Here is a 57,671-nt window from a genome sequence, read left to right as displayed (position 1 = left end):
GGTGGGCCGCCGCGAGGCCCGCGATTCCGCCGCCGATGACCACGACATGGCCGGTGCGCCCCGCCCCCGGGGTGTTCGCCGCTCTCATGCCCCCACTCTCTCACCCGCCCCCAGGGCGTGCTGCGCCGAGGCCGTGGCCAGGTCGGCCTCGATACGGGCCGCGGTGGCGCGCAGCGCCGGGAGGAGCTCGCCGCGGGCGCTCTCGGCGGTGCCGCGACCGGCGTGGGTGGCCACATTGAGCGCGGCCACCACGCGTCCGCGCGCGTCCCTTACGGGCACGGCGATCGACCGCAGCCCCTCCTCCAGCTCCTGGTCGACCAGGGCGTGCCCCTCCGCCGCCGCGCGCTCCACGACGCGCGCCAGCTCCGCCACGTCGGTCACGGTGTGCCGGGTCAGCGGCTCCGGCCGCACCCCGGCGAGATGGGCGGCGCGGGCGTCGGCGTCCAGGCCGGCGAGCAGCACCCGGCCCATGGAGGTCGCGTAGGCGGGGAAGCGGGTGCCGATGGTGATGTTGACGCTCATGATGCGGACGGTGGGGACGCGCGCGATGTAGCGGATGTCGCCGCCGTCGAGGACGGCCAGGGACGCCGACTCATGGACGGTGCGGACCAGTTCGCGCATGTGCGGCTGGGCGATGTCGGTGAAGCCGAGCTCCGCCAGGGGGGCGTAGCCGAGCTCCAGCACCCGCGGCAGCGGCCGGAAGGCCCGGCCGTCGGCCTCCGCGTATCCCAGCTCGACCAGGGTGAGCAGCGAGCGTCTGGCGGTGGCCCGCGCCAGCCCGGTGGCCTCCGCGACGGCGCTGAGCGTCATCCCCCCACCCCGGCCGCCGCCCGGCCCCGCGCCGACGAGGCCGTACGTCATGCCCCCGGTGGCGCCGGACGCGCCGCGCGCCGCGTCCTCCACCGCGCGGGCCTCACCCTGGCCCACGCCCTGCGCCCCACCAAGGGCCGCCCCGCCCAGGGCCCGCAGCACGGCCAGTCCGCGCGCGAGGGACTGCAGATAGCCCGCTCCCAGCTCCCGCTTGGCCATCCGCGCCGGATCCTCGCCCACGGCCGTGCCGGAGCCCCCCGTACCCGAAGCGACCGAAGCAACAGAAAGAGCGGAACCAGCCGAACCGACGGAGGCAGCCGGCCTGGGCCGACGAGCCGTCACAGCCGCCTCCATCTCCGGGAGTTCCGCACCCAGCGGCCCCAGCACCGCCGCCCGCAGCGAGTCCACGTCATGGCGGCTGGTGTGGCTGACCACGTTGACCGCGCAGACGATGCGGCCCGAGGCGTCCCGCACCGGAACGGACACCGCCACCAGGCCCGGTTCGATCAGCTGGTCGTCAATGGCCCAGCCGTCCCGGGCGGCCTCCTTGACCCGGGCCTCGAAGTCCTCGCCGGAGGCGGGCCGGTGGCGGGGCGGGACGGCCGGGAACGCGGTGTCCAGGGGGTCCTCGGCGCGGCGGGCGCGCCAGGCGGCCCAGTCGGCCCCGGACCACTCGGCGGCGAAGAGCGCGCCGGGCGAGCAGCGCTCGGCGGGGAGCAGATCGCCGATCCGGAAGGCGAGGGACATGGTGCGGCGGCGGGTGACCTGGACGACGAAGCGCACCCCGCCGCCGTCGGGGACGGCGGCCGAGACCGACTCGTCGAGCCCGTCCGCGAGCCGCTCGGCGAACGGGCCGAGGGCGGCGGGCAGTCCGCTCGCGGCCAGATAGGCGTTGCCGAGCTCCATCAGCCGGACCGCCGGGCCGATGTCGCGGCCGTCGAGCGTGACGTAACCGAGCTGTTCGAGCGTGCCCACGACGCGGTCGACCACGGACCGGGCGAGCCCCGTGCCGCGCACGAGATCGCCGGGCCGGACGGTGGTCCGTCCCTCGTGTGCGGCCAGCCGGGTCAGCTCGCGCAGCACGGCGAGACCGCGCTCGAGAGGCCCGACGGGGCCATTGACAGGTGGTGGCACCGGGCTGAAACTCATCACCAGCCGATTATGAACGAAGTTTCACTCAGCGAACAAGTGGCGAAGGCGAAGCGGGCCGCATGGATCACCACAGCGACATGGACCACCACAGCAAGGGGACGATGTGATGCGCACGACCGTCGGCATCATCGGCGGCGGACCCGCCGGGCTGCTGCTCGCCCGGCTGCTGCACCGCGCCGGGATCGACTGCGTGGTGCTGGAGAGCCGGGACCGGGCGTATGTCGAGCGGCGGCAGCGGGCCGGGATCCTGGAGCAGGGCACCGTGGATGTGCTGCGGGAGTGCGGCGCCGGTGGGCGGCTGGACCGCGAGGGGCTGCCCCACCAGGGCATCGAGCTGCGCTTCGAGGGCCGCGGCCACCGCGTGGACTTCCCCTCCGCCACCGGCGGCAAGTCGGTGATGGTCTACGCCCAGACCGAGATCGTCAAGGATCTGATCGCGCTCCAGCTGGAGGAGCCGGGCGGTCCCCCGCTGCTGTTCGGGGCCGAGGCGCTGGCCATCGAGAAGCCGGACTCCGCCGCGCCCGTCATCCGCTTCCGCCACGAGGGCCGCGAACAGACCCTGAGCTGCGACTATGTGGCGGGCTGCGACGGCTTCCACGGCATCGCCCGGAGCACGATCCCCGCCGACCGGGTGCGCGCGTTCGAGCACGCCTACCCCTACTCCTGGCTCGGTGTGCTGGCCGATGTGGCGCCGTCCTGCGAGGAGCTGATCTACGCCCGCCACCGGCGCGGCTTCGCCCTGCACAGCATGCGCTCCCCCCAGGTCTCCCGGCTCTACCTCCAGGTGCCCAACGGCACCGACCCCGACGACTGGTCCCATGAGCGGATCTGGGACGAACTGTCGGCCCGCTTCGCGCTCGACGGGGACCGGACGCTGGAGCGCGGCCCGATCACCGCCACCTCGGTCACCCCGATGCGCAGCTTCGTGCAGGAGCCGATGCGCCACGGCCGGCTCTTCCTGGCGGGCGACGCGGCGCACATCGTGCCGCCGACCGGCGCCAAGGGGCTCAATCTGGCCGTCACCGATGTGATCACGCTGGGCCGGGCGCTGATCCAGCACCAGGAGAACGGCTCGTCCGAGCTGCTGGACGGCTACTCGCGGACCTGTCTGCGCCGGGTGTGGCAGGCCGAGCGGTTCTCGTACTTCATGACGGACACGCTCCACCGGCGCCCGGACGAGAGCCCGTTCGAGGACCGGGAGCGGATCGCGCGGCTGGAGCGGATCGCCTCCTCCCCCACCGCCTCCGCCGAGCTCGCCGAGAACTACGTCGGCCTCCCGCTGTCATGACCGCCTCCGGCCCCCTCACCCCCATCAGCCCACCGGGCACCCGCGCCACCGGCGGCCGGGACGGCGGCCGCTCGGTCGCGGGCCGGATGCTGGCGGTCCTCGACGCCTTCGACGCCTCGCACCGCTCGCTGTCCCTCACCGCCCTCGCCCGGCGCGCCGGGCTGCCGCTGGCCACCGCGCACCGGCTGGTCGCCGCGCTCACCCGCTGGGGCGCCCTGGAGCGCGACGCCACCGGCGCGTACCACATCGGGCTGCGGCTGTGGGAGGTGGCGACGCTCTCGCCGCGCGGGGTCGGGGTGCGCGAGGCGGCCCTGCCGTTCATGGAGGACCTGTACGAGGCCACCCACGAGAACGTCCAGCTCGCCGTGCGGGACGGCCTGGAGGTGGTCTACGTCGAGCTGATCTCCGGACACTCGGCGGTCCAGGTGCGCACCCGGGTCGGCAGCCGCTGGCCACTGCACGCGACCGGCGTCGGTCTCGTGCTGCTCGCGTACGGGCCGCCACGGCTGTACGAGCGGGTGTGCGCCCGCCCGCTGCGCCGCTACACCGAGCTGACGATCCAGGACCCGCACCGGCTGCGGACCGCCCTGGCCGAGGTGCGGCGCACCGGGATCGCGGTCAGCGACCGGCAGATCACCATGGACGGTCTTTCCATCGCCGCCCCGGTGCGCGGACCGGGCGGGGAGGTGGTGGCCTCGCTGTCGGTGGTGGTGCCGGCCGCGGAGGGGCGGGTCCCGGGGCTGGTCCCGGCCGTACGGGTGGCCGCGCACGGCATCTCCCGTACCCTCGCCGCCGCCCTGGGGCAAGCCCCCGTCGCGGAGGCTTCCGGTCGGTGAAAGACCCGCGAACGCGCCTTGCCGCGCCCGAAGTCCGGCCACATTCTGTGTGGCACCAACCGAGCCGCCGAGCCTGAATGCCCAGGCCCGAGACCTGAACGCGCAGGCCCGAGAGGGGACATGGAGACATGCCCGAAGTGACCGCAGAGCCCACCGCGCAGGGCCGGGAGGCGCCCCGCGGCGGCTGGCAGCCGTATCACACCCTGTGGGCCATGCTGATGGGCGGCTGGCTCTTCTCGTACGCCGACCGCACCATCACCGGCCCGGTCGTCACGTGGCTGATCGAACACGACCACGGCATGCTGGGCTCCGCCAGCCATCCGCACGCGCTCGGCGGTCTGATCGGCAGCCTCTTCTTCGCGGGCTACATGCTCACCCAGTTCCCCGGCGGCTATCTCGGCGACCGCTTCGGGCACCGCACCATGCTCGCGGTCTCGCTGCTGTGGGCGGGGGTCGCCACGCTGGCCAGCGGCCTGATGAGCGGGCTGATCGCCTTCGTGGTGCTGCGCGTGCTGACCGGGCTCGGCGAGGGCGTCTTCTACTCCAACGACCGCTCGCTGATCGCCCAGCGCACCCCGCCCGCCAAGGCCGGTCTGGGCATGGGCGTGGCCATCACGGGGCTGTCCATCGGGCTGACGATCGCGACCATCAGCGCGCCGTATCTGATCGACTGGGGCGGGGAGGTGTTCGGCGAGGAGGACGCCTGGCGGATGCCGTTCCTGGTGCTGGGCGCCGCGACGCTCGCGTTCGGCTGGGCCACGGCGGTCTATATGCGCCGCATCGGCGGCCCGCTCAAGGCCACCGGCTCCACACTGCGGCTGCTGGGCATCTCGGCGGTGCTGTGCGCCGCGGTCATGGCGGTCTATCTGATCGCCGACGGGGCGGGGATGCCGAGCTGGGGCGTGGCCATCCTCGAGTGCGTGCTGGCGTTCGTGCTCATCGGGGCGATCTTCGCCCGGCGCAGCGGCCGGCTGGGCGCGGTATCGCGGAACCGCAATGTGCTGCTGCTCAGCTTCGCCTTCATCGCGGTCATGTGGAATCTGTGGTTCTTCAGCTTCTGGTCGGTGTCGATCGTCGCGGACGCCGCCCACAGCTCGTTCCAGAACGCCGCGCTGGTGGCGACCTTCAACGCGGGCGCGGGCATCCTCGGCTTCCCGGCCGGGGGCATGCTCTCGGACCGGGCGAAGGCCCGGGGGTGGGGGCGGCGGCCGCTGCTGATCGCGTTCACCGTGGTCCAGGGGGTGCTGGTGCTGGTGTTCGCCGCGTATCTGCAGACCCATGAGAAGCCCTCCCTCTGGGTGATGTCCGTCCTGCTCTTCGTCTCCAGCCTGTTCTTCAACGCGCTCCAGCCGATGGCGCACGCGCTGCTGAACGATGTGGTGGACGCGGCCGAACGCGGCGCGGCCTTCGGGCTGTTCAACCTGGTCGGGGAGATCGGCGCGGTGATCAGCCCGGCGCTCAGCGGCACCCTCTTCGACCACTACGGCAGCTGGACGAACGCGGTCTACATCGACGGCGCGCTGATGCTCGTCAGCGCGGTGCTCTACATGCTGATCCGGGAGCAGACCTCGCGCGCTTAACGTGATGCCCTATAGCCGGACATCCAGTGGCGGAGGGGCATACATGACGGCGGCACGGCGCATGGTGGTCATCGGAGGCGACGCGGCGGGCATGTCCGCCGCGTCGCGGGCGCGCAGACTCAAGAGCCGGGGCGAGCTGGAGATCCTCGCCTTCGAACGCGGCCAGTTCACCTCGTACTCGGCCTGCGGCATCCCGTACTGGGTCGGCGGCCTGGTGAACGGCCCGGACGAGCTGGTCGCCCGGACGCCCGAGACCCACCGGGGCCGCGGGATCGACGTACGGACCCACACCGAGGTCGTCGAGATCGACCTCGCCGGGCAGCGGGTCCTGGCGCGGGACCTCGATCCGCGCGGTACGGGCGAGCAGTGGCACGGCTTCGACGACCTGGTCATCGCGACCGGCGCCCGGCCGCGCCGCCCCGCGATGCCCGGGATCGACGCCCCCGGCGTGCACGGGGTGCAGACCCTGGACGACGGGCGGGCGCTGCTGGAGTCCCTGGAGGCCGCCCCGGTCGAGCGGGCGGTGGTGATCGGCGCCGGGTACATCGGGGTGGAGATGGCCGAGGCGCTCATCCAGCGCGGCTCCCAGGTGACCGTCCTGGTCCGCGGTGAGCAGCCGATGTCCACGCTCGACCCCGACATGGGGCGGCTGGTCCGTGACGCGATGTCGGGGCTCGGGATCGACACCGTGACCGGCGCGGAGGTCGCCGAGGTGGTCACGGGCGAGGACGGCCGGGTGCGGGCGGTGGCCACCAAGATGAGCGAATACCCCGCCGATCTGGTGGTCCTGGGCCTGGGGGTGGTCCCGGAGACCGCGCTCGCCCAGGAGGCGGGGCTTCCGGTGGGCGAGTACGGCGGGCTGCTGACCGATCAGGCCATGCGGGTGCGCGGTTATGACAACATCTGGGCGGGCGGTGACTGTGTCGAGGTCCTCGACCTGGTGTCCGGCCGCACCCGGCACATTCCGCTGGGCACCCATGCCAACAAGCACGGGCAGGTCATCGGCTCCAATGTGGGCGGCGACTACGCGACCTTCCCCGGTGTCGTCGGCACGGCGGTCAGCAAGGTCTGCGATCTGGAGATCGCCCGCACCGGACTGCTGGAGGCCGAAGCGGCCGCCGTGGGGCTGCAGTTCGAGACGGTCACGATCGAGGCGACCAGCCGCGCCGGGTACTACCCGGAGACCCGGCCGATGACGGTGAAGATGCTCGCCGAGCGGCGCACGGGACGGCTGCTCGGCACGCAGATCGTCGGCCGCGAGGGCGCGGGCAAGCGGGTCGACGTCGCGGCGGTCGCGCTGACCGCCGGGATGACGGTGGAGCGGATGACGGCGCTGGACCTGGGCTACGCCCCGCCGTTCTCACCGGTGTGGGACCCGGTACTGGTGGCGGCGCGCAAGGCGGCGGCGACCGTGAGGTCGGCGGAGCGTCGCTGAGTGTCCGGCGGATGGTGACGCGTGCGGCGGGCTGTCCCCTACCCGCCCCTTCCCGAACCATGGGGCTCCGCCCCCTGGACCCCGGACGCCCTTCGGGCGTGTCCTCAAGCGCCGGACGGGCTGATTTTCAGCCCCTCCGGCGATTGAGGAGCGGGGGCTGGGGCGGAGCCCCAGTTTCGGGAAGGGGCGGGTAGGGGACAGCCCGCCGCAGGCGGCAAGCCGCGGAACCGATCAGCGCGCGCCGTCGATGATCCGCAGCGCCTGCCCGACCCGCTCGGCCACATGACAGGGGCAGCTCCACGCCTCAAGGCCGAAGGGCGGCTCGGGCGTGTCGTACTCCCCCGGCGCGTACAGATGGTTGAGATGGGCGCCGTAAGGGTCCTCGTGGAAGCCGAAGTGACGGCGGCCCGCCAGCTCGGCCAGCACCTCCCAGGGGTGCGCGTCCTCGTGCGGGCAGGACCCGGCCGCCAAGTCGGCCCCCAAGTCCGCTGCCAGGTCGGCCGCCAAGTCGGTCCGCACCGCGCCGAGGATCGCCCGCAGATCCCGGTGGACGGCCTCGGGCGGGGCCTCCTCGCCCGAGGTCACCGACCAGCAGGCCACCAGCAGCAGCACCAGCCGCTCGCGCGGATCGGCCGGGCCCGCCGCGAACCGCCGCGCGGCCCACAGCCCGGCGTCCTCCGCGGCCTGCCCGTCCCGGCAGCGGAACCGCACGGCGTGGGTGAGCCGTTCGATGTCGAGCCGTCCGCCGGGGCGCAGCAGCACCTCGTCCAGGTGGGCGGTGTCCCGGAGGCCGAAGAGCCGTTCGCGGCCGGCGCGCAGATGGTCCAGCGCCTCGCGGGCGATCGTGGCGAGGAAGGCGGGGCACAGCCACGCCTCCAGCGGCGCCGTCTCCAGCTCCTCGCGGTGCCAGTGGCGGTAGACGCCCCGGCCGCCGGGGCTGAGCAGATGGATACCCACGGTGGCCTGCTCCGCGGTGTCCCGGCCGACCTCGGGGTGCTCGCCCTCGCCGTGCGCGCAGGAGGCGCCGCCGAGGCCGGGCAGCACCGCCTCCAGGGCGTCCACCATGGTGTCCAGGACCCGCCGGTCGCGGATCCGGCCGCTGGCGGCGTACCAGCAGGCGGCGTGCAGGACGACCACGAGTCCGGCGCGGTGGTAGCCCAGGGGGTTGGCGACCAGGTTCCTGGCGTAGGCGGACAGCTCCTGGGCGGGGTCCACCGCCGCGCTCGGGTAGTCCCAGACGATCGAGCGCAGATCCTCGGCGCGGCGCGCGTCGCGGACCGGGAGCCGGGGCGGGATGCCGCCCACGCTGCCGGGGGCGATGACGTCGATGGCGACCCGCGCGTACCCGGCGATGTCGCGCGGGCACAGCCACTGCTCCTTGGTGGCGTCGTCCTCCCAGTCGGGGTCCCGGTCCTCGGCCAGCCCGTTGGTGAGCAGCGGCAGATCGTCCACGAAGTGGTCGATCCGGTCGTCCAGATCGCTCTCGTACGGATGCGTCCGGTGGGCGCAAGGGGCCTCGCGCAGCCGCCGGTCGGTGGCGTGGAGCGCCTCCAGGGCCGCCGCGGCGACGTCCTTACGGGAGAACCGACCGATGTGCGCGGCCATCATGACCAGCCCGAGCGTCCAGGCGTACGCCTCCTCGCCCGCGGGATCGGCCACCAGCCGCCTGGCACAGTCCAGGACGACCCGGTCCGAGTCGCCGCCATGGGTCTCGTGGAGGATGCCGTGCCAGTCGTCGACGAAGTGGACACACTCCGGCGACTCCTGCGGGGCTGACAGCGCGGTGGCGGGCATGTCGGTCATGCCCCTCACGACGCCACGGGAGGCACGCGGGTTCCCGCTTGGTTCAGACCTTCACAGAAGGTGCGCGCGATGCGCTCTGGGTGTGCACATACTCGACGAGTCGGGTCAGCGCGTCCGGATCGGTGCTGGGCAGCACGCCGTGGCCGAGGTTGAAGATATGCCCCTCCACCCCCCGGGCCGCCTCCAGCACCTCGTCCGCCTTGGCCTCGACGGCCGTACGCGGGGCGAACAGCACCGCGGGGTCGAGATTGCCCTGGAGCGCCTTGCCGGGGCCGACCCGCCGGGCGGCCTCGTCCAGCGGCACCCGCCAGTCGACACCGACGACGTCCGCGCCCGCCTCGCCGAGCAGCCCGAGCAACTCGCCGGTGCCCACGCCGAAGTGGATGCGCGGCACACCGTATCCGGCGACGGCGTCGAAGACCTTCGAGGAGGCGGGCAGCACGCTGCGGCGGTAGTCGGCGGGGGCCAGGGCGCCCACCCAGGAGTCGAAGAGCTGGACGGCCGAGGCGCCCGCCTCGATCTGCACCTTGAGGAAGGCGGTGGTGATGTCGGCGAGCCGGTCCAGCAGCGCGGCCCAGAGCGCCGGGTCGCCGTACATGAGCGCCTTGGTGTGCTCGTGGTTGCGCGAGGGACCGCCCTCGACCAGATAGCTGGCGAGCGTGAAGGGGGCGCCCGCGAAGCCGATGAGCGGGGTCGCGCCGAGCTCGCCGACGAGCGCCCCGATGGCCTCGGTGACGTACTTCACATCGTCCGGATCAAGCGGACGCAGCCGCTCCAGATCGGCGCGGGTGCGGATCGGCCGCTCGATGACCGGCCCGACACCGGGCTTGATGTCGAGGTCGATACCGATGGCCATGAGCGGCACGACGATGTCGCTGTAGTAGACGGCCGCGTCCACCCGGTGGCGGCGCACCGGCTGCAGCGTGATCTCGGTGACCAGGTCGGGCCGCGTGCAGGACTCCAGCATCGCGATGCCCTCGCGCAACTTGCGGTACTCCGGAAGCGAGCGCCCCGCCTGCCGCATGAACCACACAGGGGTATGGGGCACCGGCTCCCGGCGGCAGGCCCGCATAAAAGCGGAATCGGCTGTGGAACTAGCCGCGGCACGGCCGGTCTGCTGCTGGCCCGAGGGCCGCTCGTTGGCGCTCATGCCCCAGATTTTCGCACGGGCCGAACGAGTGACCCGCCAACCCGGGTGTTCCTCCCCGGTTAGGGCCCTCAATGCGCCTAGTCTTCCGGGCATGGCAGCGGTTCAAGGACACCTCGCGAACGGTGCTGACGGCCCTGACGGCACGGACGCGGGCGGTGAGGACACCCCTCCCGCCTTCCGGCATGCCGTCACCGCGATGCGCGGTGTGCGGGTGCGGCCCGAGGTGGAGCTCGATCCGACCCCACCCCCGCGTCGGCTCGCACCCTACTCGTACGCGCTGGAGGCGGTGGTCACCGGCGCGGCGGGCGATGACGAAGAGCTGGCCGAGGGGCGGCTGATCCTGCTGCACGACCCGGCCGGACACGACGCCTGGCGCGGCACCTTCCGCCTGGTCACGCTGGTCCACGCGGACCTCGAGCCGGAGATCGCGGCGGACCCGCTGCTGCCCGAGGTGTGCTGGTCCTGGCTCACCGGCGCGCTGGAGGCACGCGGTCTGCCCTACGGGGAGCCCAGCGGCACGGTCACCCGGGCGAGCTCGCACTACTTCGGCGCGATGAGCGAGCGGGAGCCGTCCACCCGGATCGAGATCCGGGCCTCCTGGACCCCGTCCGACCACCCGCCCCCGGAACCGGCCCACCCCGGCCCACGCCGCCCGGAGCCGGCGGGAGAGGGCGCCACCGAACGGCTGGGCGTGCCGGACACCGCGGGACACCTGGCCGCGTGGTGCGACCTCCTGTGCCAGATCGCGGGCCTGCCCCCGGCCGGCGCCACGGAGGCGGGGGTCGTCTCGCTGCCGCAGCGGAGGGGTCCCCAGGCGCGCTGAGCTTCGGGATGCTCGGGATGTTCGTGATGTTCGGGATATCCGGAAAAAGAAGCTGAGCTTCCGGATGTCCTGAAAAAGATCAGGCACGATCGATCAGTCGTCCTAATTGCCCGAATTGTTACTCACCAAATCGTGATCATTCTCTAAAGCCCGGCCGTATCGGTGCCGAAGGACGTGGTGACCCGTCCCACCACTTCCCCAGGAGGACCTGGTGTCTGTTCTCCTCGAGCAACCGTCCAGCCTGGTCGCCTACCGCCCGAACAAGCCGACGGCCATGGTGGTCGTTGCCGACCCCCGCGTTCGTTCCACCGTCACCCGCCACCTCTGGGCCCTCGGGGTGCGCGACGTCATCGAGGCGTCGTCCATCGCCGAGGCCCGTCCCCGCATCGGGAATCCGCGCGACATCTGCGTGGCCGATGTCCACCTCCCCGACGGCTCCGGCCTCACGCTGCTGTCCGAGACCCGCGCCGCGGGCTGGCCCAACGGGCTGGCCCTGTCCGCCGCCGATGACATCGGCGCCGTACGGAACGCACTGGCCGGCGGCGTCAAGGGCTATGTCGTCACCGGCACCCGCACCAACCTCGGCATCCCGGGCCGCCCCGGCGCCGCCCCGCTCGGCGCCGCCGCCCGGATGCACCGCCGCCCGCCGGGCGCCCCCGGCCACCCGGGCGGCTACCGGGAGCTGTCGGGCCGCGAGGTCGAGGTGCTGAGGCTGGTTGCGGAGGGCCAGTCCAACAAGGCCATCGGCGTCTCGATGGGCTTGTCCGCGCTCACCGTCAAGAGTCACCTCGCCCGGATCGCCCGCAAGCTGGGCACCGGAGACCGGGCGGGAATGGTCGCGGTCGCACTGCGGACCGGAATCATCCACTGAGCCGTACCGCCCGCCCGGCCGCCACGCCACCGCCCACCACCCCCCGCGCCCGTCGACGGAACGTTCCGTCGACGGGCGCCCTGCGTACTCCCCGCACACAGCTACCCTTGACAGGTGACCGACGCCCAAGAGACCGCAGCAGAGACGACACTGCGAACCACCGGGGGCGCTCCTCCGGACGACCTCCCCCCGGCGCCGGTCCCCTTGCTGGAGCCGCGCGAGGGCATCCCGCCCGTCACCGCCGACGCGGACACGCTGGCCGAGGTCATCGCGACCTTCGCCGCCGGCCACGGCCCGGTGGCCGTCGATGCCGAGCGCGCCTCCGGCTACCGCTACGGACAGCGGGCCTATCTGGTCCAGCTGCGCCGGGCCGGAGCGGGGACCGCACTGATCGACCCCGTCGGCTGCCCCGACCTCTCGGGTCTGGGCGCCGCGATCGCCGACGCCGAATGGGTCCTGCACGCCGCGACCCAGGATCTGCCCTGTCTGCGGGACATAGGCATGGTCCCGGCCCGGATCTTCGACACCGAACTCGCGGGCCGGCTGGCCGGGTTCGCCCGGGTGGGGCTCGGCGCCATGGTCGAGAACATCCTCGGATACGCCCTGGAGAAGGGCCACTCCGCCGTGGACTGGTCCACCCGCCCGCTGCCCGAGCCCTGGCTGCACTACGCCGCGCTCGACGTCGAGCTGCTGGTGGACCTGCGCGACGCGCTGGAGGACGAGCTGGAGCGGCAGGAGAAGCTGGAGTGGGCGCACCAGGAGTTCGCGGCCATCGCCGCGGCCCCGCCCGCCCCGCCGCGCAAGGACCCCTGGCGGCGGACGTCGGGGATGCACAAGGTCCGGCGGCGCCGGCAGATGGCCGTGGTGCGCGAGCTGTGGACGGCCCGGGACCGGATCGCCCAGCGCCGCGATGTCTCACCGGGCAAGGTGCTGGGCGACGCGGCCATCGTCGAGGCCGCGCTGGCCCTGCCGGGAGACGTCCGGGCACTGACCGCGCTGAACGGTTTCGGCCATCGGATGAACCGGCGCCAGCTGGAGCAGTGGCAGGCCGCGGTGGACCGGGCGCGGGCGCTGCCGGAGGCCGACCTCCCCCAGCCGGGCCAGCCGGTGGCCGGTCCGCCCCCGCCCCGGGCGTGGGCCGACAAGGACCCGGTGGCGGCGGCGCGGCTCTCCGCGGCGCGTGCGGCCGTCACCCAGCTGGCCGAACAGCTGAATCTTCCGCAGGAGAACCTGATCGCCCCGGACACCGTCCGGCGGCTGTGCTGGGAGCCGCCCGCCGAGCCGACGACGGATGCGATCGCGTCCGTTCTCGCAGGTCACGGCGCCCGTCCCTGGCAGGTCGACCAGGTGACCCCGGTGCTGACGGCCGCCTTGCTGACGCCCCCGGCATGATGTGACGCGCGTGGACCGGCGGCCTCGCCGCCGGCCCGCGGCTGTGACCTTCAACCCTCCGGCGGTGGGGACTGGGCAGCTTGGTTACTCATAAGTAGCATGAGGGTGTGACGGCGCGCTCCCGGCGTGCCCGCAGCAGTGCCATCCCGCACCTGGAGGAGAGCCAACGTGCCTCGTACCGCTAGGGACGTCGTCTTCGTCGACGGCGTCCGGACCCCATTCGGCAAGGCGGGCCCGAAGGGCATCTACCACGAGACCCGCGCCGACGACCTGGTCGTCAAGTGCATCCGGGAGCTGCTGCGCCGCAACCCGGATCTGCCGCCGGAGCGCATCGACGAGGTGGCCATCGCCGCGACGACGCAGATCGGCGACCAGGGCCTGACCATCGGCCGCACCGCGGGCATCCTGGCCGGGCTGCCCCAGTCGGTCCCCGGCTACGCCATCGACCGGATGTGTGCCGGTGCGATGACGGCCGTGACCACCACCGCGGGATCCATCGCCTTCGGCGCCTACGACGCCGTGGTCGCGGGCGGTGTCGAGCACATGGGCCGCCACCCCATGGGCGAGGCGGTCGACCCCAACCCGCGCTTCGTCTCGGAGAAGCTGGTCGACGAGTCGGCCCTGTTCATGGGCATGACGGCGGAGAACCTCCACGACCGGCTGCCGCACATCTCCAAGCGGCGCGCCGACGAGTTCGCGGTGCGCAGCCAGGAGAAGGCCGCCAAGGCGTACGCCAACGGCAAGATCCAGCAGGACCTGGTGCCGATCTCGGTGCGCCGCACCTCCCCCGAGGGCGGGGAACTGGGCTGGGGCCTGGCCACCGCCGACGAGCCGATGCGCCCGGGCACCACGCTGGAGGGCCTGGCCACGCTGAAGACCCCGTTCCGCCCGCACGGCCGGGTCACGGCCGGTAACTCCGCGGGGCTCAACGACGGCGCCACCGCCTCGCTGATCGCCTCCGAGGACTTCGCCCGGGAGCTGGGCCTGCCGGTGAGGATGCGCCTGGTCTCGTTCGCCTTCGCGGGCGTCGAGCCCGAGGTGATGGGCTACGGCCCGGTCCCGGCCACCAAGAAGGCCCTGGCGAAGGCCGGTCTGTCCATCGAGGACATCGGCCTGTTCGAGATCAACGAGGCGTTCGCCGTCCAGGTCCTGTCGTTCCTGGACCACTACGGCATCGCGGACGACGACGAGCGCGTCAACCAGTACGGCGGCGCGATCGCCTACGGCCATCCGCTGGCCTCCTCCGGTGTCCGTCTGATGACCCAGCTGGCACGGCAGTTCGAGGAGCGCCCCGAGGTCCGCTACGGCATCACGACGATGTGCATCGGCTTCGGCATGGGTGGCACCGTGATCTGGGAGAACCCGCACTTCGAGGGGAACAAGTGACCAACACCGCAGAGCTTCTCAAGGGAGCGGCAGAGCTCTTCCCGGGCGAGGTCGTGACACAGGCGCACGTCCGCCACCTCGATCTCCCCCAGAACGCCGGCCGCTTCGCGCTCATCACGCTGGACAACGGCCTGGACCACACCAAGCCCACCACCTTCGGCCCGGCCTCGCTCGCCAACCTCAGCGCGGCGATCGACCAGGTCGAGAAGGAGGCCGCGGACGGCGAGATCACCGGTGTCGGCATCACCGGTAAGCCGTTCATCTTCGCCGTCGGCGCCGACCTCAAGGGCGTGGAGCTGCTGAAGCGCCACGAGGACGCGCTGGCCATCGGCAAGGGCGGCCATGACGTCTTCAAGCGGCTGTCGGCGCTCGCCGTGCCCACCTTCGCGTACTACAACGGCGCGGCGATGGGCGGCGGGGTCGAGGTCGGGCTGCACTGCGCCTACCGCACCGTCTCCGCGGCGCTGCCCGCCTTCTCGCTGCCCGAGGTGTTCCTCGGCCTGGTGCCCGGCTGGGGCGGCTGCACCCTGCTGCCGAACCTGATCGGCGCCGACCGCGCGGTCTCGGTCATCATCGAGAACTCGCTCAACCAGAACAAGCAGCTCAAGGGCGAGCAGGTCTACGAACTCGGGATCGCCGACGCGATCTTCGAGGGCGCGGACTTCCTGGAGCAGTCGCTGATCTGGACCGCCGCCGTCCTCAAGGGCGAGCTCGAGGTCGTACGGCCCGAGATCGACCGCGGCGACGCCTGGCACGAGGCCGTGGTGCGCGGCCGCGCCATCGCCGACGGCAAGGTGCACGGAGCGGCCCCGGCCGCCTACCGCGCGCTGGAGATCATCGACGCCGCGCGCAACGGCGACCTCGCCCGAGGCTACGAGGCCGAGGAGAAGGCGCTCGCCGACCTCATCATGGGCAGCGAGCTGCGCAGCGGCATCTACGCCTTCAACCTGGTGCAGAAGCGCGGCAAGCGCCCGGCCGGCGCCCCGGACAAGTCGCTGGCGCGCCCGGTCTCCAAGGTGGGCGTCGTGGGCGCGGGTCTGATGGCCTCGCAGCTGGCGCTGCTGTTCGCACGGCGTCTCGAGGTGCCGGTCGTGCTGACCGACATCGACCAGGCGCGGATCGACAAGGGCGTGGGCTATGTCCACGGCGAGATCGACAAGCTGCTGCTCAAGGGCCGGATCAACCAGGACCGGGCCAACCGCCTCAAGGCCGCGGTGACCGGTTCGCTGGACAAGGCCGCCGCGTTCTCCGACGCCGACTTCGTCATCGAGGCCGTCTTCGAGGAGATGGGCGTCAAGCAGCAGGTGTTCGCCGAGGTCGAGGCGGTCGTGCCGGAGCACGCCATCCTCGCCACCAACACCTCCTCGCTGTCGGTGTCCGAGATGGCCTCCCAGCTCAAGCACCCCGAGCGGGTCGTGGGCTTCCACTTCTTCAACCCGGTCGCGATCCTGCCCCTGCTGGAGATCGTCCGCGGTGAGAAGACCGATGACGCCTCGCTGGCCACGGCCTTCGGCGTGGCCAAGAAGCTGAAGAAGACCGCCGTCCTGGTCAAGGACGCCCCGGCGTTCGTGGTCAACCGGATCCTGACCCGCTTCATGGGCGAGATCCAGAACGTGATCGACGAGGGCACCCCGGTGGACGTCGCCGAGCGCGCCATCGAGCCGCTGGGCCTGCCGATGTCCCCGCTGGTGCTGCTGGAGCTGGTCGGCCCGGCGATCGGCCTGCATGTCTCCGAGACGCTGCACGGCGCGTTCCCGGACCGCTTCACGGTCTCGGAGAACCTCAAGCGCGTGGTCGAGGCGGGCAAGCGCGGCTTCTACGTCCACGACTCCGGGGAGCCGAAGCTGGACCCGGAGGTCGCCGCGCTGCTCCAGCAGGGCGACACCGTCCTGACCGAGGAGCAGGTGCGCGCCCGGGTGCTGGACGCGGTCGCGCAGGAGATCGGGCTGATGCTCGAGGAGGACGTCGTCGCCGAGGCGCAGGACATCGACCTGTGCCTGATCACCGGCGCCGGCTGGCCCTTCCACCTGGGCGGCATCACGCCGTACCTGGACCGCGAGGGCGTCTCGGAGCGGGTGAACGGGAAGACGTTCCTGGCGGGGGGCGTGGCGAGCGTTCCCGCGTAGCGTCGGCGGCGCGTGACATACCCGGGTGCCGGGCGGGCGAAGGCCCGCCCGGCACTTGGGCGTTCGGGGGCTTGCCCGGCCCCCGGGCGTTCGGGGGCTTGCCCGGCCGTTCCGGGGCCCCACCGGCGTCGCCGTCCCCGCGCCCCGGCGCCCCGGCGCCCCGGCGAAGGGCGCGCCCCGGCCGCGCCACCCGCCGTGGCCGGACCGCCACCCGGCGGCAAGCACCCGCCACGCGTATCCGGGGCGGGGTCGCTCCCGGGGGCGGGATCGCTCCCGGGGGCAGGGTCACGCGCGGGAGCGGGGTGACGCCCGGGACGGGCAACGGCCCGGCGGCACCCTCCCCGGGAACCAGTCCGCGACGTCGAACGGGCTCTCAGCCGGGCCGTGGCGCCCACACCAGAGGCGGGACACGGACCGGCGGCACCCTCCCCGGGCGCCGGGCCGCCGCGCGGAACGGACCTTCAGCGGAGCTATCGCGCCACCCAACCACCCGGACCACCGCACCGAACCGGCTCTCAGCCGCACTGTGGCGCCGCTCAGCCGCTTCCCACGCGGGTCCAGGCCTGGAGTGCCAGCCCGCGCTCGTCGGTCTTCTGACGGGCCACCAGGAGCTTTCCGTCCAGCGCCAGCGCGGCCAGCACCACCCGGCCCTGGTCGTCCAGCGCCAGCGCCGGGGTGTGGGCGCCCTGCTCACCCGAGGGCGTCCACCACACCCCCGCCGCCTCGTCCTCGCAGGGGTGGGCGGCGACGGCCAGCCCGCCGGCCGCTGAGTCCTGGTGGGCCAGGACGGTGCAGTCGTGACCGTCCACCATGGCGCGCACCGCGGCGACCGGGCCGGTGCCCGTGGCTCCGCCCAGCGGCGCGGGGGCCGGGGCGTCCGGCCGCCAGGCCATGACCTCACCGCTGCGGGCGTCGCGCCAGTAGTGGGTGAGGGTGCCGGGGCTGCTCTCCACCATGGACGCCGAATCCGGCCGGGCGTCGGCGGGGACGTCCTCGCCCCGCTTGGGGGCGGCGCCGGGCTTGGGCTGGTACCAGCGCAGCGCGGCGCCCTTCCCGGCCGGTGCGAGCAGTTCGAGACGGCCGTCGGCGGTCGAGGCCGCCGACATGCCGCCCAGTACGTGCGTGCCCTTCCAGTCGGTCCAGCGCTCCCACGTGCCCTTGGGGTCCTGCCGCCGCGCGCTCACCCCGCCCCCGGCGTTGCGCACGAAGACACGGAGGGCACCGGAGGAGTCCACCGCCGCGGCGGGCAGGCCGGTCCGCTCGGCCTTGCGGGCGTCCTTGGGATGCGGGGTGCCCAGGGAGTGCCACGCCGTCAGCGGGCGGCCGGACTGGAACTGGGTGGCGTGGACGACGTCCACGCGCGCCGGTTCCCCGGCACCGTCCGGCCGGTGCCGAAGCCCCACCAGATGGGCATAGCCCTCTGGGCTCTGAACGACGGTCAGCCCGGCCAGGCGGCCAGACACCTCGATCAACCACGGCCCCGACCACTCCGCCCCTCCGGGGCGGTCCTCGGTCCAACGGGCGACACCGCCCGTCACCGGTGCGTAGGCCGTGAGCCTGCCGTCCTTGCCGCGGAGCAACCGCAACGCCATGGCCCGCTGCCAACCCTTCCCCGAACCCGTCCACCTGATCGAACGATGTCCATAGTAATTTGCCTTGACTATGGATGGGGTTGTGGTCGTTGACGCCGCCAATGTGGTCGGCTCGGTTCCGGATGGCTGGTGGCGTGACCGGCGCGGCGCCGCCGAGCGGCTCCGCGACCGGCTGGCCGTCCTCGCCGGGACCGGGCTCCCCGGCCGCCCCGGCGTGCCCGGTTGGGCCAACGACCCTCCGGTGGACATCGTGATGGTGGTCGAGGGCGCGGCGCGGGGCGTCGAGCCGGTGGCGGGCGTACGGGTGGAGAGCGCGCCGGGTAGCGGCGACGACCACATCGTGGCCGTGGTGGCGGCCCGTGAGGAGGGCCGCCCCTGCCTGGTGGTGACGGCGGACCAGGGGCTGCGGGCGCGGGTCACGGCGCTGGGCGCGGAGACGACGGGCCCCCGGTCGGTCCGCCCGAACGGCTCGCCCTAGGCCCTCTCAGGCGGCCAGAAGGTGTCCGACGGACCATGACGCCCGCGGCGGGCCGCTCCCCTCCCCGCCCCTTCCCGAAACTGGGGCCCCGCCCCAGCCCCCGGCCGCGCCCCAGGTGGCCCGGCCGGCACCCCGGCCGGTGAGCCGACCGCGGCGAAAATCGGCTCGTCGTCGCCTCCCGGGGTCCAGGGTCGGAGCGAACCCGGGGCTCCGCCCCGCACTCCGGCCAGGCGACTCTGATGTGCGCGGGCGTCCGCCCAGTCATCCGCCGCGCCGGCGCTGACCGCCGGGACGACGGCCCGTCAACCCGGGGGTCCAGGGGCGGAGCCCCTGGAGGGGAAAAATCCGCGGGCCGCTACCCCGTACGCGTCCCCGCCGCCGTCACCCGGCTGTGGCGGCGCCCGTAGAGGAAGTAGACGAGGAGGCCGATGACCATCCACGCCCCGAACCGCACCCAGGTCTCGGCGGGCAGATTGAGCATCAGCCACAGCGACGCGGCCACCGACAGGATCGGCAGCACCGGCACCCAGGGCGTGCGGAAGGCGCGGGGCAGGTCGGGCCGGGTGCGGCGGAGGATGATGACGCCCAGCGCGACCACGACGAAGGCGAAGAGCGTGCCGATGTTCACCAGGGCCGCCAGCTCGGAGATGGAGGTGAACCCGGCGACCACGGCGATGACCACGCCCAGCACGATCGTCGAGCGGTACGGCGTGCCGAAGCGCGGATGCACCCGGGAGAAGACCCTGGGCAGCAGCCCGTCGCGGCTCATCGCGAAGAACACCCGGCTCTGGCCGAGCAGCAGGATCATGGACACGGTGGTGAGCCCGACGGCGGCGCCGAAGCTGATGAGGCCCGCGTAGAACGGGTGGCCGGTCGCCTTGAAGGCGTCGGCGAGCGGGGCGTCCACCGACAGCCTGGTGTACTTCTGCATGCCGGTGACCACGATGGACACCGCGACGTACAGCACCGTGCAGATGAGCAGCGAGCCCAGGATGCCGCGGGGCATGTCCCGCTGTGGATTCCGGGTCTCCTCCGCCGCGGTCGCCACGATGTCGAAGCCGATGAAGGCGAAGAAGACCACGGCGGCGCCGGTGAAGATGCCCTGGACGCCGAAGGTCGTCGGTTGGTAACCGAACATCAGCTGGATCAGCGGCGCCTTCAGCCCGGAGCCGGAGACCGAGCCCCGGGCCTCGGGGATGAAGGGGTGGTAGTTCTCCGGGTGGATGAAGAAGGCGCCCGCGATGATGACGAGCAGCACCACGGCCACCTTGATCGCGACCACCACGGAGGTGACCCGCGCGGACAGCTTCATGCCGAAGACCAGGATCGCCGTGATCACCAGGACCAGTAGGAAGGCCAGCAGGTCGAAGGAGAAGCCGTGCGCGACATCGGGCCCGGACAGGGCGTCGGGCAGATGCCATCCGGCGTTGTCCAGCAGCGAGCGGATGTACCCCGACCAGCCCACCGAGACCACGGCGCAGGCCAGCGCGAACTCCAGCACCAGGTCCCAGCCGATGATCCAGGCGGGCAGCTCGCCGAGCGAGGCGTACGAGAAGGTGTACGCGGATCCGGCGACCGGAACCGTCGAGGCGAACTCGGCGTAGCACAGCGCGGCCAGGGCGCAGGCGATACCGGCGGCCACGAAGGACAGCGCGGTGGCGGGCCCCGCCTGTTCCTTGGCGACCGCGCCGGTGAGCACGAAGATGCCGGTGCCGATGATGACGCCGACGCCGAAGACCGTGAGGTCCAGGACGGACAGCGACCGGGTGAGGGCGTGGTCGGGCTCCTCGGTGTCCTGGATGGACTGCTCGATGCTCTTGGTCCGCAGGTAGCGCGGCCGGACTCGGCCTCCGGTGCCTCCGGTGCCTCCGCCTGGTTCCGATCCGCTCACCGGTGCCACCTCCACGCCTGCCGTGCGGCTCATGCTTCTGGTTACCGATCGGCGGCGGGGCATGCACGCTCAGGGCCGTCCCCGATTCACCCGATGGGGGCGGGTGGTGCGACGCACGCTGGGCCGGTCGGAGCAGGAAGCGCTCCGGCCGGCCCAGGCGGAAAGGAGGGGGTGGCTCAGTCGCGCACCGGTTCGGCCGTCGTCGGCCGGGTCACATCGGCGCCCCGGGAGCCCGCGTCCGCGGACTCGTCCTCGTACCGGCCGCCGATCCTGGAGACCAGCCCGGTGACCTGCCGGGCGATGTCCGGTGCGGTCAGCCCGATCTCGGCCATGACCTCCTTACGGGAGGCATGGTCGAGGAAGCGGGGCGGGATGCCGAAGTCGCGCACCGGCATGTCGACGCCCGAGTCGCGCAGCGCCTGGGCGACGGCGGAGCCCACACCGCCGACCCGGCTGTTGTCCTCGACGGTGACGACGACGCGGTGGCGCTCGGCGAGGGCGGGCAGTTCCTCGTCGACCGGCTTGACCCAGCGGGGGTCCACGACCGTTGCGGAAATGCCCTGTTTGTCGAGAAGGTCGGCGATGTCCAGGCACATCGGGGCCAGCGCGCCCACCGAGACCAGCAGCACATCGGGCCGCTCGCGGTCGGCCGCCGCGGGCTCCCGCAGTACGTCCATGCCGCCGATCCTGCCGACGGCCGCGACCGCCGGGCCCACCGCGCCCTTGGAGTAGCGCACCACGGTCGGCGCGTCCTCCACCCGCACGGCCTCGCGCAGCTGGGCGCGGACCTGGTCGGCGTCGCGCGGGGCGGCGATCCGCAGGCCGGGGACGACCTGCAGAAGCGACATGTCCCACATGCCATTGTGCGAGGCCCCGTCGGTGCCGGTGATACCGGCGCGGTCCAGGACGAAGGTGACGCCGCACTTGTGCAGCGCCACATCCATCAGGACCTGGTCGAAGGCGCGGTTGAGGAAGGTGGCGTAGACCGCGAAGACCGGGTGGACGCCGCCGGTGGCCAGCCCCGCCGCCGAGACGGCCGCGTGCTGCTCGGCGATGCCCACGTCGTAGACCCGGTCCGGGAAGCGCTTGGCGAACTCGGTGAGCCCCACCGGGTGCAGCATGGCCGCGGTGATCGCGACGATGTCCTCGCGCTCCTCGCCGAGCTTGACCATCTCCTCGCCGAAGACCGAGGTCCAGTCGGCGCCGGAGGCCGAGATCGGCAGCCCGGTGTCCGGGTGGATCTTGCCGACGGCGTGGAAGCGGTCCGCCTCGTCCTGGAGGGCGGGCTGGTAGCCGCGGCCCTTCTCGGTGAGGCAGTGCACGATGACCGGGCCGCCGAAACGCTTCGCCCGCTGCAGCGCCGACTCCAGCGCCTCGATGTCATGGCCGTCGATCGGGCCGACGTACTTCAGCCCCAGGTCCTCGAACATGCCCTGCGGGGTGATGAAGTCCTTCAGCCCCTTCTTGGCCCCGTGCAGCGTCTCGTACAGCGGCCTGCCGACGACCGGGGTGCGCTCCAGCAGGTCCTTGCCGCGGGCCAGGAAGCGCTCGTAGCCGTCGGTGGTGCGCAGGGTGGCGAGGTGGTTGGCCAGTCCGCCGATGGTCGGGCCGTAGGAGCGCTCGTTGTCGTTGACGACGATGACCAGCGGGCGGTTCTTGGCGGCGGCGATGTTGTTGAGCGCCTCCCAGGCCATCCCGCCGGTGAGCGCCCCGTCGCCGATCACGGCGACCACATGGTCCTGCTTGCCGAGCAGCTCATTGGCCTTGGCGAGGCCCTCGGCCCAGCCGAGGACGGTCGAGGCGTGGCTGTTCTCGATGACGTCGTGCTCGGACTCGGCGCGCGAGGGATAACCGGACAAACCGCCCTTGCTCTTGAGCTTGGAGAAGTCCTGGCGGCCGGTGAGCAGCTTGTGCACATAGGACTGGTGGCCGGTGTCCAGCAGCACCTTGTCCCGGGGCGAGTCGAAGACCCGGTGCAGGGCGATGGTCAGCTCCACCACGCCGAGATTGGGGCCGAGATGGCCACCGGTCTTGGAGACGGCGTCGACGAGGAAGGAGCGGATCTCCGCGGCCAGCTGGTCCAGCTCCTCCGGAGTGAGCCGGTCCAGATCGCGCGGTCCCGTGATGCGGGTCAGCAGCACCCGTGCCTCCTTGCTTCGAGCGTCTCCATGGAGCTTGCCGTCCGCCTGAGTCTAATGTTCCGCGCTCCGGCGCAGACCTCCCCCCATGCGATCCCCGTCACGCGTGTTCTTTTCGGACAGCCGCCCGGTGCCTTCCGTGAAGGCACCGGGCGGCCGGGTGAGCGGATGAGGCGTCCGGGGTCAGCCGCGACCCGCGGACCGCTGTGTCCTGCGCGACACCGAGTCGATGACGACGGCGGCCAGCAGCACCCCACCGGTGATCATGTACTGGACGGAGTTCGCGACGCCCAGCAGGTTCATCCCGGACGAGATCGAGCCGATGACCAGCATGCCGAGCAGCGCCGACCAGACCGAGCCCCGGCCACCGAAGAGGCTGGTGCCACCGATGACGGCGGCCGCGATGGCCTCCATCAGCAGGTTGCCGGTACCGGCCTGCTGGCTGGCGGAGCCGATCCGGGAGGCGATCATGATGCCGCCGCACGCGGCCATCAGCCCGGCCAGCGAGTAGACCGAGATCCGGATGGCGACGACGTTGATGCCCGCGCGGCGGGCGGCCTCGACGCTGCCGCCCAGGGCGATCACCTTGCGCCCGTAGGAGGTGCGGCGGACCACGAAGTCCAGGATCACCAGGACCGCCACGAAGATCACCAGAGCGAGGGGCAGACCCTTGTACTCGTTGAGCCGCCAGGCCGCGGCGTAGACGATCACCGCGAGCACGCCCGTACGGACCAGGATCTCGCTCAGCGGCCGCGAGGGTATGCCGACCGCCTTACGGCGCCTGCTGTCCAGGAACTGGGCGAGGAAGAAGCCCGCCGTCGCCACCGTGGCCGCCCCGTACGCGGCGATGAGCTGGCTGAAGTAGTGCGCGGTGAGATCGCGCACGAAGCTGTCGTCCGCGATGCTGATGGTGCCGGTGGTGCCGAGCACCTGGAGCATCAGACCGTTCCAGGCCAGCAGACCGGCCAGCGTCACCACGAAGGCCGGTACGCCGATCTTGGCGAAGAAGAAGCCGTGCAACGCGCCGAGGGCCGCGCCACTGGCGAGCGCCGCGAGCACCGCGATCCCCTCGGGCACCCCGTGGTTGACGTTGAGCACCGCCAGGGTCGCCGCGGCCAGACCGCTGACCGAGCCGACGGACAGGTCGATCTCACCGAGCAGCAGCACGAAGACGATCCCGACCGAGATCATGCCGGTGCCGCCGAGCAGGATGGAGAGGTCGGAGAGGTTCTTGGGCGAGAGGAAGGCACTGTCCTTCGCCTGGAAGACCGCCCAGATGATGGCGATGCCGACGATGACCGGGACCGCGCCCAGGTCACCGCTGCGCATCTTGCGGCCGAACTCCGTCAGATAGCCCTTGAAGCCCTCCTGACGGACCAGCAGCCGGGGGTCGACGACGGTGACCGCGTCCTTGGCGACGGGGTTGGCGTCGGCCGGACCGCTCGCCTTGTTGGCGCCGTTCGACGGACCGCCGTTGGTCTTGTCGACGTTCGTGGTCACTTCGCGACCTCCCCGCTACGCGCCTTGCGGCGGGTCACGGCGTTGTCCGTGGCGCCGGTGATGGCGGAAATGATCTCTTCCTGAGAGGTGGTCTTCACATCGAAGATGCCGTTGTTGCGGCCCAGCCGCAGCACCGCGACCCGGTCCGCGACGGCCTTCACGTCGGCCATGTTGTGGCTGATGAGGATGACGGCGAGGCCGCGGTCGCGCAGCCGCTCGACCAGGTCCAGGACCTGCGCGGTCTGCTCGACGCCGAGGGCGGCGGTCGGCTCGTCCAGGATCACCAGCTTGGGCTCGCCGAGCATCGAACGGGCGATGGCGACGGTCTGCCGCTGACCGCCCGAGAGCGAGGCGATCGGGATCCGCACACTGGGGATGCGGATCGACAGGGTCTGGAGCAACTCACGGGCGCGCCGCTCCATTTCGACCTCGTCGAGCACCCCGACGCGCAGGATCTCGCGGCCGAGGAAGAGATTGCCGACGACGTCGATGTTGTCGCAGAGGGCGAGGTCCTGGTAGACGGTCGCGATGCCCAGCTCCTGGGCGTCGTGCGGCCGGGTGACCTGGACGGGCTTGCCCTGCCACTCGATGACGCCTTCGTCGGCGGGGCCGACTCCGGCAATGCTCTTGACAAGGGTCGACTTGCCGGCGCCGTTGTCGCCCACCAGGGCGACGACTTCACCGGCGTGGACCTCCAGATGGATGTCGGTGAGCGCCTGGACGGCGCCGAACCGCTTGGAGATCCCGCGCAACGCCAACACGGGTCCGTTCGGCACGATGGCCATCTCCGTTCCGGGCAGGGTGGTCCCTGCTGTGTGACGGAGGGGAGAGCGCGCTCTCCCCTCGATTGGGGGGTGAGTCAGGGAGGCGGGCCGTCCGTGGGTACGGACGGCCCTGCTCCGATATGCCGGAGACCGGCGGTTACTTCAGACCGGCCGTTACTTCAGACCGGCCGTTACTTCAGACCGGCCGCTGCGCACGCCGACTTGATCTTGGCGGTGCAGATCTGGTCGATCTTGTAGATCCCGTCCTTGATGACGGTTTCCTTGATGTTCTTCTTGGTCAGCGAGACCGGGGTGATCAGCGTCGCCGGGATGTCCTTGGTGGTCGGGCTGTCGACCGTGTTGGACTCGTTGACCTTCTCCCCGCGGCCGAGCGCGATGGCCATCTCCGCGGCGGCGGTGGCCTCGTCCAGGTAGGACTTGTAGACGCTCATGTACTGCTCACCGGTGATGACCCGGCGCACACCCTCGATTTCGGCGTCCTGTCCGGTGACCGGGGGCAGCGGGTTGAGGCCGCCGCTCTTGAGCGCGGTGATCGCGCCGCCGGCCATGCTGTCGTTGGCCGAGTAGACGCCGACGATGTTGTCCTTGCCGAGCGAGGAGATGGCGCCCGTCATGGCCTCGTTGGCCTTGTCCGCCAGCCAGCGGTCGATGTCGTAGGACTTGCCGACGTTCACCTTGCCCTTGAGGACGGACATCGCGCCCTTCTTGAACATGGCGGCGTTGGGGTCGGCCTCCCAGCCGTTGAGCATGACGATCTTGCCGCTCTTGGCCTTGTCGCCCAGCGCCTCGAGCAGGGCCTTGCCCTGGACCTTGCCGACCGTCTCGTTGTCGAACGAGGTGTACGCGGAGACCGGGCCCTCGGCGAGCCGGTCGTAGGCGATGACCGGGATACCGTCCTCGTCCGCCTTCTTGACCGAGCTGGCGATGGACTTGGAGTCCACCGAGTCAAGGATGATCGCGTCGACCTTCTTGGTGATCATCGAGTCGACCTGCTGCTGCTGGACCGAGGGGTCCGACTTGGCGTTGACGTAAAGGATCTTGCAGTCGGCGCAGAGCGCCTTGATCTTCTTGGTGACGAAGGGCCGGTCGAAGTTCTCGTATCTGGCCGTCTGATCCTCAGGCAGCAGTAGCCCGATCGTGAGCGGACCGGTCTTCTTCTTGTCGCCCTTGCTGTTGCTGTCGGCTTCCTTCGCCGAGCCACAGGCGGCGAGGGCTACCGTCATCGACATCACAGAAGCGGCAAGAGCGACGCGACGCATCGTTGCGTTCATTTAGGGGTGACCTCCCTGACGAGGCCGCGTCATTGCGGCCGAGGTGGCTGGAAGTCAACTCGGCTGCCCGCATGGCGTCAAGAAGTAAATCCTTAACGAGATGGCAACGGTGCCATTCGTTATCTGAGTGAACGCAGCCGGACAGGCCGGATAGACGGAGCGTGACCGGACAAAGCCTCTCAGGCAAGCCCGCGGCCCAACAGCCCCCGCCCGGCGGTCAGGTGAGGGCCGGAGCCCCGGTCAGGTGAGGGCCGGAGCCCCCGCCGAGAGCGCGCCGTCCAGCAGCGTCGAATCGCCCATCTCGCTGAGCACCAGCGCGAGCGCGCCGAGCACCTCGGCCCGGCCGCCGAGCGCCCCCGGCATCACCGACAGCTGATGGGCCGCGCTCGGGATCGCGTACCGCGCGACCGACTCCCGGATCGGGCCCAGCACCAACTCCCCCGCCTCGGCGAGCTGGCCGCCCAGCACCATCCGGCTCGGGTTGATCAGATTGCAGAGGTTGGCCACCCCGCTGCCGATGTGCCGGCCGACGTCCCCGATCACCCGCCGGCAGCCCGGATCGCCCTCGCGGGCGAGCTGCACCATGCGCTCCACGGTGAGGTCCGCCCCATGGCTGGAACGCAGCAGCGGCAGCACATAGCGGGCCGCGGTGAAGGTCTCCAGACAGCCGCGGTTGCCGCAGCGGCACACCGGGCCGGACTCGTCCAGGGTGATGTGGCCGATCTCGCCCGCCGTACCGCCGGGACCGCGGTAGATCTTCCCGCTGATCACCAGCCCCGCGCCGACACCGTCGGCGACCTTGATGTACGCGAGGTCGGCGACCCCGCGGCCGGAGCCCCAGACCAGCTCGCCGAGCGCGCCGAGGTTGGCGTCGTTGTCCACGTGCACCGGCACCCCGAGCCGCTGGGCCAGCTCATCGCGCGGATTGGTGCCCGCCCAGCCCGGCAGGATCGCGGTCGAGCCCAGCGTGCCGGTCTCCACGTCGATCGGCGCGGGCACGCCGAGGCCTACGCCGACCACCTTGTCCTGGCTCAGCCCGCTGGCCGTGATCAGCCTGCTGACCAGCTGCTCGGCCCGGTCCAGGCCCTGGGAGGAGGAGGCGTCCACATCCAGCGGCTCGGCCTCCTCGGCCAGCACCTGATGGGCGAGGTTGCCGATGGCGACGCGCAGATGCGTATGGCCGAAATCCACCCCTACGACAATGCCCGCGTCACCGCTGAGCGAGACGCTGCGCGCCCGGCGGCCGCCCGCCGAGGTGGGCGTGACCTCGACCGTTCCGCCGTCCTTGAGCTCGCGCACGATGTTGGAGACGGTGGCGGCGGACAGCCCGGTGGACCGGGCGATCTCCGCCTGGGTCAGCGAGCCCGCCATCCGCACCGCACGGACCACCCGCTCGAGATTGGCCCGGTGCAGCGACGACTGCGATCCCGGAGTCTCCACGCCCATCCACTCCCGCCTTCGCGGGCGGCACGACGGCCGCTCCGCCGACCGGACCGCAGCAATGAGGCCCGGCTGTGTCTCCAACATGTGAACTCTAAGCTGAGCCGCCACGGTTGTCCCACGTCAAGTCCCCGACCGCCGTGGAACGGCTCGCGGTACCCTGCGCCGCCCACAGCGGCACGGCCCCGTCCTTTCCGCGGAACGGAAAGGACGGGGCCGTGAAAAGCCCTCGGTGAGGTACCTCTGTGGGGTCCCCCTATTTGAGCGCGCCCGCGGTCAGACCCGCCTGGACCTGCCGCTGGAAGAGGATATAGACGCCGAGCACGGGAAGCATCGCCAGCACCAGACCGGCGAAAAGCGCCGACCAGTCGCCCTTGTACTGCTGGCTGGCCGCGAGCTGCACCAGACCCTGGGTGAGCACCCGCTTGTCCTCATCGGTGTTGAGCACCGTCGGCAGCATGTACTGATTCCACTGCCCGAGGAAGTTGAAGATCCCCACACTGATCAGCCCGGGCTTCGCCATCGGCAGCATGACCTGGAAGAACGTCCGGGTATGGGACGCCCCGTCGATCAGAGCCGCCTCCGCGACCGAGGACGGCAGCGTCTTGAAGAACGAGGTCAGGAAGAAGACCGTGAACGGCAGCGAATAGGCGATATAGACCAGAATGAGCCCATGAAAGGTGTTGAGCAGGCTCATGTTCTTCATCACGAAGAACAGCGGCACCAGCGCCAGGATGATCGGAAAACTCATCCCGCCGACGAACATGAAATAGATGAACCGCTTTCCCGGGAATTCGAAGCGGGCCAGGATGTACGCCGCCATCGAGCCCAGCAGCATCGTCCCGATCAGGGAGCAGCCCACCACCAGGATCGTATTGAGGAAGAAGTCGCCGATGTTCGACTTGCTCCAGGCCCTGGTCCAGTTGTCGAAGTGCAGGGCCGAGGGCAGTCCCCAGGGCGAGGTGAAGATCTGCTTGTCGGTCTTGAGGGAGCTCATCACCGCCCACAGCAGCGGCAGCGTGACCAGGAGTCCCCAGACCACCAGGATGCCGTGCGAGAAGACGTTGAGGACCTTGCCCTCGCTGCCGATCCGGCCCTCGGGGGTGGAGCCCGGCGGCTGCTTGCGGACGGGCCCGGTGGCCGGTGCCTCGTCCTCCTTGGTGACGCCCGGGAGCTCCGAGGGCTCTGCGTGCGAGGTCACTGTGGTACCCCCAGGTCGGCGGTCGGGCGGCGGTGGCCGGGTGCGGTCGGTGTGATCGGCATCAGTACTCCAGCCGTTCGCGCCGGCCGAGCCTGGTCACGATGACCGCGAAGATCAGGGTGACGATGAGCATCGCGACGCCGATCGTGGTGGCCCGTCCGGCCTGCCCGTCGTGGAAGGTCTTGGTGTAGACGTAGTAGCCCATGACCTGGGTGGAGTCGGCGGGGCCGCCCGGCCCCACGGTCATGATCTGCACCACGGCGAACGCGTCGAGCGCGATGATGCCCATATAGATCCAGCCGGTCTGGACCGTGTCCCACAGCAGCGGCAGGGTGATCTTGAAGAAGGTCTTGACCCGGTTGGCCCCGTCGAGCAGCGCCGCCTCGTAGAAGTCCCTCGGGATGGAGCTCATCCCGGCGGAGAAGAGGACGACGTAGAAGCCGACGTTGCTCCAGACCATCACCGCCATCAGGCACCACAGCGCGAGCTTCGGATCGGCCAGCCACTGCTGCTCGAGCGAGTCCAGGCCGACTCCGTCGAGGAAGGAGTTGATCGCGCCGTTGCGCGGGTTGTAGGTGAACTGGAACAGCAGGGCGACGATCGCGATCGACAGCACCTGCGGGAAGAAGTAGATCACCTTGTACAGGCCCGACCCGCGCACCCCGGAGACCGCCGCGTTCTTACGGCCCCGGCCGCCCACATTGAGCATGAAGGCGAAGAAGAGCCCGAGGCCGAGCGTCACCAGCGGCACCACCAGCAGCAGCAGGACATTGTGCCCGACCGCTTTCCAGAAGAGGTCGTCGTGCAGCAGCCAGTCGTAGTTCTTGAACCCGACCATCTTGAAGTCGGAGCTCAGACCCGTCCAGTCCGTGAAGGAGTAGTAGATGGCCTGGACGAACGGCGAGATCACGAAGACCGCGTAAAGGATCACCGGCAGGGCCAGGAACCCCGCGATGAACCGGTACTTCCCATGCTGCATTTCTACCGACCTCGGTCTTCCCCTGCGGATAATGCCGCCGGCGACGCGTGGAGCCTCATCAGACGTGCTTGTACTTCTTGACGGCGTCGTCCTTCGCCGTGTCATCGGCGAACTTCTGGCACTTCTTGATCGTCTCGGCGGGGGTCATCCGGCCGGCCATCATCTCGCCGAGCGCGCCGACGCCGATCTGCTGCTTCTGCAGCGTCACGTACCAGTCCTGGAGCCGCGGGTTGACCACGTTCTTGCCCGCCTTGGTCAGCGCCTCCTGCGCCGACGCCAGGCCCGGCGGCAGGCTGAGCCCTTCGGTGCCGCCGTTGAGGGAGGAGAGCGAGGAGACCTGCTTGATGAAGTTCTTGGTGGACTTCTCACCGAGCATGATCCGCAGCAGCTCCATGCCGCCCTGGGGGTTCTTCGCCGACTTCGGGACGATGAAGGGCTCACCGCCGGAGGCCCACAGGGTGCCGAACGGCAGCTTGTCGCTCTTGTCCAGGCTGGAGGGCGCGGCCACCGCCATCTGGAAGTCCTTCGGGGTGGTCTTCTTCGCCTCGTTCTCCACCCAGGAGCCGTTCGGGATGAACAGCGCCTTGCCCTGGTTCCACGCGGTCTGGGACTCGATGTGGGTCAGGCCCGGGGTGCCCTTGAGGATGTAGCCCTTCTTGTAGAGCTCGTAGTACGCCTCGAAGGCGGCCTTGACGGCCGGGTGCTTCCAGGCGTTCGGCTCCAGGTTGTCGATCGAGTCCAGGACCTCCCGGCCGCCGATCTTGGCGATGAAGGGGTAGAGGCTGAACGGCAGGTAGTAGGGGAACTTGCCGGGGTAGGTCCAGCCCGCGATGCCCTTCTTCTTGGCCTTCTCGCAGACCTTGAGCATGTCGTCCCAGGTCTCGGGGTACTCCACGTCGAGCTTGGCGAGATTGCTCTTGGAGTACCAGACGCCGTAGACGGTGTAGGCGTAGTAGAGGATCCACACCGGCTTGCCGTCGAACTGGCCCATCTCCACGACACCGGGGCGCAGCGTCTCGCGCACCGTCTTGTTCGGGTCGTCGAGGGAGGGCGCGTCCAGCAGCGGGGTGAGGTCGGTCAGCTGGTTCTTGCCGACCAGGGTGCCCATGTCCATCTGCTCGGCGCCGGAGTTGTCGACGAGGTCCGGCGGGGTGCCGCCGTTGAAGCGCGGCTGGAGGACGGTCTGGATCTTCTGGGTGGCGGAGTGCTTGACCTTGCCCTTGGTCTTCGGGAAGGCCGCGGCGTACTCCGCCTCGGCGTCCTTGGCGTACTGCTGGCCGAAGCCGCCGTCGAAGATGACGACGTCGAGCGCGGCGCTCTCATTGACCGCGAGCGGGTTCTTGGCGCTCTTCTTGCCCTTGTCGACCTTCTTGGAGTCGTCGTCACCGCCACTGGCACAGGCGGACAGCGCGCTCATCGCCGGCACGGTGATCAATCCGAGCGCCGCCGAGCGCTTGATCAGATCGCGACGGCCGACATCTGAGGTGGATCCCATGCTCAAGTCCTCGCCTTCGTCAGGACTCAGGCGGTGTAACGGTCTCCCGTACATACTCGCCTCCGGCGAGGGGCCCGACACCGCGGGTCAGTTGAAGCGTCAAGCGGAGTATTGCTGGGTGTACGCCGGGGAGAGCGGATGACCCGCCGAGGCCCTCCGATATGGGCCGCGGTGCGGCCTTCCCCCTGGGGCGACAGGTATAGTCCACTGGGCCTCATATGGGCAAGATCGAGAGGTCATCGGGTAACAGTCTTTCCCGAGTTGAGACCTGCCCGACATACCGTAAGGGGAGACATGCCGCGCGGCACGCCGCCGCGCGCGCTCCCCGAAAGGCGGTTCCCGTGTCCCGGAAGCAGCTCACCCTCGCCACCAGCATTGTCGTGACCGCGACACTCGCGGCCACCGCTGGGTGCGGCTCCGGCAGAGGGGGCTCGTCGGCCGGGGACAGCAAGGGCGGCGCGGCGATCGGCAAGGGCATGGCCCAACTGCCGGTGGAGCCCACCCAGGCGCCGACCGAGGAGCCCACCGAAGACCCCACCGACAATCCGTATGACGATCCGTCGGACTCCCCCACCGGCGGCTCCGGCCTGGTCACCCCGGACGCCAAGATGGGCACCTGCGGATGGGGTTCGGGCGGCAAGCCCTACGCCAATGTGAAGATCAGCAACTCCGGCTCCGGCACGGCCTACTATTCACTGCTGGTCGGCTTCGTGGACAGCTCCGATGAGGTCGTGACCACCGGGATGGAGTCCGACGCGTCCGTGGCGGGCGGCTCCGAGAAGACCATCAAGGTCACCGGGCTCAAGGCGGACAGCTCCCACACCGCGAAGAAGTGCCGGCTGTCGCTGGCCACCAAGTCCGACAACGCGCGCTGACGACACGCCAGGAGCAACCCCAAGGGGCGCACGGAATCGCCCCCCTGGACGCGGGCCGTGCCACCGGCAGGGGTACGGCCCGCGCCGTACCACCCGCCGCACGGGCGCCCATTGAGCGCTGTCCGCATCCTTGACACCACCCTCCCCCTGCCTCCCTACTTATCTCTGCCCGACCCAGTGGACAACGTTGTCAGACTCGTTGAGAGGCTGAGTATGCGACAGAGACGACCCCAGAGACGATGGCGTGGGATCGGACGGTCGGCCGCCCTGGTGGCGGCCGTCCTGCTGGCGGTGACGGCCCAGGGCGGTGCGGTCGCCGCCCCCGCCGGCCCGGACTCCACGCACCACGCCGACCGCACCTTCGCCTCGTCCTTCGAATCGGGCGATCCCCAGCCCGACTGGCGGAACACGGTCGAGACCGGCCCCGACGGCAAGAAGAAGGCGTCGGGAGTCGACGGAGGCTACTCCTCCGGGATCCCCGGCAATGTCACCGACAAGGTCACCGAGGTCCGCGCGAGCGGGGAGAACACCGACGGCGGGGAGGTCAAGGAGAACCTCGTCGACGGCGAGGTCACCAGCAAGTGGCTGGCCTTCGACACCACCGCCTGGCTCGAGTTCGACCTGAGCGAGCCGGTGGAGGCCGTCCGCTACGCCCTCACCTCCGCCAATGACGCCCCCGGCCGGGACCCGAAGGACTGGACCCTCAAGGGCTCGGCCAACGGCTCCGACTGGACGACGCTGGACACCCGTAAGGACGAGGCGTTCTCCTCGCGCCAGCAGACGCGGGAGTTCTCCTTCGACAGTTCCACGGCCTACAAGCACTTCCGGCTGGAGATCACCCGCAACGCCGGGGACGACATCGTCCAGCTCGCGGAGGTGCAGTTCGCGAACGGTGACACCACCCCGCCCGCGGCCTCCGACATGCAGACCCAGATCGACCGCGGCCCGACCGGATCCCCCACCGCCAAGGCCAACGCGGGCTTCACCGGCACCCGTGCCCTGCGCTACGCGGGCACCCACAAGCCGGACGGCCGGGCGTACTCGTACAACAAGGTCTTCGACGTCGACACGGCCGTCACCCGGGACACCCAGCTGTCCTACCGGATCTTCCCGTCGATGACCGAGACGGACCTCGACTACCCGGCCACCCATGTCTCCGTCGACCTCGCCTTCACCGACGGCAGCTACCTCAGCGAGCTGCCCGGCGCGGTCGACCAGCACGGCGCCCGGATGAGCCCGCAGGGCCAGGCCGCCTCCAAGACGCTCTACGTCAACCAGTGGAACCACAAGGAGTCGCGGATCGGCGCGGTCGCCGCGGGTAAGACGGTCGACCGGATCCTCGTGGCCTACGACTCCCCCAAGGGCCCCGCGCAGTTCCGCGGCTGGGTGGACGACATCTCCATCGCCCCCAAGGCGCCCGAGAAGCCGCTGACGCACCTGTCGGACTACGCCCTGACCACCCGCGGCACCAACTCCAGCGGCAGCTTCTCGCGCGGCAACAACTTCCCGGCCACCGCCGTCCCCAATGGCTTCAACTTCTGGACGCCGGTGACCAACGCGGGCTCCACCGACTGGCTCTACCAGTACGCCCGCGCCAACAACGCCGACAACCTCCCCACCATCCAGGCGTTCAGCGCCAGCCATGAGCCCAGCCCCTGGATGGGCGACCGGCAGACCTTCCAGGTGATGCCGTCCACCGCGGCCGACGTACCCAACGCCTCCCGGACCGCCCGCGCGCTCCCCTTCCGCCATGAGAAGGAGACCGCCCGGCCCTACTCCTACGGAGTGACCTTCGAGAACGGCCTCAAGACCGAGATCGCGCCCACCGATCACGCCGCGGTCATGCGGTTCACCTATCCGGGCGAGAACGCGAGCGTCGTCTTCGACAACGTCAACAACAACGGCGGGCTGACCCTCGACGCCGGGAACGGGGTGGTCTCCGGCTACTCCGACGTCAAGAGCGGGGGATCCGCCGGCGCCACCCGGATGTTCGTCTACGGCGTCTTCGACACCCCGGTGAGCGCGAGCGGCAAGCTGGACGGAGGCGGCGGCAAGGACGTCACGGGCTACTTCCGCTTCAAGCCGGGGAAGGACCGGACGGTCACCCTCCGGCTCGCCACCTCGCTGATCGGCGTCGACCAGGCGAAGGCCAACCTCGACCGGGAGCTGCCCGCGTCGCGGTCGTTCGGGCAGGTCGAGCGGGCCGCACAGGCGGAGTGGGACGACATCCTGGGCCGGATCGAGGTCGAGGGCGCGGACCGCGGCCAGCTCACCTCGCTCTACTCCAGCCTCTACCGGCTGTACCTCTATCCCAATTCCTCCTTCGAGAACACGGGCACGGCGGCCAAGCCCCGCTACCAGTACGCGAGCGCCTTCTCGCCGGCCACCGGGGAGAACACCCCGACCCACACCGGCGCGAAGATCGTCGACGGCAAGGTGTACGTCAACAACGGCTTCTGGGACACCTACCGCACCACCTGGCCCGCCTACTCCCTGCTCACCCCGAAGCGGGCGGGCACGATGGTCGACGGCTTCGTGCAGCAGTACAAGGACGGCGGCTGGATATCCCGCTGGTCCTCACCGGGCTACGCCGATCTGATGACCGGCACCAGCTCGGACGTGGCCTTCGCCGACGCGTATCTGAAGGGCGTGCGGTTCGACGCCGAGGCCGCGTACGAGGCCGCGCTGAAGAACGCCACCGCCGTGCCGCCCACGTCGGGCGTCGGCCGGAAGGGCATGTCCTCCTCGCCCTTCCTCGGCTACACCAGCACCGAGACCCATGAGGGCCTGTCCTGGGCGCTGGAGGGCTATCTCAACGACTACGGCCTCGCGAACATGGGCAAGGCGCTCTACGCGAAGACGAAGAAGGCCCGCTACAAGGACGAGTCCGAGTACTTCCTGCACCGTGCGCAGGGCTATGTCTCGCTCTTCGACGACAAGGCGGGCTTCTTCCAGGGCAAGGACGCCAATGGAAAGTGGCGCGTGCCCTCCGACAAGTACGACCCCCGGATCTGGGGCTACGACTACACCGAGACCAACGGCTGGGGCTACGCCTTCACCGCGCCCCAGGACAGCCGGGGCCTGGCCAACCTCTACGGCGGCCGCGCGGGCCTGGCGAAGAAGCTGGACACCTACTTCTCCACCCCGGAGACCGCCTCGCCGGAGTTCGCCGGTTCCTACGGCGGCGTCATCCACGAGATGACCGAGGCACGGGACGTCCGCATGGGCAATTACGGCCACAGCAACCAGGTCGCCCACCATGTGACGTACATGTACGACGCGGCGGGCCAGCCGTGGAAGACCCAGGAGAAGGTGCGCGAGGTGCTCTCCCGCCTCTACACCGGCAGCGAGATCGGCCAGGGCTACCACGGCGACGAGGACAACGGCGAGCAGTCCGCCTGGTACCTCTTCAGCTCGCTGGGCTTCTACCCGCTGGTGATGGGCGGCTCGGAGTACGCGGTCGGATCGCCGCAGTTCACCAAGGCCACGGTGCATCTGGAGAACGGCCGCGACCTGGTCATCAAGGCCCCGCGCAACAGCGCGCGGAACGTGTACGTCCAGGGTCTGAAGGTCAACGGCAAGGCATGGAACTCCACCGCGCTGCCGCACTCGGTGCTCGCCAAGGGCGGCACGCTGGAGTTCGCGATGGGCGCCAAGCCGTCGGCCTGGGGCACGGGGAAGAACGCCGCGCCGTCCTCCATCACCAAGGACGACAAGGTGCCCACCCCGCGCCACGACCTGACGGTGCCGAGCGGCGGTACGGCCCTCCTGGACAACACCTCGACCACCGAGGCCACCTTCGAGTCGGTGGACCTGCCGGTCACGGAGCCGGGCCGCGCGGTGCAGTACACCCTGACGTCGTCGGACCGCGGCAAGGCCCCGACGGGATGGGTGCTCCAGGGCTCTCCGGACGGCGAGCGCTGGAAGGACCTGGACCGCAGGTCAGGCGAGTCCTTCAGCTGGGACAAGCAGACCCGCGTCTTCTCGGTGCGCACGCCCGGTACGTACGAGCACTACCGCCTGGTGCCGGACGACAAGTCGACACTGGCGGAGGTGGAACTGCTGAGCTGAAGTGAGCTGAGCTGAAGTGAGCTGAGCTGCGCGATGCGATGAGACATGCGGGCCGTGGCCACGCCTTCGGGCGGCCACGGCCCGCGTGCGTGACACGGTGCGCATCGGCCCGGTGGCCCGCGCCGATGGGCGCGGCCGGTTGGGGTTGGGCGGCTCGGTTGAGTGCGGGTTTCGTCTCGCGCCTTCGGCGCATTTGAGCATGGGCGGCGGGGGTGGGGGGCGCGGGCCTCGCCGCCGGGCGCCGGGCCGGTTGGAGTGGGCACCGGTGGCGGCAACGGTGCTCTGAGGCTGGGCCCGGTGCCGGAGTGGGGGCATGATCCCGTGCGGTGCGACGCCGGACGGTGGGTGGGGGCCTTAGGGCGGTCTGGCGTCGCGCTCGGCCCCACCCCTCCGGGTACCCCCTCCGAAAACACTTGATGCTACGCAACTAATGCATCAAGGGATTTCCAGAAGGCATCCCCAACCCCCGCAGTCCGGCACCGGGCCCGCCACCGGGCACAAATGCCGCCACGGCCCCCGCGCCCCACCGGCCCCGCGCCCCACCGGCCCCTCGGCCGGCGACGCGCCCTGGCCCGGCACCCCCGCCGCCCATGCTCAAATGCGCCGAAGGCGCGAGACGATACCCGCGCCCGACAACCGGTCTCAGGCCGCCTAGGCCCGCTCGAAGGCGGGCGCCGTGGGCGCGGCGAACCACACGATCCGCGTGGTGATCCCCTTCTCCCGCCCGAACCACCACATCGCTCGTTCGGGTGAAGCGAGAGTGAGCCGGTGCCGCCCGTTGGCGGTGACGACGTGGGCACTTCCGTCGTCGTACGCGAGGCCCCATGCGGCAATTTCGCCGTCCTGCATGCCCGGCTCCACCTCGTACTGCACGGCGACGGCGAAGACGCGGGGCGCCTGGTCGAGTGCGAGATCGCAGAGTTCTTGGTCGAAGTCGAAGGCAGCCATGGAAGTCTCCCGTCAGGAGGGGGAATTGGGCCATGCACGTACGGTGACGCGATTCACACCGTAGCGTGAAACATGGGCTACATCCCAGGTTTTCAGCGCATGGAGCCCAATGCCGCCCGATAGGGTGACACCACCACGCCCAAACCTTGCAGGGAGAGATGGCTCATGGCCCCGACCAAGTACCCGCCGACCGTGCGACAGCGGCGCTTGGGCGCGGAGTTGCGACGGCTCCGCGAACGAACCGACCTCTCCGCTACCGACGCGGGTCGCCTCTTCGGGGCCAGCCAGTCACGCGTCAGCAGCATCGAGGCAGGGCGCTACGCGGTGAGTGCCGACCGGGTGCGCCACCTGGCGAGCCTCTACAACTGCGCGGATCAGGCGCTGATCGACGCCCTCGTGGAAATGACCGGGAGACAGACCCGGGGCTGGTGGGAGCAGCAGCGAGAGGTCCTGCCCGCCGGACTACTCGACCTGGCCGAGCTGGAGCACCACGCCACCCTCGTGCGCGTCGCCACGATGATCCACATGCCGGGCCTTCTGCAGACCAGGGACCACGCCCGAGCGCTCTTCGACTCGACGGTCCCACCTCTTCCACCGCACGCGGTGGAACATCGACTCTCGCACCGGATCAAGCGGCAGGGAATCCTGCACGAGGGCAAGCCAACCCCGCTGACCGCGATCATCCACGAAGCCGCCCTACGGATGGGCCTCGGCGGCCCGGCCGTGGCCCGCGCCCAGCTTCAACACCTCATCGAGATGAGCGAACGCGAGAATGTCACGATCGTGGTGGTCCCGTTCGGCGCGGGGCCGCTCCATGGCTCCGGTCACCCCATCGACTACTTCGGCGGCTCAGTTCCCCAACTCGACACCGTGGAGCTCGACACGGATCACGCCACGGTGCTACTCGACTCGGAAGCCCATCTCATGAAATATCGGAGCGTGCTGGATCGTCTTGAGAGCTACGCGCTCAAGCCAGCAGCGTCCCGGGAACTCATCTACCGCATCGAGCAGCACACCTGAGGAGAAAACAACGTGGCCACCCACGACTGGCAAAAGTCCTCATACAGCCAGGAGGGATCAGCCTGCCTCTACATCGCCGCCCCGGCAGCCCACACCATCGCGCTCCGGGAGAGCGACGAACCGGATGTCATCCTCACCACCACGCCCGCCACGCTCGGCACCTTCATACGCGCGGCGAAGGGGGGCGCGTTCGACGGCCTCATCGGGGACCGGTAGGGGCCGTCTCCTCACCGTCGTAGTCCAGCCGGGCTCGCTGGACCTTGGGCAGGTTCTCGGCCGACCAGGTCGCGAGCGTGGCGAAGAGCGGGCCGAGGCTGCCGCCCAGCTCGCTGATCTCGTACTCCACCCGGGGCGGGACCTCCGGGTGGTAGGTGCGCCGCACCAGCCCGTCGCGCTCCAGTTGGCGCAGCCGCTGGGTCAGCACCTTCGGGGTGATGGTGCCGATATGGCGCTGCAGCTCCACGAAGCGCTGACGGCCGTATTCATGGAGCGTCCAGAGGATGGGTGTGGTCCAGCGGCTGAAGACGATGTCGACCACCGGGGCGATCGGGCAGGCCTGTTCTGGTTCCTCGGACATAGTCACTTTCCTCTAGGTACCTACTATCCCCACGATGCTAGCTTCACCGTGCCGCGCGGCGAGGACAAGGTCCGTCACTGTGAGATGGGGAGCTGCACATGATCGTGGTAACTGGAGCGACCGGGAACGTGGGTCGGCCGCTGGTGGAGACACTCGTCGCATCCGGCGAGCGGGTGACGGCGGTTTCGCGACGGCCCACCGGCACGGAGTTGCCGGAGGGGGTACGGCACCATCGGGCCGAGCTGGCCGACCCAGGGAGTCTGCGGCCCGCGCTGGAGGGGGCCGACGCGCTGTTCCTGCTCTTCGCGGGCGAGTTGCTGGCCGGAACCGCACGGACCGGCGAACTCCTGGACGTCGCGCGGTCCGCCGGCGTACGGCGCGTGGTCCTGCTCTCCTCCCAGGCCGCCGGGACCCGCCCGGAGGCGGTCTCCCACGCCCCCATGCGGGCGTTCGAGGACGCCGTCCGGAAGTCGGGTCTCGACTGGACGATCCTGCGGCCCGGGGGCTTCGCCTCGAACGCCTTCGCCTGGGCCGAATCCGTCCGTAAGGAGCGCGTGATCGCGGCGCCCTTCGCCGACGTCGGACTGCCGGTCGTGGACCCCGCGGACATCGCGGAGGTCGCGGCCGCCACGCTGCGGGAGCCGGGCCACGCGGGCCGTATGTACGAGCTCACCGGCCCCGCCCCGGTCACCCCGCGCGGACAGGCGCATGCGATCGCCGACGCGCTGGGCGAACCCGTACGGTTCACCGAGCTGAGCCGGGAGCAGGCACGGGCGGAGATGCTGCGGTTCATGCCGGAGCCCGTCGCGGACGGCACCCTCGACATCCTGGGCGAGCCGACGGCCGCCGAACAGCGGGTGAGCCCCGATGTCGAGCGCGTCCTCGGCCGTCCGCCGCGCGCCTTCGCCGATTGGGCAATGCGCAACATCGCGGCCTTCCGCTGATCCCGGAATGCCAGGATGGCGCGCATGGCTACCGTCCTGGCATTCCACGCCCACCCCGACGACGAGGCGCTGCTGACCGGGGGCACACTCGCCCGGCTCGCCGATGAGGGCCACCGGGTGGTGCTCGTGGTCGCCACGGACGGCCACATGGACGCGGCCCCGGAGAACGGCGAACCGCCCCGCATGCGCGAACTGCGGGCGAGCGCGGCCATCCTCGGCGTCGACCGCGTCGTCCACCTCGGCTACGCGGACAGCGGCCACGGCGGCCGCATGAGCGCCGTCATGCGGAGGATGCTCCGGCTGCCCGCCCCGCTCTTCGGCCTGCTGCTGGGCCGGGAGTGGTACATCGACGCCTCCCCCTCCCGGCCCGCGCGACGCTAGCTGTCGGCGAACAGATCCTCGGCGCGGGAGGCGGTCACAGCACGGTCCAGCCAGGCGTCGAGGAGGTCCAGATCCGTGCACGACTGAATACGGTCACGGGTCTCGGCCGTAACCTCAAGCCCCCGAAGGCTGAGCACGCGCAGAACATCTTTCGCACCTTTTACAGCCTGGCCCTGAGCCTGGCCCTCTGCCCGAACCTCGGCGAAGGCGCGCTGGGCGTGCTCGGAACGGAAGAAGTTCAGCAGCGCAGACATCAGATCTCTCCAGATTTCTCGTGCCGGGGTGTCTCCGAGACCGGCTTCAACGAGTTCGGCGTAGATGGTCGCCTGGTTGGGGTCGAGAGTGTTGAGCGTGGTCGCCAATGCCTTCAGTATGGCATCGACGTTTTCGGTCTTACTATGCGTAATCGCCGAGAACATGGCCATCGGAACATCCCGGACCACGTCCTTCGCGTCAGTGACGACGGGAGTGTTACCGGGACCCAGAACAAGTGGGCGAACTGTCAGGGACGGGTAGTCGGGGATGCCGAGCGTGATCGGGCGGGCGGCCCAACGGGCGGTGGCCTCGTCCGGGCAGAGCACGATCAGCACTGGCTGGTGGCCGAACTTCGCGTGCATGTACGAGAGGTAGTAGGCCCAGGCCGCAGGCTTCTTCGGATCTCTTCTGCTCTGGGATTCGATGGCGAACAGATACGTGCCGTCAGCCTCAGTCTCGACCTGAAGCAGTGTGTCCACACGTCTCTCGACGGGTGCGATCTCGGTGAGGTCGGGGCTGACGACAAACGCGCTGCTCGTCTCCGGGAAGGGGACGCCGAGCAGTTGTCTGAGCGCTCGGACGATGGCCCCGGTGTCCTCCTGGAAAATCCGGTGGAGGGCCTCATGTGAAGAACTGACCATGCGTCGAAACCTAGAGAGACGAAGGCAAGTGCCGGTGGCACTTGCCCTCGCTTCACTCGATCGTAGGTCGCGACTCTTCGCGTTGACTCACTCAGCCGCGGGCGATCGCGAAGACGTGGAGATCGGCGTTGTCGGGCAGGGTGACGCTCTTGACCGTCTTGCCCTCCGGCGCCCGGAACGCCTTCGTGGCGAAGATGTAGGCGTCCACCACGTCCTTGTCGCCGCCGCTGATGTTGCGGTAGCCGGTCTTGGCGAGGGTCACGTTTCCGTACTGGACCGTTCCGGCGCCGCCGCCCACCGTCCAGTCGGTGAAGGACAGGTCCGCCTCGTCCGAGCTGCCGTCGGTGTAGGTGACCTTGGCGGTGGCCTTCTGGTTGCCGTTGACGGCGCTGCCGATGAAGGAGAGGCCCGTGGACGGGGGCAGGGCGATGGTCTGGGCGGTGGCGGAGGCGTTGTCGGGGCGGCCGGACGGGGAGGCGGGCCAGGTGTAGTCCAGGCCCTGGGTGGTCCCCTTGGCGCCCGGTTCGAGGCCGGCGGCGGCGAGGGCCTGGCGGGAGTAGCTCCAGCCGCCGCCGTCGTAGTCGCCCTCGTCGTGCTCGCCGGCGTCCTCGGTCGCGCCGACGTTGTTGTACGCGGCGAGCAGCGAGCCGGGGGCGGCCACGGTGAGGGTGATCGGCTGGACGACCTCGGTGCCCTCGCTGGTCACCGTCACCTTCGCGTCGTAGAACCCCTCGGCCGTGTCCTTCCCCGCGCGCAGGGAGATCTCCGCCGTGCCGTCGGGGCCCACCGTCCCGGAGGCGGGTGAGGCGGTGATCCCGTCGGGGGCGTCGGTGGTGAAGCGCACCTCGGGGCGGTCGCCCTCGCTGACCGGGACGGCGGCCACCTTCACGGTCAGACTGTCTCCCGGGGCGAGCGTGCCCGTGGTCGGGCCGACTCCGATCTGGTACGGCTGCTCGCCCTCGCGGAAGGAGGGCGGGGCGTCGGACGGGGCCGAGCCCCAGGCGCGGTCGGGGGCGTCGGACAGGGTGTAGTCCAGCGTTCCGCCCTGCCGTACGAAGGACTCCGGCAGCCAGGGGCGGTCGCTCGTCCGCCCGTTCACCTTCAGCGCCTGGACGTAGGGCGCGCCGGGCGCGGCCTGCGGGGCGCGGATGGAGATGTCCCGGGCGCCGCGGTCGATCTCGATCCTCGGGAAGAGGGGCGAGGCCAGGACGAGTTCGGCGCGGGAGGGCACCTGCGGGTACATGCCGAGGGCGGAGAAGACGTACCACGACGACATCTCGCCGAGGTCGTCGTTGCCGGGGATGCCGTCGGACTTCGTGGTCCACAGTTGGCTCATCGCGGCGCGCACGGTCTCCTGGGTCTTGTACGGCTGCCCGGCGTACGCGTAGAGGTAGGGGACGTTGATCGACGGCTCGTTGTCCAGCTCGGACTTCTCGCCGCCCGCCCCGGTGAGCGCCCAGCCCCCGTCGGCGTCGTGGAAGAAGGCGTCCAGGCGCTTGATCGCGGCGTCCTTACCGCCCATCGCGGCGAAGAGACCGGCGGGGTTGTGCGGGACCATCCAGGTGTACTGGGCGCTGGTGCCCTCGACGAAGCCGTTGCCGGTGGCCGGGGTGAAGCCGGTGACCCAGCTGCCGTCGGCCTTACGGTTGGCGGCATAGCCGCCGGTCTCCGGGTCGGCGGCGGCGTTGAAGTTGTTCTGCCACCACTGGGCGCGGCGCGCGAAGGTGTCGGCGGTGTCCTTACGGCCGGCGGCCCGCGCCAGCTGGGAGAGGGCGAAGTCCGCGCCGGACATCTCCAGGGTCTCGGCCGCGCCGCCCCAGGCGTTGGAGACGGACGGCATGTAGTGCAGCTTCAGGTACTTGTCGAGGGAGGGCCGCTGGCCGACCGACATGATGGGCTTGCCCGCCGGGCTGAGGTCCTTCGCGGTCGGCTCGGTGGCCGCCTTGACGAGCGAGTCGAGGGCGGCGTCGAGGTCGTAGTCGTCGCCGCCGAAGGCCCGGATCCCGGCGAGGGCGGCGGCCGACGGGTCGCCGTTCATCACATGCGTCCCCGAGGCGCCCTGGAGCCAGCGGTCCCAGACGCCGCCGTTCTGCTGGGCGAGGTTCAGCAGGGACTGCGCGATGTCGGAGCCCTTGTCCGGCTCCAGCAGGGTGAGCAGCTGGAGTTGGGAACGGTAGACGTCCCAGCCGGAGAAGGTGCCGTACTGGGCCCGGTGGCCCCGGCTCACCCGGTGCACCTCACCGTCGCTGCCCCGGTAGCGGCCGTCGGTGTCGCTGATGACGTTGGGGTGCAGCAGCGAGTGGTAGAGCGCGGTGTAGAAGGTGGTGCGGTCCGCGCCCGCGCCGCCGCCGATCCGGATGGCGGACAGCTGCCGCCGCCAGGCGTCGTACGCGGCGGTGCGCACCTGGTCGAAGCCGCGCCGCGGCGGGTTCTCGGCGGCGAGGTTGGCCCGCGCGCCCTGGTCGCTGACGTAGCTGATGCCGACCTTGACGCCCACCCGGCGGGTGCCCGGGGCGAATTGGAGATAGCCGCCGGAGCCCTTCCCGGCCACCGGGCGGCCGTCGGTGCCATAGCCGGAGCCGCCCTCGGCGCTGGTGGTGCCGGGCCGCAGGGTGCCGTCCCGCCAGGTGCCCTGGGCGGTGAACGGGGTGTCGAACGTGGCGGTGAAGTGCAGCGTGTAGTAGCTGCGGCGCCCCTCGGGGTCGAGATAGCCGCAGAAGTTGCCGCTGGTGACCGAGCCGGAGACGGTGCGGTGCGCCGGGTCGATGGTGAGGTCGGCGTCCGAGCTGCCGACCTCGGAGGAGGAGGTGCGGATCAGCAGGGAGGCGGTCTTGTCCGCGGGGTAGGTGAAGCGGGCCGAGCCGGTGCGGGCGGTGGCGGTCAGGTCCGCACCGGCGCCGGAGGCGAGGGAGACCTTATAGCGGCCGGGTTCGGCGGTCTCGTCGGAGTGGCTGAAGTCGGAGGCGTAGACCTGGTCCTTGGTGTCGGCGGCGGGTGCGGAGGTGACCTCGCCGACGTGGGGGAAGAAGGGGATGTCGCCCGCGCCGCCCGCGCAGCCGGTGCCGGACATATGGGTGAGGCTGAAGCCGCGGACGCGGGTGGCGTCGTAGTGGTAGCCGCCGGGCGCGGCGGTCCGGGTGGCGTCGCCGCGGGTGTTCTCCGGGCTCCACGACAGCATGCCGGAGGGCGCGACGGCACCGGGGAAGGTGTTGCCGCCGGCCGAGCTGCCGATGAGCGGATCGACGTACGCCGCCGGGTCCTCGACCAGCGTCGGCGGCGGGGCGGCCGACGCGGGCGCGGTGGCCGCGGTGGCCAGGAGCCCCGCGGTCAGGGCCGCGGCCGCCAGGGCGGCCAGGGGTCTTGAGGGCATTGCGGTCCCACCTTGTCGGAAGGGCCGCGATCGCCGGGTCGAGCAAGCCGTGGGGACCGTATCGCACGGGGGCCGTCGGCCGTAAGGGTGCGGTGACGGTCTTGACAGGGACGCCTGGTTGGCGGCGTACTGATCGTTGCAGTCAGACTGACAACGTTGTCGCTTTCGCCGGTCGAGCAAGCCGCTTCCGCGTACCGGCAATCGCCCATCGGACGCGCCATCATGGGCGCATGATCCTCCGCCAGCTACGTGACACCGACGAGGACGCCGAGGCGGCATGGGAGGTGGTGGCCGCCGCCTTCGGGGACTCCGCCGCCCTCGCGGGCAAGGACGGATGGCCGCCGGGGTACGTGGCCGAGGTCCATGAGCGGAACCGCCATCTCGCCCGCACCGACCCGGGCGGCTGCTGGCTCGCCCTGGACGAGGCCGGGATGCCGCTCGGCGTGACGCTGTCGGCCCGGCGCGAGGGCACCTGGGGGCTGTCGATGTTCGCGGTGCTGCCACGGGCCCAGCGGCAGGGCGTGGGCCGGGAGTTGCTGGCCGCGGCGCTGCTGTACGGACGGGGGTGTCTGCGCGGCATCATCTGCGGATCGGAGGATCCGCGCGCGGCGAGCACCTACCGGCGCGCGGGGTTCGCGCTGCATCCGGCGATGCGGCTGCGCGGCACGGTCGGACCGGAGACCAAGGAGCGGCTGTCCCCGCCGGACGGCGCGGTGCACGAGGGCGTGGCCCGCCACCGGGACCTGCTGGACTCGGTGGACCGCCGCACCCGGGGCGGCGCGCACGGCGCCGACCACGAACTGCTGCTCACCCAGCGGCGGTTGCTGGTGGTGGACGACCTCGCGGGCAGCGGCTACTGCTACGTCGCCGAGGACGGCAAGGTCGAGATGCTGGCCGCGACCTCGCGGCGGCTGGCGAAGCGGCTGCTGACCGCCGCGCTGCTGTGCCTCCCGGAGGGCGCCGACGCGCGGGTGCCGGGGCTGACGGCCGAGCAGCAGTGGGCGGTGGACGTGGGGATCGAGGCCGGGCTCGAGCTGTCCACGAGCGGCTATGTGTGCCTGCGGGGGATGCCGCCCCCGATGCCGTACGTCCCTTCGGGGACGTTTCTCTGACCGCGGGGCATCGGGTACGCGAACGGGCCGCGGGGGCCCTGATACGTGGACGGGCCGCACCCCCGCCGAGGGGTGCGGCCCGTCGTCGCCGACGTGGCAATCCCCGACGTCCAGCACACGCGGCCGTCCTGATCTGGGCGGATCAGCCCCTCGTGAGGGCCGCGGCCTTCTTCTCGGCCCCGGCCGGCCACCGCTCCAGCCCGGCTACGACCAGCAGCACCGCCGGTTCGGTCTCGACGCCCAGCACGTCGCCGTCGAGCAGGCCCGCCTCCACACACCGCGGCGCGCGACACCCGTATGCGGCCGCACTCGCGTCGCGGCCTTGAAGTACTGCTTGCGTCGCGGCAGTACCGGCAGTGCGGCGGCCGGCAGCAGTTGCACCCGCTGCGGACGCCGTCCCGTGGTCGTCTCGTAGAAGCCGACCGGGTGACCGCTCTTCTCCATGACCACCAACACGTCGCTCCCGGCAGCCCTTGGCGCACCGGATCTGGTCAACCGGCTTGCGCCGAGCGGCAATCAGGGGATTCCGGGGGAGCGTCGCCGACGGGTTCTGCCGGCGTATCAACCGGGCAGCGCGGCGCAGGTGCTGGCGCCTTCCTTCTCCTCGGCGAGGAAGACGGTCTGGGCCATCATGCGGTAACTGCTCATGCTCTCGCGGAACGTCTCGATGGATTCCTCGGGATGTACCGAGTCGATTACGGCGTTCGGCCCGATCGCGTTGAACTGGTGGGAGACGCCTCGGGGGACCTGCATGTCGAGCCACGAGTTCTCGGGCACGATCAGGTTGTACCGGGTCCGTTGCACTCCGGGCGGGGTTCCGGGCAGGTCGTCCTCGAAGGCGTGCGGGACGAAGGGAGTCACTCCCGGTACGTCGCAGACGATGAACGGCGACAGGCTGGACACCCTGATCCGCGTGGCCGGCCCGGTCATCATGCGGACGAAGCGAAGTCCCGTGTGCAGATGCATCCGGGAACAGATGTCGCGCTCCTCGACGTCGTAGAAGTCCATGAGGTAGCGGTCGGCGAAGTATCCCTCGAAGGGCCTTTCCGTCATGTAGACATTGCCCTCTTCGAAACTCTGGGCACGCACGATGCCGTCCTCGTCAGGGCGCGTCGCGGTCTCGGTTCCGTGCGCCTGTCGCACGATGTTGGCCAGTTTCTCGACTATCGCGAGAGCGACCCCTTCCGGAAATTGCGCGAGAGGCGTGACACGATTGAGGTCCGGGTCCTCGAAAGTGACCAGGTCGTGCACCTCGTTCTCGTCGTCCGGCTGGTGCTTCATTGTGTCCATGGAAGACAATGCCCCACCTTTCACGTGCTGACTCTTTCTGCTCGGACGGCTGCCCACGGTCCTGAATTTACTCGCGGCGGAATAAGATATGAAGTGGCGCATTCCATTGACGGCTCACCGGCGAGCAATAGCCGGCGGCTCAACGCCATCCGCGGCCCGAGACGCCCCGCAGATCCCATACCTCCGGGGAGGTGAGCGTGGAGAGCGGGGCGGAGTCGCCGTCGACCGCGCCGGTGGAGCGCATCACGAGCTTCGGCAGGTGGATGTCCTGGCTCAGCCGGCCGCTGGGTCGTGTCAGGGAAAGCCCCAGCGACCCGAGGGACTGTTCACGGGCAGGGGCGAGGTCACGCACCCACATGGTCACCACCTTGCCCGGAACGGTTGCGACAGCCGTCTCGATCAGGTCGCGCCATACGTCGTCGTCGAGTGCCTCGCACTCCACGATCGTGGTCGGAGTGGGGCCGTCGTCCGTGTCGACCGCCGTCCGGTGGGCTATCAGGTAGCCGACCGTCCCCTGCGATTCCGCCACCAGGTGGAAGTACCGGGCCAGCGGATTCGCGTTCCGCCAGCGGAAGTACTCCTCATCACGGACCACGCGGACACTGCCACGCGTGTCGAGCTTGGCGGCCATCGCCGGCATCTCGGGGACGCTGTTCGCGAGGGGCGTGATCGTCGCTCCGGAGCGGGGGCCCCGAACGGCTTCCTGCGCGTCCCACGCCCCCTGCTCCCTCCCGGAGACCTCGCGCTCGGCGCTGGCGACGGGCCAGGGGCCGACCGCCGTCCAGCCGCTCATCAGCATGGCGGGCCCGGCCGGCTGGTCGCCGAAGTCGAGCAGCCATGGCACCTCGTCGGCTCGCAGCCGGTCCACGAGCCACCCCAGCATGCGCCCGAACAGTGGTCCGCCCCGGTGCGCCGGAGCCACCACGGTGTCAGCGAGGCACGGCAGCATCACCCTGCCGTGGCCGTCGACCTCCCAGTACGATCCGAAGACGCCGAGCATCCCGACGAGCTCGGATCCCTGCCATGCCAACGTGACGTAACGGTCGTCCAGGTAGGGGTTGTCCCCGAACTTCCAGTCGAAGTAAGCGGAGTTGCCCCTGGCGCCGCCCTGCCAGAGCATCTGCTGGAACTCGACCACCGCGTTCCGATGCCGCGGCGCGTACGCCGTGATCCGATAGTCACTCATGCCCGCACCACATCCACTGGCATTTCGCTGCCGCCGCCCTCTTCCAGTTTTTCGATCACGAACCGGCTGATGCTGCCGACGTTCTGGAACCGCTCCAGCGACAGATCCCGGGCGGTGACCTCTATGCCGAACTCCTCCTCCAGTACGACGAACATCCTGATAAACCCGACCGAGTCGATCAGGCCGGACTCGATCAGGTGGGTGTCGACCGTCACTCCATCGAGGAACAGTTTGTTCCGCAGACAGTCCAAAACCGTCTGCGCGACGTCTTGCCTATCGGGAGACACGTTCATTCTTCATTTCCTCCTGTCGTCGACGAATATTTGCCTGAGAGCCAGCAGGTCGGTCTTTCCGTTGACGTTCGTCGGCAGTGAGTCACACTCACGCCAGTGCGCAGGCAGCATGTACTGCGGCAGTTTCGCGGCCAGCGCGGTGCGCAGCCGGGTCACGTCCGGCCGCGCACCGGCCGCTGGTACGTATGCCGCACAGATCCGGTTCCCCTCGGCCTCAGGGGCCGGGATGCTGACCACGGCAGCGTCCCCCACATCAGACAGGGCGGTCAGTGCGGCCGCCACCTCGTCCAGTTCGACACGGTGACCACTCGACTTGATCTGTCGGTCCCCCCGACCGTGGAAGTGGAACTCGCCCCGGCCGTCCTGCCGAGCCAGGTCTCCGGTCCGGTACCAGCGCCTGCCGGAGCCCGCCGGCCACTCGGTGAACGAGCTGTCCGTCAGGGCGGGAGCGCGCCAGTAGGCTGGTGTGAGTCCGGCGCCGGAGATGTACAGATCACCGACGCTCCCCCGGTCGACGGGACGCATGTCGGCGTCCAGCACCTGGAAACGCTTCCCGGGTACCGGCGTGCCGATCGGAACCGGTCCCGCGTCCTCCCCCGGGATCTGCCGAAGCGTGTGGCAGCTCGCCACGATCGTCGTTTCCGTCGGGCCGTACATGTTCGTGAACCGCACGTGGGGCAGGCGTGTCATCCAGTACCGCAGGACGGGGAGCGGGACGACGTCACCTCCCCAGAAGATCCTCCGCAGTTCGGGGAAGTCCTCCTGAGAGACCACGTCCAGGCCGGCCATCGAGGTGAGGACCGACGGCACGGTGAGCCACTGGTTCAGACGTGCCCTTCTGATGAAGTCGGCGACCGTGCTCGGAAGCAGGTTGTCGCGCCCGGACATCAGGTGCAGTTCCGTCCCGGCGGACAGAGACCCGAAGACGTCCCAGAGGGATCCGTCGAAGCACAGTGGCAGCTGACACGAGATCCGGTCACCGGGACGCAGACCGAACTGCGAGTTCGCCCATGTGACGAAGTGCGCCACGTTGCCGTGGGTGAGAACCACGCCCTTCGGCAGCCCTGTGGAACCGGACGTGAACAGGATGTAGGCAGCCTGGTCACCGGCCGGGACCGGTGCGGGGGCGGAATCCTCGGCGGTCTCCTCTTCCCCGAGACGGAACACGCCCGTGAGGGCGGACGGGTCGAGCATGCCCGCCACGCGCCGCGCCACGGCCGAGCACTCATGGGCCACGAGCAGCCGACACGGCGTGCACTGTCGCACGACCGCCGCCAGACGCAAGTCCGGGCCGGTCTCGTCCAGAGGTACACACACTCCTCCGGCCTTCAGGATCCCGAGGATCGCGGCGATGGCCGGGGCCGACTTCGGAACCAGCAGACAGACCCGGTCGCCGGGGAGCAGACCGTCCGCGAGGAGGGCGTTGGCCACGCGGTTGGCGCGCCGCTCCAGCTCTCCGAACGTCAGGTGCCCGGTGGCGTCCACCACGGCGACGTCGTCCGGGCTGCGTTCGGCCCGGTCGGAGACCAGGCGTTCGAGGCGTTGCCCGGTGCCCGTCATCGCGGCCCGCTCGCGGTGTGCACCGTGCTCACCGACGCTCTCGCCCGCGCTCCGTTTCCGACGGAGCCCGTGAAGGCATCTCGGCCGACGGCCTTGAAGTACACCGTGTCGGCCACGGTCTCTCGCGCGATGAACGCCTCGTACGGCCTGACGGCGGCGGCCACGTCGTCCGGTACTTCGAAGTTCAGCTCGATCCGGTCGAGCAGCCGCAGCCCCGCGGCACGCCGGGCTTGCTGGGCGACTCTCACCAGGTCACGGGCCATGCCCTCGGCGGCCAATTCCTCTGTGACCCGGGTGTCGAGTACGACGAGACCGGCGCCGTTCGGCAGTACGGCCGATCCGGGGGTGTCGGCGACCAGGCGCTCGTCGATCTCCTCGGGCCGCATGGGTATCCCCGCCACACGGATGCCGCCGTCCGGCTCCCTGACCCAGGCCCCGGCCGCGACCGCGTCGATGACCTCCTGGGTACGGCTGCCCAGTCGGCGGCCGCAGGCCCGGGCGTTGACCGAGAGTTGGATCGTCCCGTAGGTGGTGGGGTCGGCGGCGAGAACGACCTCTTTGACGTTGGCCTGTTCACGGATCAGACCGGTCAAGGGTTCGAGGACGCCGTGGTCGTCACACGCGACGGTGAGTCTGGCCAGGGGCAGCCTGATCCGCAGGCCGTCCGCCCGGCGCAGGGCCAGTGTGGTCGAGACGATCTGCCGAGTCCGTTCCACGGCGGCTACGAGTGGATCGTCCGCCGGCAGTTCCGATTCGGCCGGCCAGTCGGTGAGGTGGACCGAGCGTTCGCCGGTCAGGCCCCGCCAGACGTGCTCGCTGATCATCGGCAGCAGCGGTGCCATCAGTCGGCACAGGATTTCCAGCACCGTGTGCAGCGTGTCGATCGCGTCGGTGTCACCGCCGGCGAACCGGGCCCGTGAACAGCGGATGTACCAGTTGGTGAGCGCGTCCAGGAAGTCGCGCATAAGCGCGCACGCGGCCGCCAGGTCGTGGCTTTCCATGGCCCGTGTGGTCTCGCCCACGAGCAGGCGGGTTCTGGCGAGAAGGTACCGGTCCAGCAGCTGTGTGCTCCCGCTGTGGCGGCGTCCCTCTCTTCCGGCGGTTCCGGCGTGCAGGGCGTGGAACGCCCAGGCGTTCCACAGCGGCATGACCGCCTGGCGCAGCGCCTCCTGGCTGTTTCGCTCGGTGACCACGAGGTCGCTGCCGCGCACGAGCGGTGAACTGAGCAACGACCAGCGCATCGCATCGGATCCGTCGCGGTCGAACACCGCGGGGATGTCCAGGTAGTTGTTGCGTGACTTGGACATCGCATGACCGTCGGTGCCCGTCACGACTCCGAGAACGGAGCAGCTGTCGAAGGCCGGGCGGTCGAAGAGCGCGGTGGCCAGGACGTGCATGTAGTAGAACCAGCCGCGCGTCTGGGCGTGGTATTCGACCACGAGGTCGCACGGGTTGTGGCGTTCGAACCATCCCGTGTTCTCGAACGGGTAGTGGACGTGGGCGAAGGGCATCGACCCCGTCTCGAACCAGCAGTCGAGGACTTCCGGGATCCTGCGCATTGTCGACCGTCCGGTCGGGTCGTCGGGATTGGGCCTGGTCAGCTCGTCGATGGCGGGGCGGTGCAGGTCGGACAGCTGCACTCCGAAATCCCGTCGCAGCTCCTCCAGCGAGCCGTACACGTCGGTCCTCGGAAAGGCGGGGTCGTCCGAGATCCAGACCGGCATCGGAGCACCCCAGTACCGGTTCCGGGAGATGTTCCAGTCGTGCGCGTTCTCCAGCCACTTGCCGAACAGGCCGTCGCGGACACGCTCCGGCGTCCAGGAGATCTGCTGGTTGAGTTCGAGCATTCTGCGGCGAATCCCGTCCACGGCCAGGAACCAGGACGGCACGGCGCGCTCGAGCAGCCGCGTCCCACATCGCCAGCAGTGCGGGCACCTGTGACGGTGCGTCGCGTGGCGCAGCACGGCACCGGACGCCTCCAGATCCCGCACGATGGCGGGGCTCGCATCGAGGACCGGCCGGCCGGCGTACGGTGCGACCTCGTCGGTGAACCGGCATCCCGCGTCGACGGGAAGCACCAGGGCGATACCGGCGGCCTCGGCGACGGCCTGGTCGGTCTCGCCGTAGGCGGGGGCGACGGGTACGAGTCCGGTTCCCTCATCGGTACTGACATCGCTCGCCGTGACCAGGCGGTGCGCGTTGTCGTGGTCGGCGAAGAAGTCGAAGGGCGGGGTGTAGCGCCGGTCCGCGAGATCGGCGCCGAGGGTCGTGGCCACGACGCGGTCGGCGACGTCCTCGCCCAGTTCGCGGGCGTAGTCCGACAGCCGGCTCGCGGCCAGCAGGTAGCGTTCGCCGCCGTGCTCGACCGTGACGTACTCGGCCTCGGGGTGCACCGCCACTGCGAGGGTGGACGGCAGCACCCACGGCGCGCGGGTCCACAGGAGAGCCAGCTCGCCGCTTTCCAGCCGCAGTCGCACGGTCAGTTCCGGGTCCCGTTGCTCGCGTCCGGTGTCCCTGTGGTCCATCGTGCCCTCGCTCTCGGAATCGGAGAGCGGTGTCTCACAGGATCCGCAGTACCAGGAGATCGAGTGTCCCTGGTAGATCAATCCCTTGTCCCACACCGTTTTGAAGGCCCACATGACACTTTCCATGTAGGTCAGGTCCATCGTCTTGCAGTCGTTGTCGAAATCCACCCAGCGCGCCTGGCGACTGACGTAGTCCCGCCACTCCTGCGTATGGCGCATGACGAAAGAACGGCAGGCCCGATTGAATGCGTCGACGCCCAACGACTCGATGTCCCGCTTGGAGGAGATACCGAGTTGCTTTTCCACTTCCATCTCGGAAGGCAGCCCGTGGCACGTCCAGCCGAAGCGGCGTTCGACGCGGTCACCCCGCATCGTCCGGTAACGCGAGACGGCGTCCTTGGCGTAACCGGCCAGCAGATGACCGTAGTGCGGGAGACCGTCAGCGAAGGGGGGTCCGTCGAGGAGCACAAACTCGCTTCCGCCGTCGGCATCGGTCCCGCGTGCCTCCACGCTCGCCCGGAAAGTCTGATCGCTCTCCCAGTATTCGAGGACTGCTCGTTCGACGCCGGGAAGGAACGGACGTGCGGGCACGCCTTCGCTCGGCTTCGTTTTCGAGTACCCCACCAGACACTCCTCGCGGTTTTCCCCGCATCGCGGACCCATTGCGGCCACATCGGCCGGATGGCCCTCACTCTAGGATTCGCGAGTAATTCTGCGGTCATTCCCACTTGCCTAAATCGATGACTCCCGAATTACCCGCCCCTGCCTAGGATCTGGCGTCGTGGACAGTCGATTCTTTCCCGCGCACGGGCCCGCCCGGAGTCTCACCTCCGCAACGTTGTTCATGACGATGGGCAACGGCGCCTTCATGACCTGCTCGGCCCTCTACTTCACCCAGGTCGTCGGATTGTCTCCGGCTCGGCTGGGGACCGGCCTGAGCATCGCGGGCCTGGTGGGACTACTGGCCGGGGTGCCGCTCGGCCACCTGGCGGACCGCAGGGGCCCGCGTGGGACGGCGGCTGCGCTGGTGGCCCTCAACGGTGTCGCGGCCAGCGGTTACCTCTTCGTCCGCTCCTTCGCCCAGTTCCTCCTCGTGGCCTGCGCGTTCGTCGTCCTCGAACGGGGCGGCCGGGCGGCCCTCCAGGCCACGCTCGCCGCCGTCCTGCGAGGGCCCGAACTGGTTCGCACCCGCGCCTACCTGCGTTCGGTCAACAACGCGGGCATCTCGCTCGGCGCGCTGTTCGCGGGGTTCGCGATACACATAGGCAGCGACAGCGCCTTCCGCGTCGTCCTGATCCTCGACGCGCTGAGCTTCCTCGTCTCCGCGCTCCTGCTCATGACCCTGCCCGCGACGGCTGCCGCACCCGCACCCGCTGCGGGAGAGCCACGACTGGCCGTGCTACGCGACCGCCCCTTCGCACTGATCACACTCATCAGCGTGGTGCTGTCCCTGTACGCGGTACTGCTCGAGATCGTGCTCCCCTTGTGGATCGTCCGGCACACGACCGCTCCCCCGTGGATCGTGACCCTGTTGTTCCTGATCAACACCGTGTGCGTGGTGTCGTTCCAAGTGCGCATCACGAAGGGGGTCGACAACCTGACCTCGGCCGTTGTGGCGTTCCGCCGCTCCGGAACGGTGCTCCTGCTGTGCTGCCTGCTGTTCGCGGTGTCGTCGACGGGCTCGTCACTCGTGTCCGGCCTGCTGCTGGTCGGCGGCGGCGTCGTCCACGTCTACGGCGAGATGGTGCTGTCCGCCGCGGCCTGGGTGGTGAGCTACGAACTCGCCCCACCGGACAAGCAAGGTCAGTATCAGGGCTTCTTCTTCACCGGCTACGCCGCTTCCATGATGATCGCGCCGGTGCTTCTCACGTCTCTGCTCATCGAGTACGGAACGCCCGGCTGGCTGATCCTCGGCGCAGCCTTCTTCCTGGCCTCACTGGTCATGGGCCCCGCTGTCCGCTGGGCAGCGCGGACCCGCGCGCAGTACTTCGGTTCCTCCCCCCTGCCGTCGACCCCCCTGAAGGGTGTCTCGTGAACACAGACGCCGACCTTCCGAACTACCCGATCACCCGCGTCGGTTGCCCATTCGACCCGCCGGATGCCTATGTCGCGTGGAGCAGGGCCGGCGGCCTGCGCAAGATCCGCCTGTGGAACGGACGCGAGGCATGGGTGGCGACTCGCTACGAGGACGTCCGTGCCGTCCTGAGCGACCCACGCATCAGCAGCGACGGAGCCCGGGACGACATGCCCACGGTCTCGCCGGCCTCGCAGGTCGCGACACCGCTGCGAGCCTCCTTCAACCGGATGGACGATCCCGGTCACACGCGGCTGCGGAGCATGGTCGCCCGTGACTTCTCGGCCAGGCGGACGGCGGCGCTGCGTCCCCGCATCCAGCAGCTGGCCGACGACCTCATCGACACGATGACACGCAACGGCTCGCCCGCCGATCTGATGGCCGAGTTCGCCCTCCCCTTCCCCTCTCTGGTCATATCGCTGATGCTCGGGATCCCCTACGAGGAGCATGACTTCTTCCAGTCGCGCAGCATCGCGCTGCTGGACACCCACTCCTCGGCCGAACAGGTCGCACGGACGGGTGAGGAGATGCGCGGCTTCCTGCGCGAGTTGACGAAGGTCAAGGAGCGCCGGCCCGAGGACGACATCATCAGCCGGCTGGTCGGCGAGCAGCTGGCTGCCGGTCACATCAGCCGGGACGAGCTGGCCGATCTCGCCCTGCTGTTGCTGATCTCGGGGCACGAGGCGACGACGAACATGATCGGACTCAGTGTCCTGGCGCTGCTCGACGATCCCGTCCAGTCGGGCATGCTGCGGGACACGGACGACCCTGCGGTCGAGGCCGCCGCCGTCGAGGAGTTGCTGCGGTTCCTTTCGGCGGCCGACGCCGGATTCGCGCGCGTGGTGACCGAGGACGTCGAGATCGGCGGCCAGTTGCTGCGCGCGGGCGACGGGGTGTTCGTCGCTCTCTCCGCGGCCAACCGTGACGGCACGGTGTTCGACGCCGCGGAGACGCTGGACCTCGGCCGCACCGCTCGCCACCACCTGGCGTTCGGCTACGGCAGCCACCAGTGTCTGGGGCAGAGCCTGGTTCGCGCGGAACTCCAGACGGCGTTGACCACTGTGCTGCGCCGGCTGCCGAAGCTCCGGCTCGCCGTGCCTGCCGACGAGATCGACTTCGCTCACATGGGCACGTTCGGGCCGGTCGAACTCCCCGTCCTGTGGTGAGCGTAAATGATCCGGGGTTGATCGGTCATGAGTGCGGGCCCGACCTTCCTTTCGAAGGTCGGGCCCGCACCCCTTTTGCCGGAGGGCCGCTGCTCAGCCCTCTGCGTCAGCCTGTCACGACAGGTAGGCGGCCATCCGGTCGAGCGCCGCTCGGGTCGTTTCCGCGCCGCGGACGAAGGTCGTCCGTATCCAGCGGTCACCGTCCTCCGGCCGCCCGAAGAAGGGTGTTCCCGGCGCGACGAGCACGCCTGCCGAGACGGCCAGCGCGCGTGAGAGCTCCCGCGCGGACCAGCCGAGGGCCTCGGTGCCGGCGAAGACGAACCAGCCCCCTTCCGGCGGGCTCACGGTGAATCCGAGCGAGGAGAGGCCGGCCACGAGTTCGTCCCTCTGCTGCTGGAACAGCAGGCGACCGTCCAGGACGTCGGATGCCGTCAGCGCCTGGGCGCCGGCCTGCAAGGGGTGGTTGGTGCCAACCGTGGTGTGTTCGTGAATCGTGCGCAGTACCGTCGTGGTCTCCGGATCGGCGATGCAGTATCCGATGCGCCACCCCGTCATCTGAAGCTTCTTGGACAGGCTTCCGACCACGATGCTGTCCGGGCGGGCCCTCGGCATGGCCAGCGGGGACAGGTGGCGGCGCCCGTCGAAGACCGTGCAGTCGTAGACCTCGTCGGTGATGCAGACGATGCCCTGTTCAGCGCAGATGTCCATGAGAAGACGGAGTTCATGGGAGTCGAAGACCCGGCCGGTCGGGTTGTGCGGTGTGTTCAGCACGACGGCACGGGTGCGCGGCGACAGTACGCGCACCACCGCGGCCTCGGTCAACCGCCAGTCCGGGGCCTCCAGCCGGACGGCGCGCGGCACCGCTCCGGCCAGCTCGACGACGCCCGGGTAGAGCTCGAAGTAGGGCTCGAGCAGGAGGACCTCGTCACCGGGGTCGGTGACGGCGAGGAGCGCCGTCAGCAGACCTTCCGTGGCGCCTACCGTCACCGTCACCTCGGTGTCCGGGTCCACGACCACACCGTGTGTCCGGAAGGCGTCTGCCGCGATGAGAGCGCGCAGTTCGGGCAGCCCTGCCGGGTCGGCGTACTGGTGCAAGCCGCGGCGCAGTGCCGACACGGCCGCTTCCACGACGGCGGCAGGCGGGTCTCCCGGGGGGATGCCGAGCGCGATGTCCAGCGCTCCCGTTCCGGACAGGCGCTGAAGGCCGGCCAGCTCCATGGGAGAGACCGCCTGCGCTCGCAGGGACGGCTTCACCGCGGTGCCGCTGCGGAGGTGATCTCGTAGTACGCGAAGCGGAACATGGTGTTGGGCACCGACTGGACCCGCCGGCACGTCAGCCCCGCCGCTTCGATCACCTTCAGCCAGGGTTCCCGGCGCTGTGGGAAACCCTGTTCGGTGAGGGCGTGCACCAGGAAGAAGTCCGCGTCCTCGGCGTCCCGGAACAGTTCGGGCTCGGCGAGCACCAGTACGCTTCCCGGCTTGCTGCTGAGCAGCTCCGAGTACGCGCGCAGCAGTTCGACCACGGCCGCCTCGCCGTCCCGGAAGTGCTCGTGCACCGCGCCGACGGCGATGAAGAGGTCGCATTCCCGGGCCGCCGCGGGCCACTCCTGGGGCACGAAGGCGTCACCGACGACGAAGGACACCCGGTCCTGGAGCCCTTCCTCCGCTGCCCGCTTCGAGGCGAGCGCGACGGCGTCCTCGGCGATGTCCAGACCCACCGCCCGCAGTCGCGGATCCTCGCGGCACAGGTCGAGCACCATCCCGCCGGTCCCGCAGCCGAGGTCCAGGACCCGCTCGGCGCGGTACCTTCCGATCAGCTCGCGGACCACGTTCATACCGACGCTGCGGAACAGCACCTCGCAGCGGCGGCCGAGCGCCTCGGTGTCACGTGCCACGTCGGATCCGTAGTGCAGTCGGCCGGTGGCAAGTCCCTCGATGTTGCTCAGCACCGGGCCGTAGGC

45 protein-coding genes (2 of these 45 running past the window's edge) are annotated in these 57,671 nt (G+C 70.3%); 19 read left to right on the top strand and 26 right to left on the bottom strand.

Features of this window, described 5'->3' with window-relative positions:
* Together hemG and JK364_RS21960 are read right to left on the bottom strand one after the other, a co-directional pair.
* Nucleotides 1-88, bottom strand: the start of a protein-coding gene (hemG, locus tag JK364_RS21965; RefSeq protein ID WP_201852841.1) for a protoporphyrinogen oxidase. It extends 1,448 nt beyond the left edge of the window; 88 of the gene's 1,536 nt are visible here — the first part of the coding sequence; the start codon lies at nucleotides 86-88; its stop codon lies off the left edge, out of view.
* Nucleotides 85-1,959 (bottom strand): IclR family transcriptional regulator domain-containing protein, encoded by a 1,875-nt coding sequence (locus JK364_RS21960; RefSeq protein WP_201852840.1) that lies wholly within the window; start codon nucleotides 1,957-1,959, stop codon nucleotides 85-87. Before JK364_RS21960 ends, hemG begins: the two co-directional genes overlap by 4 nt.
* Before the next feature lie 109 nt (nucleotides 1,960-2,068).
* Between JK364_RS21960 and JK364_RS21955 the strand changes: the two genes are divergently transcribed.
* The 4 genes from JK364_RS21955 to JK364_RS21940 all read left to right on the top strand — a co-directional run bounded on the left by JK364_RS21955 (nucleotide 2,069) and on the right by JK364_RS21940 (nucleotide 7,101).
* Nucleotides 2,069-3,250: a 4-hydroxybenzoate 3-monooxygenase gene (locus JK364_RS21955; RefSeq protein WP_201852839.1), complete on the top strand. Its 1,182-nt coding sequence runs from the start codon at nucleotides 2,069-2,071 to the stop codon at nucleotides 3,248-3,250.
* The gene (locus JK364_RS21950; RefSeq protein ID WP_230992296.1) at nucleotides 3,247-4,086 is read left to right on the top strand and encodes an IclR family transcriptional regulator; all 840 of its coding nucleotides are present in this window, start codon (nucleotides 3,247-3,249) and stop codon (nucleotides 4,084-4,086) included. The genes JK364_RS21955 and JK364_RS21950 overlap by 4 nt, the downstream gene beginning before the upstream one ends.
* 128 nt (nucleotides 4,087-4,214) lie before the next feature.
* On the top strand, nucleotides 4,215-5,666 hold the full coding sequence (locus tag JK364_RS21945) for an MFS transporter (RefSeq protein WP_201852838.1): 1,452 nt from the start codon (nucleotides 4,215-4,217) through the stop codon (nucleotides 5,664-5,666).
* Between the two features lie 43 nt (nucleotides 5,667-5,709).
* Nucleotides 5,710-7,101 carry an FAD-dependent oxidoreductase gene (locus JK364_RS21940; protein WP_201852837.1) on the top strand — a complete coding sequence of 464 codons (1,392 nt, stop codon included), beginning with the start codon at nucleotides 5,710-5,712 and terminating at the stop codon, nucleotides 7,099-7,101.
* A gap of 231 nt (nucleotides 7,102-7,332) precedes the next feature.
* On the opposite strand, the gene JK364_RS21935 is transcribed toward JK364_RS21940, so the two are convergent.
* Entirely contained in the window at nucleotides 7,333-8,904 is a 1,572-nt protein-coding gene (locus JK364_RS21935) for a hypothetical protein (protein ID WP_230992295.1), read from the bottom strand.
* A 43-nt stretch (nucleotides 8,905-8,947) separates the two neighbouring features.
* Nucleotides 8,948-10,054, bottom strand: a complete 1,107-nt coding sequence (gene hemE / locus JK364_RS21930) for a uroporphyrinogen decarboxylase (protein WP_201852836.1) — start codon at nucleotides 10,052-10,054, stop codon at nucleotides 8,948-8,950.
* Between the two features lie 91 nt (nucleotides 10,055-10,145).
* Between hemE and JK364_RS21925 the strand changes: the two genes are divergently transcribed.
* The 5 genes from JK364_RS21925 (at nucleotide 10,146) to JK364_RS21905 (ending at nucleotide 16,652) form a co-directional block, all read left to right on the top strand.
* Nucleotides 10,146-10,877: a DUF3000 domain-containing protein gene (locus tag JK364_RS21925; RefSeq protein ID WP_201852835.1), complete on the top strand. Its 732-nt coding sequence runs from the start codon at nucleotides 10,146-10,148 to the stop codon at nucleotides 10,875-10,877.
* Nucleotides 10,878-11,088: 211 nt separating this feature from the next.
* Nucleotides 11,089-11,748: a response regulator transcription factor gene (locus JK364_RS21920; RefSeq protein ID WP_014175686.1), complete on the top strand. Its 660-nt coding sequence runs from the start codon at nucleotides 11,089-11,091 to the stop codon at nucleotides 11,746-11,748.
* Between the two features lie 114 nt (nucleotides 11,749-11,862).
* Nucleotides 11,863-13,140, top strand: coding sequence for a ribonuclease D (locus tag JK364_RS21915; RefSeq protein ID WP_201852834.1), 1,278 nt, complete (start codon nucleotides 11,863-11,865; stop codon nucleotides 13,138-13,140).
* A 168-nt stretch (nucleotides 13,141-13,308) separates the two neighbouring features.
* Entirely contained in the window at nucleotides 13,309-14,526 is a 1,218-nt protein-coding gene (locus tag JK364_RS21910) for a thiolase family protein (protein ID WP_201852833.1), read from the top strand.
* A complete protein-coding gene (locus JK364_RS21905) occupies nucleotides 14,523-16,652 on the top strand; it encodes a 3-hydroxyacyl-CoA dehydrogenase NAD-binding domain-containing protein (RefSeq protein WP_201852832.1) in 2,130 nt (709 codons plus the stop codon). The genes JK364_RS21910 and JK364_RS21905 overlap by 4 nt, the downstream gene beginning before the upstream one ends.
* Nucleotides 16,653-17,188: 536 nt before the next feature.
* Here the strand turns inward: JK364_RS21905 and JK364_RS21900 are convergent.
* On the bottom strand, nucleotides 17,189-18,244 hold the full coding sequence (locus tag JK364_RS21900; RefSeq protein ID WP_201852831.1) for a PLL family lectin: 1,056 nt from the start codon (nucleotides 18,242-18,244) through the stop codon (nucleotides 17,189-17,191).
* A 70-nt stretch (nucleotides 18,245-18,314) separates the two neighbouring features.
* On the opposite strand from JK364_RS21900, the gene JK364_RS21895 reads away from it, so the two are divergent.
* Nucleotides 18,315-18,722, top strand: coding sequence for a PIN domain-containing protein (locus tag JK364_RS21895; protein ID WP_201852830.1), 408 nt, complete (start codon nucleotides 18,315-18,317; stop codon nucleotides 18,720-18,722).
* Between the two features lie 355 nt (nucleotides 18,723-19,077).
* Here JK364_RS21895 and JK364_RS21890 read toward each other — a convergent pair whose 3' ends face one another.
* From JK364_RS21890 to ngcE, 9 genes are all read right to left on the bottom strand, one after another.
* Nucleotides 19,078-20,550: an amino acid permease gene (locus tag JK364_RS21890; protein ID WP_230992350.1), complete on the bottom strand. Its 1,473-nt coding sequence runs from the start codon at nucleotides 20,548-20,550 to the stop codon at nucleotides 19,078-19,080.
* A gap of 239 nt (nucleotides 20,551-20,789) precedes the next feature.
* On the bottom strand, nucleotides 20,790-22,754 hold the full coding sequence (dxs, locus tag JK364_RS21885) for a 1-deoxy-D-xylulose-5-phosphate synthase (protein ID WP_201852828.1): 1,965 nt from the start codon (nucleotides 22,752-22,754) through the stop codon (nucleotides 20,790-20,792).
* Between the two features lie 180 nt (nucleotides 22,755-22,934).
* The gene (locus JK364_RS21880; protein WP_201852827.1) at nucleotides 22,935-24,251 is read right to left on the bottom strand and encodes a sugar ABC transporter permease; all 1,317 of its coding nucleotides are present in this window, start codon (nucleotides 24,249-24,251) and stop codon (nucleotides 22,935-22,937) included.
* Complete coding sequence (locus JK364_RS21875) at nucleotides 24,248-25,036, bottom strand: ATP-binding cassette domain-containing protein (RefSeq protein WP_201852826.1); 789 nt, start codon at nucleotides 25,034-25,036, stop codon at nucleotides 24,248-24,250. Before JK364_RS21875 ends, JK364_RS21880 begins: the two co-directional genes overlap by 4 nt.
* 170 nt (nucleotides 25,037-25,206) lie before the next feature.
* Complete coding sequence (locus JK364_RS21870) at nucleotides 25,207-26,307, bottom strand: substrate-binding domain-containing protein (protein WP_201852825.1); 1,101 nt, start codon at nucleotides 26,305-26,307, stop codon at nucleotides 25,207-25,209.
* A gap of 240 nt (nucleotides 26,308-26,547) precedes the next feature.
* Nucleotides 26,548-27,747 carry an ROK family transcriptional regulator gene (locus JK364_RS21865; protein WP_201852926.1) on the bottom strand — a complete coding sequence of 400 codons (1,200 nt, stop codon included), beginning with the start codon at nucleotides 27,745-27,747 and terminating at the stop codon, nucleotides 26,548-26,550.
* Nucleotides 27,748-28,003: 256 nt separating this feature from the next.
* Nucleotides 28,004-28,837, bottom strand: coding sequence for a carbohydrate ABC transporter permease (locus JK364_RS21860; RefSeq protein ID WP_231981754.1), 834 nt, complete (start codon nucleotides 28,835-28,837; stop codon nucleotides 28,004-28,006).
* A gap of 172 nt (nucleotides 28,838-29,009) precedes the next feature.
* Entirely contained in the window at nucleotides 29,010-29,927 is a 918-nt protein-coding gene (locus tag JK364_RS21855) for a carbohydrate ABC transporter permease (protein ID WP_201852823.1), read from the bottom strand.
* Between the two features lie 58 nt (nucleotides 29,928-29,985).
* A complete protein-coding gene (ngcE, locus tag JK364_RS21850) occupies nucleotides 29,986-31,422 on the bottom strand; it encodes an N-acetylglucosamine/diacetylchitobiose ABC transporter substrate-binding protein (protein ID WP_201852822.1) in 1,437 nt (478 codons plus the stop codon).
* Nucleotides 31,423-31,763: 341 nt separating this feature from the next.
* Here ngcE and JK364_RS21845 point away from each other — a divergent pair, with 341 nt between their 5' ends.
* Both JK364_RS21845 and JK364_RS21840 read left to right on the top strand, forming a co-directional pair.
* Nucleotides 31,764-32,297 (top strand): hypothetical protein, encoded by a 534-nt coding sequence (locus tag JK364_RS21845; RefSeq protein WP_201852821.1) that lies wholly within the window; start codon nucleotides 31,764-31,766, stop codon nucleotides 32,295-32,297.
* Between the two features lie 213 nt (nucleotides 32,298-32,510).
* The gene (locus JK364_RS21840; RefSeq protein WP_201852820.1) at nucleotides 32,511-36,368 is read left to right on the top strand and encodes a GH92 family glycosyl hydrolase; all 3,858 of its coding nucleotides are present in this window, start codon (nucleotides 32,511-32,513) and stop codon (nucleotides 36,366-36,368) included.
* A 651-nt stretch (nucleotides 36,369-37,019) separates the two neighbouring features.
* Here JK364_RS21840 and JK364_RS21835 read toward each other — a convergent pair.
* Nucleotides 37,020-37,316: a hypothetical protein gene (locus tag JK364_RS21835; RefSeq protein ID WP_201852819.1), complete on the bottom strand. Its 297-nt coding sequence runs from the start codon at nucleotides 37,314-37,316 to the stop codon at nucleotides 37,020-37,022.
* Between the two features lie 165 nt (nucleotides 37,317-37,481).
* Between JK364_RS21835 and JK364_RS21830 the strand changes: the two genes are divergently transcribed.
* Nucleotides 37,482-38,336 (top strand): helix-turn-helix domain-containing protein, encoded by an 855-nt coding sequence (locus JK364_RS21830; protein ID WP_201852818.1) that lies wholly within the window; start codon nucleotides 37,482-37,484, stop codon nucleotides 38,334-38,336.
* A gap of 12 nt (nucleotides 38,337-38,348) precedes the next feature.
* The gene (locus JK364_RS21825) at nucleotides 38,349-38,552 is read left to right on the top strand and encodes a DUF397 domain-containing protein (protein ID WP_201852817.1); all 204 of its coding nucleotides are present in this window, start codon (nucleotides 38,349-38,351) and stop codon (nucleotides 38,550-38,552) included.
* On the opposite strand, the gene JK364_RS21820 is transcribed toward JK364_RS21825, so the two are convergent.
* A complete protein-coding gene (locus JK364_RS21820; protein WP_201852816.1) occupies nucleotides 38,536-38,913 on the bottom strand; it encodes a winged helix-turn-helix transcriptional regulator in 378 nt (125 codons plus the stop codon). The two genes, JK364_RS21825 and JK364_RS21820, sit on opposite strands and share 17 nt — an antisense overlap.
* Nucleotides 38,914-39,011: 98 nt before the next feature.
* Between JK364_RS21820 and JK364_RS21815 the strand changes: the two genes are divergently transcribed.
* Both JK364_RS21815 and JK364_RS21810 read left to right on the top strand, forming a co-directional pair.
* Complete coding sequence (locus tag JK364_RS21815; RefSeq protein ID WP_201852815.1) at nucleotides 39,012-39,857, top strand: NAD(P)H-binding protein; 846 nt, start codon at nucleotides 39,012-39,014, stop codon at nucleotides 39,855-39,857.
* A gap of 24 nt (nucleotides 39,858-39,881) precedes the next feature.
* Complete coding sequence (locus JK364_RS21810; RefSeq protein WP_201852814.1) at nucleotides 39,882-40,238, top strand: PIG-L deacetylase family protein; 357 nt, start codon at nucleotides 39,882-39,884, stop codon at nucleotides 40,236-40,238.
* On the opposite strand, the gene JK364_RS21805 is transcribed toward JK364_RS21810, so the two are convergent.
* Together JK364_RS21805 and JK364_RS21800 are read right to left on the bottom strand one after the other, a co-directional pair.
* Nucleotides 40,235-41,134, bottom strand: a complete 900-nt coding sequence (locus JK364_RS21805) for a hypothetical protein (RefSeq protein WP_201852813.1) — start codon at nucleotides 41,132-41,134, stop codon at nucleotides 40,235-40,237. The two genes, JK364_RS21810 and JK364_RS21805, sit on opposite strands and share 4 nt — an antisense overlap.
* Before the next feature lie 91 nt (nucleotides 41,135-41,225).
* Nucleotides 41,226-44,504, bottom strand: a complete 3,279-nt coding sequence (locus JK364_RS21800; protein WP_201852812.1) for a GH92 family glycosyl hydrolase — start codon at nucleotides 44,502-44,504, stop codon at nucleotides 41,226-41,228.
* Nucleotides 44,505-44,734: 230 nt separating this feature from the next.
* Here JK364_RS21800 and JK364_RS21795 point away from each other — a divergent pair, with 230 nt between their 5' ends.
* Nucleotides 44,735-45,616: a GNAT family N-acetyltransferase gene (locus JK364_RS21795; protein WP_201852811.1), complete on the top strand. Its 882-nt coding sequence runs from the start codon at nucleotides 44,735-44,737 to the stop codon at nucleotides 45,614-45,616.
* A 142-nt stretch (nucleotides 45,617-45,758) separates the two neighbouring features.
* Here the strand turns inward: JK364_RS21795 and JK364_RS57040 are convergent, their stop codons facing one another.
* The 6 genes from JK364_RS57040 to ileS form a co-directional block, all read right to left on the bottom strand.
* The gene (locus JK364_RS57040; protein ID WP_269146278.1) at nucleotides 45,759-45,890 is read right to left on the bottom strand and encodes a hypothetical protein; all 132 of its coding nucleotides are present in this window, start codon (nucleotides 45,888-45,890) and stop codon (nucleotides 45,759-45,761) included.
* Between the two features lie 287 nt (nucleotides 45,891-46,177).
* Complete coding sequence (locus tag JK364_RS21790) at nucleotides 46,178-46,963, bottom strand: hypothetical protein (protein ID WP_307841348.1); 786 nt, start codon at nucleotides 46,961-46,963, stop codon at nucleotides 46,178-46,180.
* 82 nt (nucleotides 46,964-47,045) lie between these two features.
* Nucleotides 47,046-48,092 (bottom strand): GNAT family N-acetyltransferase, encoded by a 1,047-nt coding sequence (locus JK364_RS21785; RefSeq protein ID WP_201852810.1) that lies wholly within the window; start codon nucleotides 48,090-48,092, stop codon nucleotides 47,046-47,048.
* Nucleotides 48,089-48,385 (bottom strand): acyl carrier protein, encoded by a 297-nt coding sequence (locus tag JK364_RS21780; protein ID WP_201852809.1) that lies wholly within the window; start codon nucleotides 48,383-48,385, stop codon nucleotides 48,089-48,091. The genes JK364_RS21785 and JK364_RS21780 overlap by 4 nt, the downstream gene beginning before the upstream one ends.
* Nucleotides 48,386-48,388: 3 nt before the next feature.
* Complete coding sequence (locus JK364_RS21775; protein WP_201852808.1) at nucleotides 48,389-49,945, bottom strand: amino acid adenylation domain-containing protein; 1,557 nt, start codon at nucleotides 49,943-49,945, stop codon at nucleotides 48,389-48,391.
* Complete coding sequence (gene ileS, locus JK364_RS21770; RefSeq protein ID WP_307841347.1) at nucleotides 49,942-53,094, bottom strand: isoleucine--tRNA ligase; 3,153 nt, start codon at nucleotides 53,092-53,094, stop codon at nucleotides 49,942-49,944. Before ileS ends, JK364_RS21775 begins: the two co-directional genes overlap by 4 nt.
* Nucleotides 53,095-53,251: 157 nt before the next feature.
* Here ileS and JK364_RS21765 point away from each other — a divergent pair, with 157 nt between their 5' ends.
* On the top strand, nucleotides 53,252-54,505 hold the full coding sequence (locus tag JK364_RS21765; RefSeq protein ID WP_307841346.1) for an MFS transporter: 1,254 nt from the start codon (nucleotides 53,252-53,254) through the stop codon (nucleotides 54,503-54,505).
* Nucleotides 54,502-55,710: a cytochrome P450 gene (locus tag JK364_RS21760; RefSeq protein ID WP_201852806.1), complete on the top strand. Its 1,209-nt coding sequence runs from the start codon at nucleotides 54,502-54,504 to the stop codon at nucleotides 55,708-55,710. The genes JK364_RS21765 and JK364_RS21760 overlap by 4 nt, the downstream gene beginning before the upstream one ends.
* Before the next feature lie 114 nt (nucleotides 55,711-55,824).
* On the opposite strand, the gene JK364_RS21755 is transcribed toward JK364_RS21760, so the two are convergent.
* Together JK364_RS21755 and JK364_RS21750 are read right to left on the bottom strand one after the other, a co-directional pair.
* Nucleotides 55,825-56,928, bottom strand: coding sequence for a pyridoxal phosphate-dependent aminotransferase (locus JK364_RS21755; RefSeq protein ID WP_201852805.1), 1,104 nt, complete (start codon nucleotides 56,926-56,928; stop codon nucleotides 55,825-55,827).
* 32 nt (nucleotides 56,929-56,960) lie between these two features.
* Nucleotides 56,961-57,671 carry the 3' portion of an SAM-dependent methyltransferase gene (locus tag JK364_RS21750; protein ID WP_201852804.1) on the bottom strand. 354 nt of this gene lie beyond the right edge of the window, so 711 of the gene's 1,065 nt are visible here — the last part of the coding sequence; its start codon lies beyond the right edge, outside the window — the gene reads right to left on this strand; the stop codon is at nucleotides 56,961-56,963.

The sequence above is a fragment of the Streptomyces endocoffeicus genome, assembly GCF_016741935.1.
GTDB classification, from domain to species: Bacteria; Actinomycetota; Actinomycetes; order Streptomycetales; family Streptomycetaceae; genus Streptomyces; species Streptomyces endocoffeicus.
Note: the sequence above shows the minus strand (reverse complement) of the source record. Positions and strands in the feature narration are given on the sequence as shown.

Coding starts and splice junctions, on each gene's coding strand:
- JK364_RS21960 (WP_201852840.1), bottom strand. CDS start 1,959: ATGAGTTTCAGCCCGGTGCCACCACCTGTCAATGGCCCCGTCGGGCCT.
- JK364_RS21955 (WP_201852839.1), top strand. CDS start 2,069: ATGCGCACGACCGTCGGCATCATCGGCGGCGGACCCGCCGGGCTGCTG.
- JK364_RS21950 (WP_230992296.1), top strand. CDS start 3,247: ATGACCGCCTCCGGCCCCCTCACCCCCATCAGCCCACCGGGCACCCGC.
- JK364_RS21945 (WP_201852838.1), top strand. CDS start 4,215: ATGCCCGAAGTGACCGCAGAGCCCACCGCGCAGGGCCGGGAGGCGCCC.
- JK364_RS21940 (WP_201852837.1), top strand. CDS start 5,710: ATGACGGCGGCACGGCGCATGGTGGTCATCGGAGGCGACGCGGCGGGC.
- JK364_RS21935 (WP_230992295.1), bottom strand. CDS start 8,904: ATGACCGACATGCCCGCCACCGCGCTGTCAGCCCCGCAGGAGTCGCCG.
- hemE (WP_201852836.1), bottom strand. CDS start 10,054: ATGAGCGCCAACGAGCGGCCCTCGGGCCAGCAGCAGACCGGCCGTGCC.
- JK364_RS21925 (WP_201852835.1), top strand. CDS start 10,146: ATGGCAGCGGTTCAAGGACACCTCGCGAACGGTGCTGACGGCCCTGAC.
- JK364_RS21900 (WP_201852831.1), bottom strand. CDS start 18,244: ATGGCGTTGCGGTTGCTCCGCGGCAAGGACGGCAGGCTCACGGCCTAC.
- JK364_RS21895 (WP_201852830.1), top strand. CDS start 18,315: ATGGATGGGGTTGTGGTCGTTGACGCCGCCAATGTGGTCGGCTCGGTT.
- JK364_RS21875 (WP_201852826.1), bottom strand. CDS start 25,036: ATGGCCATCGTGCCGAACGGACCCGTGTTGGCGTTGCGCGGGATCTCC.
- JK364_RS21870 (WP_201852825.1), bottom strand. CDS start 26,307: ATGAACGCAACGATGCGTCGCGTCGCTCTTGCCGCTTCTGTGATGTCG.
- JK364_RS21855 (WP_201852823.1), bottom strand. CDS start 29,927: ATGCAGCATGGGAAGTACCGGTTCATCGCGGGGTTCCTGGCCCTGCCG.
- ngcE (WP_201852822.1), bottom strand. CDS start 31,422: ATGGGATCCACCTCAGATGTCGGCCGTCGCGATCTGATCAAGCGCTCG.
- JK364_RS21840 (WP_201852820.1), top strand. CDS start 32,511: ATGCGACAGAGACGACCCCAGAGACGATGGCGTGGGATCGGACGGTCG.
- JK364_RS21835 (WP_201852819.1), bottom strand. CDS start 37,316: ATGGCTGCCTTCGACTTCGACCAAGAACTCTGCGATCTCGCACTCGAC.
- JK364_RS21830 (WP_201852818.1), top strand. CDS start 37,482: ATGGCCCCGACCAAGTACCCGCCGACCGTGCGACAGCGGCGCTTGGGC.
- JK364_RS21820 (WP_201852816.1), bottom strand. CDS start 38,913: ATGTCCGAGGAACCAGAACAGGCCTGCCCGATCGCCCCGGTGGTCGAC.
- JK364_RS21815 (WP_201852815.1), top strand. CDS start 39,012: ATGATCGTGGTAACTGGAGCGACCGGGAACGTGGGTCGGCCGCTGGTG.
- JK364_RS21810 (WP_201852814.1), top strand. CDS start 39,882: ATGGCTACCGTCCTGGCATTCCACGCCCACCCCGACGACGAGGCGCTG.
- JK364_RS21805 (WP_201852813.1), bottom strand. CDS start 41,134: ATGGTCAGTTCTTCACATGAGGCCCTCCACCGGATTTTCCAGGAGGAC.
- JK364_RS21800 (WP_201852812.1), bottom strand. CDS start 44,504: ATGCCCTCAAGACCCCTGGCCGCCCTGGCGGCCGCGGCCCTGACCGCG.
- JK364_RS21795 (WP_201852811.1), top strand. CDS start 44,735: ATGATCCTCCGCCAGCTACGTGACACCGACGAGGACGCCGAGGCGGCA.
- JK364_RS21785 (WP_201852810.1), bottom strand. CDS start 48,092: ATGAGTGACTATCGGATCACGGCGTACGCGCCGCGGCATCGGAACGCG.
- JK364_RS21780 (WP_201852809.1), bottom strand. CDS start 48,385: ATGAACGTGTCTCCCGATAGGCAAGACGTCGCGCAGACGGTTTTGGAC.
- JK364_RS21775 (WP_201852808.1), bottom strand. CDS start 49,945: ATGACGGGCACCGGGCAACGCCTCGAACGCCTGGTCTCCGACCGGGCC.
- JK364_RS21755 (WP_201852805.1), bottom strand. CDS start 56,928: ATGGAGCTGGCCGGCCTTCAGCGCCTGTCCGGAACGGGAGCGCTGGAC.